Here is a 57671-nt window from a genome sequence, read left to right on the forward strand (position 1 = left end):
GGCGCGTGGTGGTTTGCGGTGGTCGGATCGGTTGGAGGATTTCCGTACCGAGATTCTGGGTTTGGTGAAGGCTCAGGCGGTGAAGAATGCGGTGATCGTTCCGGTGGGCGCCAAGGGTGGTTTCGTGGTGAAGCAGCCACCGGCGGCCACGGGCGATCCGGGCGCTGATCGGCAGGCCATGATGGCCGAAGGTGTCGCCTGCTACCGGACCTTCATCTCCGGCCTGCTCGATGTCACCGACAATGTCGATCACGCCAGCGGCGCGGTGTTGCCACCGGCTCGGGTGGTGCGCCGCGACGCCGATGACACCTACCTGGTGGTGGCCGCCGACAAGGGCACCGCGACCTTCTCCGATATCGCCAACGATGTGGCCAAGAGCTACGGCTTCTGGCTCGGTGACGCCTTCGCCTCCGGTGGCTCGGTCGGCTACGACCACAAGGCCATGGGTATCACCGCCCGTGGCGCGTGGGAGAGTGTGAAGCGGCATTTCCAGGAGATGGGGATCGATACCCAGGCCGAGGATTTCACGGTGGTCGGTGTGGGTGATATGAGTGGTGATGTGTTCGGCAACGGCATGTTGTTGTCGGAGCACATTCGGCTGGTGGCGGCGTTCGATCATCGGCATATCTTCTTGGATCCGAATCCTGATGCGGCGTCGTCGTTCGCGGAGCGGCGGCGGATGTTCGAGTTGCCGCGTTCGTCGTGGGCTGATTACGACAAATCGCTGATCAGCGCCGGCGGCGGCGTCTACGACCGTTCCGCCAAGGCCGTCCCGGTCTCGCCGGAGGTCGGCGCTGCACTCGGCCTCGACCCGGCGGTCACCACCCTGTCGCCGCCGGAAATGATCCGCGCCATCTTGCAGGCGCCGGTCGATCTGCTGTGGAACGGCGGCATCGGCACCTACATCAAGGCGAGCACCGAATCCAATGCCGACGCCGGGGACAAATCCAACGACCTCGTGCGGGTGAATGCGAACCAGTTGCGGACCAAGGTGATCGGTGAGGGTGGCAACCTCGGCGTCACCGCGCTCGGCCGGATCGAGTTCTGCCGGACCGGCGGCCGGATGAACACCGACGCCCTCGACAACTCCGCGGGTGTGGACTGCTCCGACCATGAGGTCAATATCAAGGTCCTGCTCGACGCCCTGGTATCGAGCGGTGAACTCGACGCGAGCGAACGCAACGAACTGCTGGCCTCGATGACGGACGAAGTCGCCGAACTCGTCCTGCGCGACAATATCTCGCAGAACTTCCGGATGGGCCTGTGCCGTGCCGACGCCTCGGCACGGTCGGCCGTGCACCGCCGGTTGCTCACCGAACTCGCCACCCGGCGCGGTGTGGATCGGCGACTGGAAGCGCTGCCGAGCGATGCGGAACTGGCCCGGCGGGCCGAGGAGGGCACCGGCCTCACCTCACCCGAGCTGGCGAATGTGGTGGCTCATGTGAAGCTGTCGCTGAAGGCCGATCTGCTGGCGGGCGACCTGCCTGACAGCGCCTCGTTCGCGGCGGTGCTGCCCGCCTACTTCCCGACACCGTTGCGCACACGGTTCGAGGCGGCCATTCGCAGGCACCCGCTGCGGCGGGAGATCGTGGCCACCGTGGTCGTCAACGATCTGGTCGACTACGGCGGCATCACCTATGCCTTCCGACTGGCGGAGGAGGTCGGCGCGACCACCGACGACGCCGTGCGCGCGTTCACCGCGGCGGCCGAGATCTTCGGGTTGCGCGATATCTGGCAGCGCATCCGCACCGCACCCATCCCGTCGGCCGCCCGCGACGCACTGGAACTCGAGACCGGCCGCACGCTCGAACGGGCCTCCAGGTGGCTGCTGCTCAACCGGCCGCAGCCCATCGCCATCGGCGCGGATATCGCGCGCTACCGCGATGGCGTGACGGCGCTGGCCGCACGGGTATCGGACTGGATGCCCGGCTATCTGACCGAGGACCTGACCGCACGTTCGCGGGCCGTGGTCGCCCTCGGCGCACCGCAGGAGCTGGCCACCGAAGTATTCCGGCTGATCCACCTGTTCCCGCTGCTCGATGTCCTCGATATCGCCGATATCGCCGAACGCGACGCCGATGAGGTCGCGGTGCTCTACTTCGCGCTCAACGAGCACCTCGATATCGAACGGCTGCTGACCGCGGTCGGCAACCTCGAGCACGGTGACCGGTGGCCGACGCTGGCCCGACTGGCCGTCCGCGACGATCTCTACGAATCGCTGCGGTTGCTCACCCTCGACGTGTCGACCGCGACCGAACCCGATGACACCGTCGCGGAGAAGATCGAATACTGGGAGTCGACCAACCGATCCCGGCTGGCCCGGGCCGCGGCCGCGCTCGGCGAGATCTTCGATTCCGGTACCTACGATCTGGCGACGCTGTCGGTCGCGGCGCGTCAGGTGCGTGGAATGGTCAGCGCGGGTGGCGAGTCCAGTGTGGTGACCGCGAGCACCATGGGCTGAGCCCGTAGTTCACGATTCGATGGGCCGGTGGCGATCCTGCCACCGGCCCATCGGCGTGTGTGGGGAAGTCGGCGGGTGCGGTTACGCGCGGCGGCCACATGGTGGGGCGCACGATCTACGGCCGGACAGGGGAGTGCCGCAGATTATTCAGGCAGTGGAGCTGTTCAGGCGCCTGCCGGTGTCCCACAGTCGCCACAGAATTTGGCCGCGGCGGCGAGTTCGGCTCCGCAGTTCGAGCAATGCCGCGGCTTCTTCGTCAGCTGTTGCCCGCAGTGCATACAGAACCGGGCCGACGCCGGATTCTCCGCGGTGCAGGCCGCGCAGATCTGGTTGTCGGCGGAAGCCGCCGCGGGCAGGGCGGCCGGTGCGGGCTGCGACGGTATCGGTGGTGGGGGAGCGGGCTGCATGGGTTGCGGTGGCGCGCTCGTGTGCTGGCTGAGCGCGTTCAGCCCGAGCGCCGCACCGAGGAAGCCGGAGTCGGAACCGGTGCCGCCGTTGGCGAAACCCTGGCTCGCGCCAAGGGCCAGTTCACCGGCGGCGTACTGACGGAAGTCACCGGCCAGCCGGATATAGGTGACGTCTTTGGCGAGCCGCTTGAGCCGGTCGGCGTCCTCGGGCGCGAGGGTGATGTCGAAGTTGCCCATCCGGACGATGCGCAAGCCGTATTCGTAGAGCGTGATGTTGGTCTGGCGCAGCACGGCTGTCTCGATCGGCAGCAGATGCCCCGACAGGCCGAGCACCGGCCACTCACCACGGGAAATACCCTGCGTCACCGCGATCTTCATCGACTTGAGCAGCAGATCGGCGCACCAGGAGTTCAGGGCGGCCGGATCGGCGAGGTCAGCGGTGCCCGCGAGGCCGGTGATGAGCTGACCGGGATCGCGGACGGCGAGCGCGAATTCACCGAACACCCGCAGCGTCACCACCTGTTCGCTGACCGGGTCGACGATATCGGCCAGTCGCCCACCGAACTTGATGCCGGGGAACTCGCGCGTCGAGATGAAGAACAGCTCGGCGCGATAGAAGTTTCCACCGGAGAGCGTATCGACGAGAGCGCCGAGCACCGGGAGCTCATCGGCATCGATGCGATGGCGGCCGGGGCCCATGGTGGCGACGACATGACCGGACTTGACGAACAAGGCGGTCTGATCGGCATTGACGATCGCACGGCTGTAGCGGCGGATGTTGACATCGGGCCACTTGTAGACCAGTTGGCCTGCTGCGGTCTCCGGGACCGCGATGAATTCCCGATCGAACCAGGCCATATCCGCTCCATCCCGCGAGTGACAACAAATAGCGTACCGATTGGTATCGGTACGATCAATCGGCTATGACCTGGGCGAATGCGGTCCAGCGCGGGCAAATCCGAAAGTTCTTGGTTTCCACGATGTTACAAGGGGTAGGTACCTATTGAACGTGCCGCTATCTAGCGGTACATTATCCGCAGATATGATCGCCGCCACAGGAAAGGCCATCACCATGACCACTGTTCGACCTACCTCGGCGCCGGCGCAGTCCGCACTGCCCGAGCAGGGCGCGCCGGCGACGTCGGTCGACGCGCTGCACGCCGAGGACGCGGGGTACCACAAATCACTGCGCCCGCGTCAGTTGCAGATGATCGCCATCGGTGGCGCCATCGGCACCGGGCTGTTCCTCGGTGCGGGCAGCCGACTGGCCAGCGCCGGGCCCGGCCTGTTCATCGTCTACGCCATCTGTGGCGTGTTCGTGTTCTTCATCCTGCGGGCGCTCGGTGAGCTGGTTCTGCATCGCCCGTCCTCGGGATCGTTCGTGTCCTACGCCCGCGAGTTCTACGGTGAGAAACTCGCCTTCGCGGTGGGGTGGATGTACTTCTTCCACTGGTGTATGACCGGCATCGTAGACATCACGGCGATCGCCACTTATGTCCATTACTGGGGAGCGTTCGAAGCCATCCCGCAATGGACGATCGCCCTGGTCGCGCTGGTCCTGGTGGTCGCCATCAATATGGTGTCGGTCAAGTGGTTCGGCGAGATGGAGTTCTGGGCGGCACTGATCAAGGTGGTCGCACTGGTGACCTTCCTGATCGTCGGCACGGTGTTCCTCGCGGGCCGGTTCGACATCAAGGGCGAGACCACCGGCCCGAGCGTGATCGCCGATAACGGCGGTCTGTTCCCGACGGGTGTGCTGTCGCTGGTGCTGGTCACCACGGGTGTCGTCTTCGCCTACGCCGCGGTGGAGCTGGTCGGCACGGCCGCCGGTGAGACGGAGAACCCGGAGAAGGTGATGCCGCGCGCCATCAACTCCGTGATCGCCCGCATCGCGCTGTTCTACGTCGGTTCGCTCGTGCTGCTCGCGCTGCTGCTGCCCTACACCGCCTTCAAGTCCGGTGAGAGCCCGTTCGTCACGTTCTTCTCCAAGCTCGGTATCGACGGTGCCGGTTCGGTGATGAACCTGGTCGTGCTCACCGCCGCGTTCTCCAGCCTCAATGCCGGGCTGTACTCCACCGGCCGCATCCTGCGCTCGATGTCGATGAACGGCAGCGCGCCGACCGTGGCCGCCCGGATGTCGAAATCCGGTGTGCCCTACGTCGGCATCCTCGCCACCGGCGCGATCGCGCTGTTCGGTGTCGGTCTGAACGCGATGGTGCCGGAGAAGGCATTCGAGATCGTGATCAACGTATCGGCGCTCGGTACCATCTTCGCCTGGGCCGCGATCGTGCTGTGCCAGTTGCAGCTGTGGCGCTGGTCGAAGGAAGGCAAGGTCGAGCGTCCTTCGTTCCGGCTGATCGGTGCGCCGTACACCAGTGTCGCGACGCTGATCTTCCTGGTCGCCGTGGTCGGGTTGATGGCATTCAGTGATGACGAGGTGCAGCGTGGCGCGGTGATCGCCATGGGTGCCATCATGATCCCCGCCCTGGTCGGCGGCTGGTACCTGGCTCGTAAGCGGGTGGCGCAGCTGGCGCAGATCCGCGGCGGTCATACCGGGCAGTTCCCGGTGCTGGCCGAGCGTCCACCGCGTAAGGATGCCCGCGAAGCGGTGGTCATCCTGGAGAAGCCGGAAGACGACTGAACACCCCCGCCGCCCCGGACCCACAGTCCGGGGCGGCGGTATTCCCAATTCGGGGAACATGATCGGCGCGCGCCGGTCGCACGGCGCAGCAGAATGAGACCTCGGTTCAACGGGTTCTAGGGGTTCACATGCCGGAACAGCCCAGCACGTCCGAACAGCAACGCCCGCCCGCATGGGCCGATCGGCGTATGCGTAGTGCGGAGGTGCCCCATCGCCTCGCGCCGCACTGGTCCACCAGGCGTGTTCCCAAAGCTGAACTATCCCAACGTGTTTCCCCGCCCGCGTTGTCCCCGAACGGCCATGACGGCGATCCGGGCGGACCCGCGACGGCACCGGCCGGCCTCGGCGACTTCGATCTGGCCGAACTGGACGGGCTGGAGGCCGGATCGGGCCGCAATACCCCGTCACGACCGAGTGTGCGCCGACTCGGCGCCGGGCTCGTCGTCGTACCGCGGGTCACCGAGACCGATCCGCTCTCGGCGGTACTGGAGAATCCGGAAGTTCCCGAGCACAAACGGTTCTGTTGGAACTGTCAGGATCCGGTCGGACGCGCTACCGCCGGCGGCAAGGGCGAGGTGGCGGGCGAATGCCGTCGCTGCCGATCGCCGTTCAACTTCCGACCCGCCCTGCGGCCCGGTGAGCTGGTGGCCGACCAGTACGAGGTGCAGGGTTGCCTCGCACACGGCGGTCTCGGGTGGATCTACCTGGCGGTCGATCGCAATGTCAGCGATCGCTGGGTGGTGCTCAAGGGGTTGCAGAATCCGCTCGATTTCGAGGCGCATGTGGTCGCGCTCGCCGAACGGCAGTTCCTGTCGGAGGTGGCCTATCCGGGTGTGGTGAAGATCTTCAACTTCGTCAAGCATCGGTCGGCGCGTGAGGTGGCCGATGGATACATCGTGATGGAGTACGTGGGCGGGCATTCGCTCAAATCGATGCTCGACCGCGGCGCGCCGGATCGGATACCGGTCGCCGAGGCCATCGCCTACCTGATGGAAGTGCTGCCCGCACTGGACTATCTGCACTCCATCGGCCTGGCCTACAACGACCTCAAACCCGACAACATCATGGTCAGCGACGACGAGGTCAAACTCATCGACCTCGGCGCCGTCGCCGCGATGGAGTCCTACGGCAGCATCTACGGCACGCCCGGCTATCAGGCGCCGGAAATCCTGCGCACCGGGCCGACGGTCGAATCCGATATCTACGCGGTGGGCCGAACCTTGGCGGCGCTGCTGTTCGATCTGCCCACCGATTCGGAGGGGCACTATCTGCCCGGCGCGCCCTCACCCGCGCAACAGCCGATGTTGCGTCGCTATCCGTTCCTGCACCGGCTGCTGCTGCGCGCGACCGATCCGGACCCATTGCGCCGATTCCCCTCGGCCTATGCCATGTATTGCCAGCTCGCGGGCGTGCTGCGCATGGTGCTCGCCGCCGACACCGGTATGGAGCACCCACAGGCCTCGACCGAGTTCGGTTCCATGCGTGGCGATTTCGGTATCGATACGCTCATCGGCCAGACCGACGGCATGGTCGACGGTATGCACCGTATGCCCGCGGTCGATGCGGTCAGCGTCGTCGCGGCCCTTCCGATTCCGTTGATCGACAGTGAAGATCCGAGCGCCGAACTACTGGCCACCCTGCTGCACGGCGATCCGCGCCATATCCTCGACGTGCTCGAGCGCACCACCGAGCGGATCGGCTCGGGCACGATCAAGGCGCCGGAATCCTTCGATCTGGAAGGCCCGCTGACGGCGGTGCGCGCACATTTGGATCTCGGCGAGGTGGCCCAGGCCCGCACCCGCCTCGAGGCGCTGCGTCCGCGATTCGGGATGGACTGGCGTATCCAGTGGTATTCGGGCGTCGCCGATCTGCTCGACGGACACTACGAACGCGCCTATGAGTGTTTCGACGAGGTGCACACCGTGCTGCCCGGCGAGATCGCGCCCGCGCTCGCCCTGGCCGCCACCGCCGAACTGGTGTTGCAGCATCTCGATGATCCGGAAGAGACCGACCGCTGGCACGGCGCCGCCATGGAATATCACCGGATGGTGTGGCGCACCAACCACGGTGTGGTGAGTGCGGCGTTCGGATTGGCGCGCCGGCTCGCGGCCGATGGTGAGCTGCTCGAGGCGGTCGGCGTGCTCGACCAGGTGCCCGCGGCCTCACGCCACCACGTCGTCGCACGGATGACCGGATGCCTGCTGCTGGTATCGCGTCCGATCACCGACATCATCGCCGAAGATCTGCGCGAGGCCGCCGAACGGCTGGAATCACTGCCGGAGGAGCCGCGGACGCTGCAATTGCAGGTCATCGTGGTGGGTGCGGCGCTGGCCTGGTTGCGCGCGGGCCGCACCGATTCCGGCACCTGCACCACCATTCTGGGGTTCCCGTTCACCGAGGCGGGATTGAGTCGCGGGCTGGAAACCTGCCTGCGCGCCCTGGCCCGCACCGCACCCGATCGGTTGCATCGGTACCGGCTGGTCGACCTCGCCAACCATGTGCGGCCGCGCAGCCGCTGGTGACGGTGTCAGATACCGGTGCGACGCGCCTCCGACCGGCGTTTGACGGCGATCAGCGCAGCCGCGCCCACCAGGATCGGTAGCAGTAACAGCCACCAGCTTCCGAACACCAGCGCCAGCACGATGCCGAGCGTGACGACGCCCGCAGCCGCGATCGCGGGCACCGGGTTGCCCGGTGGCGTCAGCGGAGCCGGGTCCGGCACCGCGCCGGGCAGATCGGTGAACACCGCGGCCAGTTGCGCGGGGCCGCTCGCCGCGGCCACTGCGGCACTTCGGGTCTCGAACTCGTCCAGAGTCAGTCGTCCCGTGCCGAGATGGTGCGACAGTTCGCGCAGGGCGCGTTCGCGCTCGGTGACACTGATCCGAGGCCCCGGCGTATCGGTCATGACCGAAGAATAGGCGCGTTCTACCGCAGGCTCGTCGGCGTGAATTGCCATGGGCGGGAAGGGTGCCGAGTCGCGAGAACGTGACGGTTCCCACATCTGGGGAGAATTTAGGCTGGCACCGGCACGAACTCGCAGCATGAGGAGTCCAGGTATGTCCACCGTGATCGAGCGCACCATCCCGGCCGCATATGCCTGGGATTGGCAATTGCGCGGGTCCTGCCGCGGGGTGGAGTCGGCGGTGTTCTTCCATCCGGATGGTGAGCGCGGTCGCGCCCGCGCCGCCCGGGTTCAGCGCGCCAAACAGATCTGTGACAGCTGTCCGGTGCTGGCTCAGTGCCGCAACTACGCGCTGGCGGTGAGCGAGCCCTACGGCATCTGGGGCGGTATGTCCGAAGACGAGCGAAGGGCCGCCGCCCGCCGAGGTCCCTGGAGCCATCGCGGAGCATGATCGGGCCAGGTCACGGACTCGCCGTGACCGAGCACGACCGCTCGACCACATCGAATGTGGTTTCCTTGAGATATGGCTGGGCGTGTGGAGTACACGATCGATGAGCTTGCTCGCGAGGCCGGCACAACAGTGCGTAGCCTGCGGGTCTACCACGACCGCGGGGTATTGCCGCCGCCGCAGGTCAAGGGTCGCACCGGATTCTATGGCCCCGAGCACCTGAACCGGGTCCGTACCATCAGTCGACTGCTCGACCGCGGCATCAAACTCAACGGTATTCGGGAGCTGCTCGAAGCATGGGATCGCGGTGACGATCTCGGCGACGTGCTCGGTGTCTCGGAGGAATCCGTCGAACCCGCGGTGGATGCCGCGGCCGAGGAGACCATTCCGGCGACCGAATTGGCGCAGCGCTACCGCGCCGTTTCCAATGGCTTGACGCGCGTGGTGGCGGCTGGTCTCTACGAGCCTGTCGATGCCACCACCTATCGGCCCGCCGATCGCCGACTGATCGACGTCATCGATGAGATGGAAGCGGCCGGAATCCCCGCCGACGAGGTATTGACCGAGGTGGAGCGGGCCCGCACCGACGCCGACCGCATCGCCCGTCGTTTCGTCGAGCTGTTCCATCGCACGGCCTGGCAGACCTATCAGCGGTCGGCGCGGTCCGCGGCTGATCGCGCCACACTCACCGAGAGTCTCGGCGTGACGAGGGCCGTGCCCGGCCGGGTGATGGGGGAGTTGGTCGACCGTTTCGTCGCTCGCTATCTCGATGAGGACGCCGAACTGGGCGAGTTGTCGACCGACTCCTGAACGTTCCGAATTCCCACTGCTGGACATTCGTCGCGCATTAATGTGCCGCTATATAGCGGTACATTAATTAACGACAACGATAGTCCGGTCCACCCCGTCCGAACCCGGTGGATCAGTGCGGAACGGAGTGATGGCGATGCGTGTGTTCACAGGAACCCATCGGACGCCGAAATGGCTGGCAGGTGTCGCGTTCACCGCGGCCCTCGCCCTCGGCCCGGCGGCCGTCGCGAGCCTCGCGGCAGCGTCTCCCGCTCCCACCCCGGTCGCCACCCACGGCGTAAGCGTGGCCCACGAGGCAGGCGGCGTGGTCTTGGTCAGCGATACCGGGTTCGGCGGCGGCTTCGGTGACGGCGGTGCCGGTGGTTTCGGCGACGGCGGTGTGGGCGGCGGCTTCGGTGACGGCGGAATCGGCGGCGGCTTCGGCGACGGCGGAGCGGGCGACGGGAACAGCGCCGGTGACGGTGGTTTCGGTGGTGGTGCGCCGGATGTCGGCCTGCCCACCGACGGCCTACCGGGCCTCGGCGACGGCGATTCCGGTATCGGAACCCTGCCGGGCGCCGGGGACACACCGCATATCCCCGCGCCATCGAACACTCATCCCGATCCCGGACAACCGGCGCCCGCCGATCCGGTCCAACCCCAGGATCCGAACCTGGGCTGGCAGCCCGACCGCTGGCCCTTCCCGGATCCGGGCTACCCGTTCAGCCCGTTCTTCCCGCAGTCGCCCACGCCCGAAACCCATGACGACTTCGATCCGCCCTGCGCGCCCGGTCAGCAAGGCGCGCATTGCGATAGCGGTCTGCTCGACGGCAGGCCCGGACCCTCGCCGGTCCCGTCTCCGCATGTTCCGGCGCCCCACAGCGGGTTGCCTTTCGGGCTGAGTCTGCCCAGCGGGAGCGCGGGCATCTGACCAGGTAGGACATGACGGGCCGGTGGCGGTGCTCGCCATCGGCCCATCACGGTTCTACCTAGGTAGCCGGCGCCGGGCTACCGATGCGCATGGTCGCGATCCAGCGCCACAATGCACACTGTCGCACGGGTAGGGACAGTGAGGTTTGCCTGAGATGGGAAGCGTGACGTTATGGATGCAGATATCGCTCGACGGTTTCGCCGAAGGTCCCGATGAGCAGGTGCACTGGCCGATAGTGGACGAGGAACTGTGCGCCGCGTTCCTCGACGACCTGCACCGGGCCGATATGTTCCTCTACGGCCGCAAGACCTACGAGATCATGGCGAGGTTCTGGCCGACGGCGGACGCGGCGCCGGGGATCTCCCAGTTCTATCTCGACTTCGCGCGCTGCTGGAAGCAGAAACCGAAGCTGGTGTTCTCCCGCAGCCTGCGGTACGCGGAATGGAACACCACCGTGGTCGATGACCGGATGATCGAACGCGTCGCGCAATTGCGCAACCATTCCGGGCGCGATCTGATCATGTTCGGTGGCGCGGAGACCGCGGCGGCATTGATCAGGCACGATCTGATCGATCAGTACCGATTGTTCGTACATCCGGTGCTGCTCGGAGGCGGGGCCCGCCTGTTCCGGTCCGACGCCGATACCGCCGGGCTCGAACTGGTCGACGTCATGCGATTCGACAGCGCCGTGGTCGGTATGCACTATCGGCAGGCCGCGCGGGCCGCGAGCAGCAGCCCGATCCGCGCCGCCGGCTGAACTCCAGCGCACATATCTGCGCGGCCGGATCGGTGATCGTCTAACTTCACTCGATATGGTCGAGGTATCGGGAGCGGATGGCGGATTCGTCGATTCCGGCCGTCCACTCGCCGGTACCAGCGAGTTCGTCGGCCGGATCGCCGAATTGCGGCGATTGGACACCCTCATCGCCGGGGGCGCCCGGTTGATCACCCTGGTGGGCCCCGGCGGTATCGGCAAGACTCGGCTCGCCGCCGAGGCATTGCGCCGAATGGAACACCATCAGCGCAACCATGTGCATTGGGCCCGATTGGCCGAGCTCGAACGGGACGCAGTGGGCGCAGACGAGGCCGTGGTCCAATCCATCGTGCGCACCAGTACGGTCGGTGCGTCCGAGACCGCGACCGGTCGCCGGATCCTGGTGCTGGACAATTGCGAGCATGTCCTGCCCACCGTGGCGCGGGTGGTCACCGAACTGCTCCCGGCCGCGCCCGATCTGACCGTTCTCGCCACGAGCCGCGAACCCATCGGATGGATCGACGAGTACGTCGTCGTCGTCGCGCCGCTCTCGCCCGCGCAATCGCTCACGCTGTTGCGGCAACGGTCCGAACTGACCGGCCGGCCGATCCTCGACGATCCGGCGCAGATCGATATCGCCGAGCGGATCTGCCGCCATGTCGACCACAGCCCGCTGTTCGTCCGACTGGCGGCCGCGCGGTTACGTCACCAGCCGCCCGCCATGGTGCTGCGCGAACTGACCGGCGATACCGATGACAAGCGGATGCGCTGGTCGCACGGCGCGCGGGCGGGCGCCGACAAACGTCATCGGGGCGTGTACGACGTCATCGAATGGTCGTACCGGCTGTGCACCGCGGGGGAGCAGGTGCTGCTGGAGCGGTTGTCGGTCTTCGCCGCGGGTTATGACACTCATCGGGAACACGCGGTCCGCAATGGCATCGAACTGGCCGACGTCGTCGCGGTCTGCGCGGGCGGCGCACTGTCGGCGGCCGATGTCGAGTATCTGATCGAGCGGCTCGCCGAACGATCGCTGGTATCCACGCATGTCACCGAGACCTCGGTGCGCTGGTACCTCGTCGAGAGCGTGAAGGTCTTCGCCCGCCACCGGCTACAGGTCCGGGGCGCGGCCGAATCCGACCGGATGACCGATCGGCACCGCCGGTACTACCGCGACCGGGTCGTGGCCTGGCAGGTCGACTGGTTCGGCCCGCGTGAACAGGCATGGTTGGACTGGGTGCTTTCGGCGTGGGACAACATCGTCATCGGGATCGAGGCCGGACTCGGCGATCCGGCGACCGCGCACACCGGCCTCGACACCGCGGCCGTTCTGCTCGCGGCGTGGGTTCCGTCCATGAGCGGCGACGGCGATGCGATCACCTGGGTGACCGAACGGGCGCTCGAGGCCACCCGAGCGTCGAGCGGAGACGCCGCCGAACCGAGAATGCGCGCCGCGGCGATGCTCGCCTGGAACGCCGTATGGCAAGGCGACAGTGACCGCGCGGCGCGACTACTCGACGACTGCGTCGCCTGCTGCGCGGACCTCACGGCGAATTCCGCGTGGCGCGAGAACTCCTCGGTCGATATCGGGCTACCCGCCCACGTCGAATGGACATGGGGCCTCGAGCTGACGCTGGTGCACCGGGACAGCCGGGCCATCACGGTGCTGGACCGCGCACACCGCAAGTTCGTCGAGTCCGGTGATCGGATCGGGCGCGAGGGTAGCGACCTGTTTCGCGCCATGGCCTGCGCATTCCTCGGCGACCGTGACACCGCGCTGCGGGCAAGCCGCGACTACCTCGATCGCGCACTGCCGACGGGCTCTCCCTCGGCCAACGTATGGGCCAGAATCCTGCGTGCCGTGGCGCTCGCCGCACATGGCGACGCCGCGGAAGCCGTGGCCATCACCGATCGACTGCTCGCCGAACTGAGGCAGTACGACGATATGTGGATCACCAACTGGGCGGAGACCGCCCGGATCGTTGCCCTGGCGCGACAGCTGGCCGAGCGAAGGCCCGGCGATGGCGGTCATATCGCACACAATGCGGTCGCGGCCGAAATCCTCACCCTCGTCACCGGCCTGGAACAGGCCGATCCGAGCGCGGGCGTCCGCATCGGCGCGATACCGCTGGTGGCGGCCGAAACGCGGCGGGCGGTGCAGGTAGCGCGCCGGTTCGTCGATGGTCGGGCTGTCGGCGGGCGCGATGTGTCCGGGCCGGTCGGCGCGTCCCGCGCACCGGACTGGGACAGTCTGTCACCGGCCGAGCGCGAGATCGCGGTCCTCGCCGCGGCGGGTTGGTCCAACAGCGCGATCGCGGCGCGGCGCGGAAGCTCGACGCGCACTGTCGACGCCCAGGTGGCCAGCATTCGCCAGAAGCTGGCGGTCGCCTCACGCCGGGAGATCGTCGCGCACGTTCCCGGCGACCTCGCCGAGCGGATCGAGCTGGAAGCGCGGAACTGGGCCGAGCGCCGTAGACGGTGAAAAACCCGCTGCCACGTCTCGGTAGACGTGGCAGCGGGCTGATGGCGAGTTCCGCTCGTGGGTGGTGAGCGGGTCGACGGGCCGGAGGGGGATTAGTCCGGGCCGCACTCGCCGTGGCAGCGGCTGCTGTAGCCGGGCTTGTTGTCGGAATCGGTGGTGCTGGAGGAGTTGCGCAGGCCGTTGTTGTAGCCCTTGCCGTAGCCGCGGCCCTGTCCGTAGCCCCGGGTCTGGCCGTAGCCGCGACCGTCGCCGTAGCCGGACCCGCGACTGCCCTCACCGTTGCTGCTGCCATGGCTGTCGCCGCGGTTGGTGGAGACCTTCTCCGCCGCGCCGCCGGGCAGGGCAGAGGCGATCTGCGGCGCCACGGCGGCGGGCACGAGGGCCAGGGCACCGGCGAGCGCGGTGGTGGCCAAGATCTTGCGGACCGTACCGCGGTAGGAGGTGCTGCTCATGGACTGCTCCGTTCGTTGTGCCAGTGCCCGCATCGGGTCGGCAGGTGGGCCCCGGCTCAGCCTGACCCATCTAATGTGTCGTTATATAGCGGTACGATACTCGATGTGACGATGGTTGCCGAACCGCTATTCTCGGCACTGGGAAGGGGTCGTGGGCGACCGTCGAGTGAATGACGACACCGCGGCGCTTCCCGAACGGCAGCAGACCTGCGGGGCGATGGGGGTTCTCGCGCACGCCGCCGCCCCGGTCGGCGGTCGCGCCGTCGGGTGGTCGCAATAGGCCGTCGGGTGGTCGCAATAGAAGGGCTCGCGATGATCCGTGCCAGTGCCAGTGCCAGTGCCAGTGTCTGAGCGCGGCGCAGCATCATGGCAACGCCGCAGTGAGGCCGGTTCGATATGGTCTATCGGTAGCGGACCGACTGCCGGACCGGGGCGCCTAACTTGCCGCGGCGGCCAATTCCGGCGGTGTGTGACCTCGCGCCGAGCGTGCGGCGCGCACGGCAGCGGCGGCGAGCATCGGCAGACGCGCGTCGCCCAACGACATGGCGTGATTGCCCAGATGGTTGGTGACGAAGGCGATGGAAAGGCCGAGTCCGGGCATGGCCATGGCGCCCGAGCCGCCGATGCCGTAGTGGCCGAGGGCATGCCTGGTCAGGGTGGCCCCCACGATGCCGCGGTGATAACCGAGCGCATGATGCGGTGGCGCGCCGAGAACGTAGTCGAAGCGGCTGTTGGCGGGCATCCGGGCGATCATCCGGGTGGTCTCCGGCTTCAGCAATCGCCGGTGCCCGATCCGCCCGTCGTTGGCGATCGCGCCGTACATCGCGGCCAGCGCGCGGGCACTGAACACGCCGTTCCAGCCGGGCATCATGGCGCTGTAGGGGCGCTCGCCCTGACTCATCTCGGCCCAGCCGTCGTAGACCACACCGCGTAGCGCGCTCAGCGGCCGGACCGAACCGGTCAACGCGGCGAGTCGATCCAGCGGCACTCGGGCCACATGCAATCGCGGCGACAACGGAGCGATCCGCTGCCGGTGATATTCGGGAACACCGAACCAGAGATCGTCCTGCCCCAGCGGTTCGGCCAGTTCCGCGCGCACCAGTTCGGGGAATGGTCGGTCGGTCGCGCGCTGGGCGATCTCGGCGACCAGCGTGCCGAAGGTCAGCCCGTGATAGCCGGATGCGCGCAACCGCCGGGGATCGGGTGCGGCGGCGGCGAGCGCGGCGGCGAGGGCATCGTGGTCGAGCATGTCGGCCGGATCATCGAGCAGACCGCGGGTGCGCTGGAGTCCGGCGCGATGGTTGAGGACCTCGCGGACGGTGATGTCGCCTTTGCCATTGGCGGCGAACTCGGGCCAGTAGGTGGCGACCGGCTCGTCCAGGGCGAGGATGCCGCGTTCGATCAGGCGATGCGCCACCGTCGCGGTGACGCCCTTACCGGTCGAATACGCCAGGGCCATGGTGTCGCGGCGCCAGCGGCGTCGCGCATCGGCCCAGCCACCCCAGATGTCGAGCACCGGCTCACCGTGCAGGTAAATCGCCAGTGCGGCGCCGCCGTTGCCGCGGCGACGGAACATCGCGAAGAACTTCGTCGCCACCGGGGTGAAGCGGTCGTCGATGAGCATGGGGGAGGCGGGCGGGACAGTGTCCTCGGCCCGCGCGCCATCGGTGCCGGCAGCTGGCATGGTCAGACTCCTTTGTCTGCGTATTCGCCCGGCCGTTTGCTCCCTGCTAGCAGTTGCAAGCGGCCCGCTGCCTCCGAATGTAACCCGTTTCATTACGTCGGGCAATGATCTTCGGAGCCGACTACGACCTCGGCCAGGTCCAGTCCGCCACCACGGGGATGTCCTCGCCGTGCTCCCTGGTCCAGGCCCGCGCCCGCAGACGCGCGTCCTGCATCTCCTGACGCAGTCCACCGGCCTTGTCACGCAGTGCGGGCACACGGTCGATCACATCGGTCACCAGGTGATAGCGGTCCATATCGTTGAGCATCACCATGTCGAACGGCGTGGTCGTGGTGCCGCGCTCCTGGTATCCGCGCACGTGCAGACCGTCGTGGTTGGTGCGCCGGTAGGTGAGTCGATGGATCAGCCACGGGTAGCCGTGGAAGGCGAAGATCACTGGGCGATCACGGGTGAAGAGGGTGTCGAATTCGGAATCGGGGAGCCCGTGTGGATGGTCGGTGTTCGGTAGCAACCGCATGAGGTCGACCACGTTGATCACCCGCACCCGCAGTTCGGGGAGACGATCGCGCAGGATGGCCGCGGCGGCCAGGGTCTCGAGTGTCGGCACGTCGCCCGCGCAGGCGAGCACCACATCGGGCTCGGTGCCGAGATCGTCGCGGTTTCCGGCCCACTCCCAGATACCGATACCGCGCGCGCAATGCAATGCGGCCGCCTCGACCGACAGCCAATCGGCCTGCGGCTGTTTACCGGCCACCACCACGTTCACGTAATGGCGTGACCGCAGACAGTGGTCGAACGTCGACAGCAGGGTGTTGGCGTCCGGTGGCAGATACACCCGCACGATCTCGGGTTTCTTGTTCAGCACCACATCGAGGAATCCGGGGTCTTGATGGGTGAATCCGTTGTGATCCTGGCGCCACACATGGGAGGAGAGCAGATAGTTCAGACTCGGAATCGGCTGTCGCCAGGGCACCGCGGCACTCGCGTCGAGCCATTTGGCGTGCTGATTGAACATGGCGTCCACGATGTGCACGAACGCCTCGTAGCAGGTGAAGACCCCATGCCTGCCGGTGAGCAGATAGCCCTCCAGCAGGCCCTGACACATATGCTCGGACAGCACCTCGATCACCCGCCCGGCGCGGTCGAGATCGACATCGAATTCGCCGATCTCGGCCTGCCAGTTCCGCCCGGTGACCTCGAGAATGTCCTGTAATCGATTGCTGGCCAGCTCATCCGGGGCGAAGGTCAGGAAGTTGTGCGGATTGCGCGCTGTCACCTCGCGCAGCCAGCGCCCGAGAACTCGGGTGGCCTCGTGATGACCGGCGCCGGGAGCGGTCACCTCGACGCCGAACTCCCGCCAGTCCGGCAGCCGCAGATCGCGCACCAGCGTCCCGCCGTTGCTCACCGGGTTCGCGCTCATCCGCCGATCACCCGACGGCACCAGCCCCATCAACTCCGAGACCGGCGCCCCGGATTCATCGAACAGCTCACCGGGCCGGTAGGACCGCAGCCACAGTTCGAGTACCGCGCGATGGTCATCGTCGGTGCGCGCTCCGGGTAGGGGCACCTGATGCGCGCGGAAGGTGCCCTCCACCTGCTCACCGTCCACCAGCGGCGGACAGGTCCAGCCCTTGGGGGTGCGCAGCACGATCATCGGCCAGTGCGGACGCGCACCGTCGCCACCGCCCCTGGCCGCCCGCTGGATCTGCGCGATCCGCTCCAATGCGGTGTCCATCGCCTCGGCCATGGCCTGATGCACCCGCGCCGGATCCCGGCCGGACACCACCAGCGGCTCGTACCCGTAGCCGCGCAGCAGCGAGATCAGCTCGGACTCCGGTATCCGGGCCAGAATCGTCGGGTTGGCGATCTTGTATTCGTTGAGCGCAAGGATCGGCAGCACCGCACCGTCGCGGGCCGGGTTGAGGAACTTGTTCGCATGCCAGCTGCCGGCCAGCGGTCCGGTCTCGGCTTCACCGTCACCGATCACGCAGAACACCGTGAGATCCGGATTGTCCAGGGCCGCACCGAAGGCGTGCAGCAGCGAATAGCCCAGTTCGCCGCCCTCGTGAAAGGAGCCGGGTGTCTCCGGCGCGCAATGGCTCGGCACCCCACCGGGAAAGGAGAACTGTGCGAACAGGGCGGCCATGCCACCCAGATCACGCGGAACGTGGCCGTAGAGCTCGGAATAGGTGCCCTCGAGCCAGGCGCAGGCATTCGGTCCCGGACCGCCGTGGCCGGGACCCGCGACGAACACGGCGCTCAGATCGCGGGCCAGAATCGCTCGATTGGCGTGCACCCACACCAGATTCAGCCCTGGCACCGTGCCGAAATGGCCGAGCAGCCGCGGTTTGATGTGTTCGGCGCGCAGCGGTTCACGTAGGAGCGGATTGGCCATCAGATAGATCTGGCCCACCGAGAGATAGTTCGCGGCGCGCCACCACGCGTCGACGGCCTCGAGTTCCTCGGTATCGAGCGGGCCGGGGGCGTCGATGAGGTGGTACGGGCGTGGTGCGACCGAGATGCCGCCGCCACCACCGATATTGTCGGCCGAGGTGTCCTCGGCAGCGGGATCACCGTCGGAGTCGGCAGGGTGTGCCATGGGCGACTCTCCTCACGTTCGTGCCACGCACCGGATGGAGATTCCCCGTCAGGTTACCGGCCACATCCACCGTCGGCCCGCACTCCGGATGTAGTTCAGGTCTCGGTGCGAGCGCGCGGGGGTGTCGGTGTCCTGCTGCTGTCGCCGTCCCGCTGTCGGTGGGCTGGGGCGGACCGCGAGCGATGACGTCGATTAGGGTGCGCGGCATGCCTACCTCCGCCAGGATCATCGGTATCGCCACCATCGCCGCCGCGACCTTCGCGCTCGGCGCCTGCGGCTCGGACGACAGCTCCGACACCGCCGCCACCACGGCGGCGGCCACCACGACCGCGTCCGCGGCCACCGGTGCGCCCGCTCCGAAGCCGTCCACCGGACGCGAATGCACCGCCGACGACATCGGCGTCACCGGGGGTTACGGCGAGGCGCCGACCATCACCATCCCCGACGACTGCGATCCGCCCAAGGAACTGATCGTCAAGGATCTGGTCACCGGCACCGGACCCGGCGCGCAGCCCGGTCAGGAACTGGAGATGAACTACACCCTGGTGACCTGGTCGGACAAGCAGAAGCTCGACAGCTCCTTCGATCGCGGCCAGCCGTTCGAGCTGACCCTCGGCGCCGGCATGGTCATCCCGGGCTGGGACACGGGTCTGGAGGGTGTGCAAGAGGGCACGCGCCGCCTGCTGATCATTCCGCCGGACCTCGGCTACGGTGCGGGCGGAAACGGAATCAAGCCGAACGAGACCCTGGTCTTCGTCACCGACGCGGTGGACGTGCCGGACTGATCTGCCGCCGGCGCGGCCTGTTCGCGGCCCCTGGTGCCTGGCGTTTCCATGACCGCTGGTTGCTTTCGGCATGCGCGGCCACGGAAACGCCAGGCGGGCTGCCAACGGCTCCTCGGGGTCGCAGGTTGCCGGTGTGATCTGCCGTTTCTCCTCGGCGCGCGATAGTGCGACCGATGTGCTGGGCCGATACCGCACGACCGATTGCAGGGCGTCGGCACCGGTCGACTAACCTTGCGGGGATGCGATCGGGGGGACCACCGACGTCAACGATCGATGAACTACGAACAAGGAGCATGTCCGTGAAGAGCACCGTCGAGCAGCTGAGCCCGACCCGGGTCCGGATCAATGTCGAGGTGCCCTTCGAGGAGCTGAAGCCGGACTTCGACAAGGCCTACAAGGCCCTGGCCAAGCAGGTCCGTATCCCCGGCTTCCGCCCGGGCAAGGCACCGGCCAAGCTGCTCGAGGCGCGCCTGGGCCGCGGCGCGATCCTGGAGCAGGTCGTCAACGATGTGCTGCCCGCCCGCTACAGCGAGGCCGTGACCACCTCCGAGGTGAAGGTCATCGGCCAGCCCGAGATCGAGATCACCAAGATCGAAGACGGCGAAGAGCTGGCGTTCACCGCCGAGGTCGACGTCCGCCCGGAGATCACCCTGCCCGATTACAGCACCATCGCGGTGACCGTCGACGCCATCACCATCGGCGACGACGACATCGATGAGCAGCTTCAGTCGCTGCGTCAGCGTTTCGGCACCCTCTCCGGTGTCGACCGCCCGGTGCAGGAGGGCGACTTCATCTCCATCGACCTGTCGGCCACCGTCGACGGTCAGGACGTCCCCGAGGCCTCCACCACCGGTCTGTCCCACGAGGTCGGCTCCGGCCAGCTCATCGAGGGCCTGGACGAGGCCGTGGTCGGTCTGTCGGCCGGTGAGTCCAAGGAGTTCACCTCGACCCTGGTCGCGGGCGAGTACGCGGGCAAGGAAGCCGTCATCACCGTCACCGTCGGATCGGTGAAGGAGCGCGAGCTGCCCGAGGCCGACGACGAGTTCGCCCAGCTGGCCAGCGAATTCGACACCCTCGACGAGCTGAAGACCGATCTGCGCGGCCGCGTGGAGCGGGTCAGGAAGGTCGAGCAGGCGGGCGAGATCCGCGACAAGGTGCTCGAGCAGCTGCTCGAGCAGGTCGAGGTACCGCTGCCCGAGGCCGTGGTCAAGGCCGAGATCGACGCCGTCGAGCACGACGCCGTGCACGGTTTCGACCACGACGAGGCCAAGTTCGCCGAAGCGCTCGAGGCGCAGGGGTCCAGCCGCGAGGAGTTCGACGCCGACACCAAGGAAGCCGCCGAGAAGTCGGTGAAGACCCAGCTGCTGCTCGACGCCATCGCCGAGGCCGAAGGCACCCAGGTCGGCCAGGAGGAGCTCACCGAGCGGATCCTGTTCCAGGCGCAGCGCTACGGCATGTCGCCCGAGCAGTTCATCCAGCAGGTGCAGCAGGCGGGCCAGCTCGGCGCGGTGTTCTCCGATGTGCGTCGTGGTAAGGCGCTGGCCGGTGTGGTCGGCCAGGCCACCGTCACCGACTCCGACGGCAACACCGTGGACACCACCGAAATGTTCGGTGGCCCGGAGGATTCGGCTGATGAGTCCGCCGAGACGGTGACCGAAGCCGCCGACGCCGAGAAGTAAGCCGAGCGGCGAAGAAACCTTTTGAGAGATCAGCGTGACGGATGCCCTGCGGGGTTTGCGATCGCGCACCGCACAGTCGAGCGTCAGCGAGATTGCGCTGTGAGCGAAGAAGGGCGGTACCGGGAGTTCGGTGCCGCCCTGCTTCGTTAATGTTTGTGTCAGCAACGAGCCGGCGAGAGAAGGCAGGTATCCGTGACAATCAACCAGGCAGGGGTCATGACAACCGCGACTGCTGGTCTCAACCTCAGTGATTCGGTGTACGAGCGCCTGCTGCGTGAGCGCATCATCTTCCTCGGCACTCAGGTCGACGACGACATCGCGAACAAGCTCTGCGCGCAGATCCTGCTCCTTTCGGCCGAGGACCCGACCAAGGACATCGCGCTCTACATCAACTCGCCGGGTGGTTCGGTGACCGCCGGTATGGCCATCTACGACACCATGCAGTTCGCCGAATGCGATATCGCGACCTACGGCATGGGTCTGGCCGCTTCGATGGGCCAGTTCCTGCTCACCGCGGGCACCAAGGGTAAGCGCTACGCGCTGCCGCACGCGCGGATCATGATGCATCAGCCCTCGGCCGGTATCGGTGGTTCGGCCGCCGATATCGCGATCATGGCCGAGCAGTTCGCGCACACCAAGCGGGAGCTGAACGAGCTGCAAGCGCTGCATACCGGTAACTCCATCGAGCAGGTGACCGCCGACGCCGACCGTGACCGCTGGTTCACCGCGTCCGAGGCCAAGGACTACGGCTTCATCGATCATGTGATCAGCCACGCGAACCAGGCCAACGGCGCAGGCAACTAAGCGGACACCCTCACAAGACTTTGGAGACGAAGATGGCCAACCCGATCGACCCCCGCGCAGGCCTGTCCGGTATCGCGCCGGCGAGCCCGCAGGCCCGCTACATCCTGCCGTCGTTCATCGAGCACTCGAGCTTCGGCGTCAAGGAGTCCAACCCGTACAACAAGCTGTTCGAGGAGCGCATCATCTTCCTCGGCGTGCAGGTCGACGATGCGTCGGCGAACGACATCATGGCCCAGCTGCTGGTGCTCGAATCGCTCGATCCCGATCGCGACATCACCATGTACATCAACTCGCCGGGTGGTTCGTTCACCTCGCTGATGGCCATCTACGACACCATGCAGTACGTGCGTGCCGATGTGGCCACGGTCTGCCTCGGTCAGGCGGCGTCCGCTGCGGCCGTGCTGTTGGCCGCCGGTACCCCCGGTAAGCGCGCCTGCCTGCCCAACGCTCGCGTGCTCATCCACCAGCCGTCGCTGGAGGGTGGCATCCAGGGGCAGGTGTCGGACCTGGAGATCCAGGCCGCCGAGATCGAGCGCATGCGTCGTCTGATGGAGACCACGCTGGCCCGGCACACCGGCAAGGATGCCGACACCATCCGCAAGGACACCGACCGCGACAAGATCCTGACGGCCGAGGACGCCAAGGAGTACGGGATCATCGACACGGTCTTCGACTACCGCAAGCTCAGCGCGCAGCGTTAGATTTGCGCCGCCTGCGGCGTCGCGGGTTCGCGGCCCCCTGGTGTCTCGCGTCTCCGCTACCGCTGCTTGCCTTCGGCTTGCGCAGCGGTAGCGGAGACACGAGACGGGCCGCGAACTCTATGCTCGGTCTCGCTTCGCTCGAAAATTGAGGTTGGGCCGGGCCAATGTCACTGGGGGCGACTGTCTGCTGGTCGACCCTTTCCTGGCGACTACTGCGCGGGGTGTGCACTCCGATCATCGTGGCACTTCTCTACCTGCGAGGATGGGCGCATGAGTGCCGCACCTTCCGTCTCCGACGAACGTCGTTATGTGCTGACCCTCGGCTGTCCGGACCGGCCGGGCATCATCGCCGAGATCACCTCGTTCATCGCGGGTTTCGGTGGGTCGATCGTGGAGGCGGGGTATCACTCCGATGTGGAGACCGGATGGTTCTTCACCCGGCAGGCGATCAAGGCCTCGACGGTGCCGTTCGATCTCGGTGAGTTGCGGACCCGCTTCGCCGCTGTGGCCGCGAATCTCGGCTCCGAGACCGACTGGCAGTTGCATGATTCGGGGGGGCGGCGGCGGGCGGTGCTGCTGGTGAGCAAGGACGGCCACTGCCTGCACGATCTGTTGGGGCGGGCGGCCTCCGGTGAGCTACCGGCCACCATCGAGGCGGTGATCGGCAATCATCTCGATCTGGCCGAGATCACCGAGGCGCACGGGGTGAAGTTCCATCATGTGCCGTTCCCGAAGGATCCGGCCGAGCGTGGTCCCGCCTTCGAACAGGTGCGCGCCCTGGTCGACGCGCACGATCCGCACGCGGTGGTGCTTGCCCGTTTCATGCAGGTGCTGCCGCCGCAGCTGTGCGAGCACTGGGCGGGCCGGGCGATCAATATCCACCACAGCTTCCTGCCCTCGTTCGTCGGCGCGCGCCCCTACCATCAGGCCTTCGCGCGCGGGGTCAAGCTCATCGGCGCGACCTGCCACTATGTGACGCCCGAACTGGACGCGGGCCCGATCATCGAACAGGACGTGATCCGCATCGATCACGCCGACGAGGTCCGCGACATGGTGCGCCAGGGCCGCGATATCGAACGTGTCGTGCTCGCCCGCGGCCTGCGCTGGCATCTGGAGGGCCGGGTGCTGGTGCACGGCCGCCGGACGGTGGTGTTCAACTAGGACGCGCGAGCCCGGACGACGGAATGCTCAGCCGACGGCTTCGACCGGCTGGTGCGCCGCGTCGAGTACCCGAGCGAGTTCCTCGTTGAACCGCTGGTAGGCCTCGACATTGCCCAGATGTCCGGTCGGCAGCACCTCGTAGCGAACGAGATTGCCCGCTTCGGCCAGCACCTCGGCCAGCTGGTCCGAATGCACGACCGGGGTCATATCGTCGAACGCACCGGCCAGCAGGGTGGTCGGCACCACCAGGTTCCTGGCCGAATCGCCCAAGTCCATATCGGCGAGCAAGAACCCGAACCTCGCCCGGACCGCTGCCGGACACGAGCGCACCACGGCCATGCTGAAATCGACCAGTTCCCGCGGCGCGGCCAGGGACATGATCTGGCGGGCGAAGACCCAGCGGACCGGTGCGATCGGCGGGAAGACGATCGGGGTGCCGAGCCCCGCGCGGCCGAACCAGAACGGCAGGTCGATCACCCGGCCGCCGAGCCACGACAGCGGCTTGTTGAACGGCGGAACCACGGTGGTCTCGGCGACCAGCGAATGCGGGCCGGTATTGCTGAGCAGCACGGCCTCGGCCTGCGCGGTGACCCGCTCGGGATGCTTGCCCGCCCATGCTTGCAGCGTCATACCACCGAGACTGTGGCCGACGAGCACCGCGCGCTGTCCCGGACGCAGGGCGGCGTCGAGCACCGCGCACAGATCGTCGGCGAGGCGGTCACAGTTGAGCGGGCTCGAACCGAGTTCGCTCTCGCCGTGGCCGCGCTGATCGTAGGCGATGACGCGATAGTCACCGGCGAAGGCGTTGATCTGCGGATTCCAGTATTCGATGGCGCAGGTCCAGCCGTGCACCAGCACGATGACATCGCCGTCGGCGGGTCCATACGCGTGCACACGCAGCCGCGCACCGTCCGAGGCCGTCACCGGGATGACGTCGTGCGGGACGGTCGGCGGATTCAGCGCGGCATTCGCATAGGTGCGCGACCGCAGGTTCGCACGGTGCACATCCAGCAGGCCCCGAATCTGGTTCGAGACGCTCGCCAACGCATTCGGCAACATTGCACGCATTGGACACTCCTTTGTGTTACTGAGAGATACAGTAACCAATGGAGTGGGTGCTAGCTAGTGCAAGCACCGAGAAAATTCGGGGGAACCACCCGTCACCAGCGCGGAAGTCGCCGAAATTTTCTTCGAGTCGCAGCGAATACGGAGGCCCCTACCAACGCGGACCGCGCTGGATCTCATCGACCTTCGGACGCACATCGGCGAGATAGATGCCGGTCGCGATGATGGCGATGAACGCGAACAGGCCGAGTCCGGCGAACGACAGCAGTAGCAGCAGCACCGCCACCCCGAGGATCGCCATCCAGATCGGCTTGGTCAGCTTGTCCACCGCCGTGAACGCGTCCGGACGCTGACGTAGGGCGTGGATCAGCGCGAATATCGTCGCGCCGAAAGCCAGCAGCCACAGCACGAGCATGATCAGGCCGGTAACACCCTGCGCAATTTCCACTCCACCATGATAGGAGCAACGACCCTCGGCGGCCGGTTTGCGCGGAGACGGACCGAAAAGCGGCGACCCCGCACACCGAATGATGTGCGGGGTCGCCGTATGAACGTGCCCGAATCGCCCTCAGCGGACGTCGGACAAGCGGATCAAGCCTTCTTGGCAGGGGTCTTGCGCGCCGGGGCCTTCTTCGCCGGGGCGGCCGCCTTGGCGGGCGCGGCCTTGGCCGGAGCCTTCTTGGCCGGAGCCTTCTTGGCGGCCGGGGCGGGCGCGGACTCGGTGGTGACCTCGACGACCTCGGCGTCGACAACCGCCTCGGCAGCCGCGTCGGCCTCGTCCTCGACGGCCTTGGCCGAACGGCCGATCAGGTCGTTGACCCGGCCGAGCACATCCTCGGCCCGCTCGGTGGCGTCCTTGTACAGCGATTCGACCTTGCCGACCTGCTCCTCGACCAGGTGGTTGGCGCGCAGCCGCTCCACGGTCTCCTCACCGCGCACGGCGAGGTCGGCATACAGATCGACGACCTGGCGGTAGTACTGCTCGGCCAGCTTGCGCAGTTCCTCGGGGGTGAACTTCTCGCGCAGCTCGGCGAGGTCCTCCGGCAGCTCGGACGGCAGGCCCGACAGCCGGTCGCGCAGCGAATCGAACTGGCCCTGCACGTCGGCGGGCAGATTGGCGATGCGCTCGCGGGCCTCGTCGACCCGGCCGGTCACATCGGCGGACTGAGCGCGCTCGCGCACCTGGGTCACGGCATCGAGGACGGCGGTGTAGACGGCGTCACCCGCACCGACGGTGGCGTAGAGCGGCTTGGTGGTGGCGTTGTCGGTCATGTTTCGTTCTCCTGGCGTGGCGGAGTGTCGGTCGTAATATGCGGAACGGCGCTGTCCCAGTCATCCCCCCCTGATTCGTTCCCTCCGTTTTCCCGGCGAAACGATTCATATATCTCCAGCAGGACCTGCTTCTGCCGTTCACTGATCGATGTGTCGGCAAGCAGGGCATCCCGGACCGGGCTGTGCGGCCGCTGTTCGAGATAACCGGCCCGGACGTACAGCACCTCCGAGGACACACGCAGCGCCTTCGCGATCTGCGCGAGGACCTCGGCGGACGGGTTACGCAATCCGCGCTCGATCTGACTGAGATACGGGTTGCTCACCCCCGCCAGTTGCGCGAGCTGACGCAGTGAGACCTGAGCGGCCTCACGTTGCGATCTGATGAAACCTCCGATGTCGTGCGCCGCGTTGGACACGCGGCCCGCCCGCTCTCCGAGACCGGAACCATCATCCGGCTCCTCGGCGTGCTGGGCGGAAACCTCGGGCTGGTCTGCCATCACTCACCTTCTGGCGGTAGTACGTAACCAATGCTAGGACAGGGTGCTAACTATTGCAAGCACATGTGTTAGCACCCTTCGGGCAACCGTCCGGCGTGCCTGTCTCAGCCGCCGAACATCAGCTGCGAAATCGTGTAGATCGCCAGTCCGGCAAGCGAACCGACCACAGTGCCGTTGATCCGGATGAATTGCAGATCGCGCCCGACCTGCAATTCGATTTTCTTACTCGCCTCTTCCGCATCCCACCTGGCAACGGTATCGCTGACGATGGTGGCGATCTCATCGGCGTAGTTGGCCGCCAGATACCGCGCGCCGCGTTGGATCCAACCGTCCACCTTGGCGCGGGTCTGTTCATCATCGCGCAGTCGCTCGCCCAGCGCCTGCACGTTCTCGGCAACCTTGCGCCGCAGGGTGCTGTCGGGATCGTCGGCCGACTCCAGGATCAACCGTTTGGCGGCCCGCCAGGTGGCCTCGGCCATCCCGGTGATCTCCTCACGACCCATGATCTGGGACTTGATCCGCTCGGCCTTGGCGATCATCGCCTCGTCGTGCTGTAGATCGTCGGCGAACTGCTCGAGAAAACGATTCGCCGCGAGCCGGACCTCGTGATCGGGTGTGGAGCGCACCTTCCAGGTGAATTCGACCAGCTCACGGTAGATCTTCTCCGAGAGCAGGATGTTGACGAACTTCGGCGCCCACTGCGGCGCATCGCGCAACACCACGCGGTCGATGGTCTCCTGACTGCCGAGCGCCCATTGATGCGCCCGCTCGGCGAGCAGATCCAGCAGCGGCAGCTGACGATTGTCGGCCAGCAGTTCCGCGAGCACCCGCCCGATCGGCGGACCCCACTGCGGTTCGGCGATCCGCTTGACGATCGTATTGTCGATGACCTGCTCGACGTCCTCATCGCGCAGTACGCCGACCACCGCGCGCAGGATCGTGGAACTCTCCTGCGCCACCCGCGCGGCATTGCCCGGATCGGCCATCCACCGTCCGACCCGCCACGACACCTGCGCCGAATCGACCTTCGCGGTCACCACCTCGGGCGAGAGGAAGTTGGTGCCGACGAAGCTGCCGAGGCTGGCGCCGAGCTGGTCCTTCTTACGTTTGATGATGGCCGTGTGCGGAATCGGCAGGCCGAGCGGATGCCGGAACAGGGCCGTCACCGCGAACCAGTCGGCCAGCGCACCGACCATGCCCGCCTCGGACGCGGCCCGCACATAGCCCACCCAGTCACCACCGCCACCGCGCGACTCCAGCCAGCGGCAGCCGAGATAGATCGCGGTCGCCAGTGCGAGCAGGCCGGTGGCCAGCGATTTCATCTTCCACAGGTCGCGCCGTTTGCTCGCGTCGTCGGTGAAGGACGCGAAGCTGCTCGGCATCTTCGCCTGCGCGGCGGCGGCGTCGGAACGGCGGTCACCGAGGACCGCGGTATCGCCGGGAGCGTTCTGCATGGCTTCCATTCTGCTGGCGTTTTCCGGTGACCGACCGATGCCGTGACCAACCAGAGGGTCGCGAACCGATGCCAGTTGACGTGACATAGCTCGCATCGACCCCCGGAATGCGGTGATCGGCACCCCAAACGGGCCTGCTGAGCGGTAATCGGACCTAAGCTGGACGCACGGATCCACCTACGAACGAGGGAGCCCACCCTGTCCACCGAAGACCTTGTCGACGTCGGCGAGCGCGCCGAGCGACCGGCGGCGGTGCGCACCGGCCATACCGATGGCCGCAAACGCCGGTGGCGACAGCACAAGATCGACCGCCGCGAGGAGCTGGTCGACGGCACCCTCGCCGCGGTCCGCGCCCGCGGCAGCAGCGCGGGCATGGATGAGATCGCCGCCGAGATCGGCGTCTCCAAGACCGTGCTCTACCGCTACTTCGCGGATAAGAACGATCTGGTCCACGCCACCATGCAGCGGTTCATCGAGATCACCCTGATGCCGCGCGTCTACGGCGCGATCAGCCTCGACGCCGACGAGTACCAGCTGGTCCGCACGGCGCTCGGCGAATATGTCGGCGCGGTCGACGAGGACCCAGAGGTCTACCGCTTCATCATGGGCAACGGCTCGGCCGATCAGTCCTCGCTCGCCGAGTTCGAGAAGCTGTTCGCCGAGGTCGTCGCCGCCGCGATCATCAGCAGGGCCGCCGATCTCGACCTCGAGACCGAGGGCGCGATGCTGTGGTCGTATGTGCTGGTCGGCGGCATCCAGCTGGCCACGCACTGGTGGACCACCGATAAGACCATGTCGCGTGAGGAAGTCATCGACTATCTGTCGATGATGGCGTGGAGCGCCATCGAGGGTATGGCGCGTGCGGGCGGTTCCCGCACCAAGTTCAACGCGATGCCGCATGTGCTGCCGGAGCAGGCCGCGGTGCCCGAGGCCACCGCCGAATCCACCGAACCCACCGTCTGAGCCAGTAGCGGCTCCCGCGCCGCCCGGATGTGACGCGGGACTCGACATCGCCGCGCGGTTGGTTAGTCTGAACGCCAGCGGGGCGCTGACAGAGGGGTTGCGTCTCCGTTCGCGCGTCGGCACCAACGGAGGTACCTCGATGGCGAAACAAGTGCCGACATCCCGGCTCGCTCGCGGGACGAAGCTCGGCGCGGTCGCGGCCGGTTCCATGCTGCGCACCCAGCGCGCGCGACTGTCCATGCGCGGGCGCTCGGAAGCGGTGCGCGCGAAAATGGCCGAGGAGTCGATGATCCGCACCACCGAACAGGTGGTCATGGTGCTCGGCACCATGAAGGGCGTGGCCATGAAACTCGGCCAGATGATGTCGGTACTTGATATGGATCTGGTGCCGCCCGATCATCGCGAACGCTTCCAGAAACGCCTCGCGGTGCTGCGCAATGCAGCGCCCACGGTGTCGTTCGAGGCGATGCGCGCGGTGATCGAGGAAGATTTCGGCCGCCCGCTCGACGAGGTGTTCGAGGAGTTCGAACCGGAGCCGGTGGCGGCGGCCTCGATCGGTCAGGTCTATCGCGGACGGTTGCACGACGGGCGCAAGGTCGCGGTGAAGGTGCAGTATCCCGGCATCGATATCGCGGTCCGCGCGGATCTGAAGAATCTGGCGATGTTTCGCCGGGTCCTGCAATCGGCCATGCCGTGGGTGACTCCGGCGGTGCTCGACGAGCTTCGGCTCAATATGGAGGCCGAACTCGACTATCACGCCGAGGCCGAGACCCAGCGGCAGATCTCCGAGCTCTACGCCGGGCATCCGTTCATCGTGGTGCCACGTCCGGTGCCGGAATTGAGCACGCGGCGGGTGCTGGTGAGCGAGTATCTGGAAGGCAGCGGGTTCGACGAGATCAAGGACCTGCCGCAGGCCGACCGGGATCGGCTCGGCGAGATCATCTACCGCTTCTATGTCGGTTCGCTGTTCGTGTTCAACGAGTTCTGCGGTGATCCGCATCCGGGCAATGTCATGCTCACCACCGATGGGCGGGTCGGGTTTCTCGATTTCGGCCTGTTCAACCGGATGGACCCCGAGCACGTCCGGTTCGAGGCGGCCTGTCTGCGGGCGGCGGCCGAGGATCGCGCGGAGGATCTGCGGGAGCTGATGATCCAGCGCGGGGTGATCGATTCGCCCGATGAGATCGGCCCGGAGGAATGCCTGGAGTACGTGCTTGCCGCCTCGGAGTGGTGTCTGATCGATGAGGATCTGACCATCACCACCGAACTGGCCAGCGGTGCGTTCCTGCTTGCCGTGGACCCGCGGGCCAGTGAGTTCACCGGGATGAAGCAGCAGAATCTACCGCCGGAGCATCTGTTCTCCCGGCGGGCCGACTTTCTCACCTTCGGCATGCTCGGCCAGTTGGAGGCGACGGCGAATTGGCATCGCATCTCCCGTGAATGGCTCTACGACGAACCACCCGTCACCGAACTCGGCAAGGAGCATCAGCGTTGGCTGGCCGAGCGCACCGGTGGCGACGAGTCCGATAGCAATCGACACGACAAGGCGTGAGGGCACCCATGGCGGACAACCGCGAATTCGATCTGATTCTCTTCGGCGCGACGGGTTTCGTCGGCAAGCTCACCGCGCAGTATCTGCTGGATGCGGCCCCCGCAGGCGCGAAGATCGCACTGGCCGGACGTTCGGTGGACAAACTGTCGCGGGTGCGTGATGAACTCGGTCCCGCCGCTGCGAACTGGGAGCTGGTGGTGGCCGATGCGGCCGATCAGCCCGCGCTCGACGCGCTCGCCGCACGTACCACCGTCGTGGTGACGACGGTCGGACCGTACCTGCGCTACGGCCTTCCGCTCGTCGCGGCCTGCGCCAAGGCCGGTACCCACTACGCCGATCTCACCGGTGAGCCGTTGTTCATCCGTGAGGCGATCGACCGGTACCACGAGGAGGCCGCGCGCACCGGGGCCAAGATCGTCAATTCCTGTGGTTACGACTCGATTCCGTCGGATCTGAGCGTGTATCGGCTGTATCGGCGTTCGGTCGAGGACAACACCGGTGAACTCACCGACACCACGCTGATCGCCTCGCTCAAGGGCGGGGTCAGCGGCGGCACCATCGATTCCGGGCGCGCGATGATGGAGGCGGTCGCGGCCGATCCGTCCAAACAGTCGGTGCTCAGCCATCCGTATTCGCTGAGCCCGGACAAGTCGATGGACCCGGATGTCGGCAGGCAGTCCGATCAGGCCTTGCAGCGCGCCAGTTCGATCGATCCGAGCCTGGACGGCTGGGTGGGCACGTTCGTGATGGCCATGCACAACACCAAGATCGTGCGCCGCTCCAATGGCCTGCTCGGCTGGGTGTACGGCAAGAACTTCCGCTACCGCGAGGTGATGAGCGCCGGTAAGTCGGCTGCCGCGCCGCTGGTGGCGGCCGGTATGTCCGGTGGGATCGTGGCCACCATGGCGGCGGGCGCGCTGCTGTCGCGGGTCGGCGCCGGTCGCAAGCTGTTGGATCGGGTGCTACCCAAGCCGGGGACCGGTCCGAGTGAGCAGGCCCGCAACAGTGGCTGGTTCACCATGAAGACCTACGCCCATACGACTTCGGGCGCCAAGTACGTGGCGACCTTCGCCGGGCAGGGCGATCCCGGCTATCAGGCCACGGCGGTGCTGCTCGGCGAGAGCGGCCTGTGCCTGGCCTTCGACGGTGCGAAGCAGCCGGAGCTGGCAGGGGTGCTCACGCCCGCGTCGGCCATGGGTGATGCGCTCACCGAACGGTTGCGCGCGGCCGGGATGACCATCGAGGTGGACCGGGCCTGAAGGTAGTACACCGGTAATCGATCCACTGCGGACAACGGAGTCGGCACGATGAATCTCGCACGGCGCACCATGAACAATCCGGCGTTGGCCGCGGTGTACGAACGGGCGTGGCGGCCCGCGCTGTTCTACTTGGCCAGTGGGCGCACCACCGAATCGGATCGCCGGTTCGCGGCCGAATCGCTGCGGTTGACGAGCGCGCATCGGGTGCTCGATATCGCCTGTGGTCCCGGCATCTTCACGCGCTATCTGAGCGAGCAGCTCTCCGGTGACGGTTATGCGGTGGGTGTGGACTTCTCGCCGCCGATGCTGGCGAGGGCGGTCGCGGACAATTCGGGCCCACGGGTGGGCTATCTGCGTGGTGACGCCCGGTTTCTGCCGTTCCCGGACGGGTCCTTCGACGCGGTGTGCTGTTTCGGTGCGCTGTATCTGATCCCGGATCCGCTGGCGGCGGCACGGGAGATGATCCGGGTGCTTGCGCCGGGCGGCCGGATCGCGATCACCACGAGTCATCGCGGCGATTCGACGTTCGGGCAGGCGACCAGGATCGTCGGCGGGTGGTCGGGTCTGCGGGTCTTCGATACCGATACCTTCCCCACCCTGTTCGCCGAGCACGGGTTGACCGAGATCGATCAGGAGATCCATCGGCTGTTGCAGTACGTATCGGCGACTCGTCCGGGGTGAGTCGCCTGCGCCGCGGACGACGGTCCTAGCAGTTCCAGCGTGGATCCGACGAGGGGCGGATTTCCAGCCGCTTGCTGGGCGTCCGGGTGTCCCGGCGCCGATACGGCAGCCGATACGGCTTCGTCTGCCAGATCGATCATCGTGCGGAGCACGCCGGGCGCGAGGGTCAGCTCGAATTCGCTTCCGCCGCTTTCGAAGACGAAGGCGAGGTGATCGTCATCGAGGAGGGGCGCCAACCGCACCGAGCAGTGCTCACCGACGCTGATCCAGGAACCGATGGCCAAACCGCTCGATGGCGAATGATCGAACACAGCGCCTCCCCACCCAGTGGACTATGCCAATTCTCGATAAATGGACTATGCCACTTGCGCACTGCCCTGTCAATGACCCGGCGGCGGCCGGAATCGCTGCGCCACAGCGCCTGTCAGCGATCCGGGCGGTCGTGCCGTTCCAACACCCAGCGGCCGGGCGGATAGACCGTTTCGGCGATACACAGCACCGTGTCCGCATCGTCGTAGCGCACGGTCTGGCGGACCAGCACCGGCGCGTCGGATTCCACACCGAGATGGGTTCGTTCGATCTCGGAAACCGTTCGTGCGCAGACCCGTTCATACCTCCGAGCCTCGATGCGTCCGCTCGCGGTCTCCACATATCGCCGCACACCGCCCTCGATGGGCCTGGTCTCCAGCAGTCGGCTCGCGAGCGCACCGAATTCACCGGGATACCAGGACGTCCGCAGTTCGGTAGTTCCGGCGGAGGTGATCGCGACGGTGCGCATGACCGCCGTCCCGGCGAAACCGAAGACATCGGCGACGGCCGCGGGCATCTCGACCAACGCCGCCGCCACCACGGTGATCGATCGGACCGATCCACCCGAACCATCCACTTCGTGACCGTCGCCAGCACGCCTCCACCGGACGGGCCCGTCGTCCCGGACGACAACCGGACGACGGTGCGCGACATAGGTTCCCGAACCGCGCCGCGATTCGACCATCCCGCTCTGCCGCAACGTATTCAACGCCTTCGCCGCCGTCGGCCGCGCCACCGCCCAGCGCACCGCCAGCTCGCGTTCGGACTCCACCTCGGCCCCGACGCCGAGTTCGCCGCGCTCGATCCGGCCCCGGATGTCCTCGGCGATTCGCAGGTACTTCGGCAGCGATTCCTCGGTCTCGGACACAGGACGCGAGTGTAATCCCCACTATCGTGCCCGACATCACAGCCGCGGCCTCGGCGCCGGACCCGAACGGACCGGCATCCGGCATTTCGGACCGGTAGAGTCCGAATCGGCGCGGCGGGGATGTGATGGACCGAGCGGAAGGGGGAGCCCAGATGGCGGTACCGGAGACGGGACAGAGCCGGGCTCGGCAGTTGTATGTCGCGGCGGTCGACGGCGGCGCGGCGCCGTTCGAACTGGCGGAGGACGTGGCGTCGAATCTGGCCGCGGCCTGCGACACACTCGTCGACGATCTACAACGCGCCAGAGCCGAATCGCATGTGATCACCGAGGTTTCCGGGTTCCCCGACCTGCCCACCGGCCGGGCGCTGGCCAGGGGCTTCGGCGCAAAGGGCCGCGAATACCTCGACACACTGACCGCGCTACAGGAGACCGCACTGCTCTACAAAGCCGCCTATCTGGCAGCGGGCAAGAAGTTCGCCGACGCCGAGGCCGCCAACAAGGCGGCGATCGACCTCGTCGCCGCACATCTGGCGCCGCGATGACGCCGGGTATCGAGTGAGGAGCGTCCCATGGCAGATCACGCCGAATCCGTTGCCCCGGCAGGTGACACCGATCCCGCCTACGCACCGGAGCGCGAACATTTCATCGGCTACACCCATCAGGAGATCTGGGATCGCGTGCACGAGGTGATGGATCCGGCCGCACTCGACCGGGCGGCCGCGGTATGGCGGGCGAACGCCGTCGCAGTGGGTGAGGCGTTCCGCGCCTTCGGCGCCGCCGCCGATCGCGAGTTCGCGCGATGGTCGGGGCAGACGGCCGACGCGGCGGCGCAGGCCACCCGCGAGTTCATCCGCGTCGGCACCGACGCCCACGATGTCTGCGCCGCGGTCGCGGCGCTGCTCGAGTTCGATCGCGATGCGGCGCAGACGGTTCGAGCTGCGATCGTGCCGCCGGAGCCGTATCGTCCGCTCGACGATCCGGCCGCCGAAGCCATCCACGGCGGACAACGAAGAATGGATCACGACATCGCGGCGGCGGCCGTCACCGCCGACGTCCAGGACCTCATGACACACGTCTACTCCCCCGCCATCCCCGCTTCGGGAGATCGGGTGCCGCGCTTCGCCGTCACCCGCACCGCCCCCACCGGCGGCGGGAGCCAGCCACTGTGAAATGGGTACTCACCCCGGACGAGTTCAGCTACGTCTGGCAGAACGAAACCGATCTCGATCGCCGCCCCTACCCGGTCAATATGGTGCCGGGCGCCACGGTGCGCACCGATACCGAGCACCTCGGGCTGCGATTACCGCAGCGGTTCGCCAGACAGGCCGATCCCGATCTGGCGGCCGCGCTCATGTTGTGTGCCCGCGCCGATGCCACCACCATCACCGTGTCCGGTGAACGCACCGCCATCGCCGATGGCGGCCGCCCCGAACGCATCCTCGCCTTCGCCGCGGTGGTGCATCAGCACGCCGCCATCCTGGTGGGCACCCCCGCCGGGGTGACCGTGCTGATGTGCCATGCGCGTGGTCTGGGCGAGCAGCTGGTCGAGCTGATCGGAACAGCGCCTCCCGGACGGTCGGCCACCCTGCGCGAACCGCAGGACGCGGTGCTCGGCGCCACCGATCACGCGGGCAACGGCCAGACCTTCTCCGCCAACGGTGAGCGCGGCGCCGCCCGCTTCCGCCGCGCATTGCGCAAACCGGTGGACGGACGCGGTTTCATCACCGTCACGGTGGAACCGGACAATCCGATGTCACCGCCCACCCGGCATCGCACCTGGCTCGACATCTCCGGCGACGGTCGCTATCTGCTCACCACCGCCGACGAACTCACCCTCACACCGGTGACCGATACCGATTTCGCCTGCCAGCTGCTCAGACTGGCGCAGATCCGCTGATCGCGGCCGGGAATGTGATAGTTCTGACGGATGGCGAAGCATTGGTCGATTCCGGCACGGCAAGCACTGAAGGCCGACGGCCTGCGCATCGCCGAACTCGACACCTCGGCCCGTCCGGGTTTCGACGGCGACAAGAAGCTCGCCGAAGCCCAGCTCGCCGAGCGCGGCAAGGTGCTGTCGGATCTCCAGGAAAAGCTGTACGCCAATGGCCGATCCGGTGATTCGCGCAGTGTGCTGCTGGTGTTGCAGGGTATGGATACCGCGGGCAAGGGCGGCATCGTCCGGCATGTGATCGGTTCGGTCGACCCGCAGGGCGTCGACCACGCCGCCTTCGGTGTGCCCACCGAGGAGGAGAAGCGGCACCACTATCTGTGGCGTATCCGCAAGGCGCTGCCGCGCGGTGGGCAGATCGGCGTCTTCGACCGTTCGCACTACGAAGACGTGCTGGTGGTGCGTGTGCACGATCTCGTACCGCCCACCGTCTGGGGTGAGCGATACGACGAGATCAATGCCTTCGAGCGCGAACTCACCGAGGAGGGCATCACCCTGGTGAAGGTCGCCATGTTCGTCTCGCTCGACGAGCAGAAGAAGCGGTTGCGCCAACGCCTGGAGCGTCCCGACAAGTACTGGAAGTTCAATCCCTCCGATATCGATGAGCGCGCTTTCTGGCCCGCCTATCAGGACGCCTATCAGGCCATGCTCGATCGCACCTCCACCGAGAACGCACCCTGGTACGTGCTGCCCGCCGACAACAAGTGGTACTCCCGCCTCGCCGTCACCGAACTGCTCATCGAGGCCCTGCGCACCCTCGACCTCGACTGGCCCCCGGCAGGCTTCGATATCGCCGAACAGCTGGCCCGCCTCGACAAGGCCTGAGCCGCTGTCGAGCGGCACCTGAGCGAGACCCTCTCGGCGTTTGCCGCGCTCAGGTGCCTCTCACCCGTGGGCATTCCGTACACACTTGTATGGCAGTGGTGCGGGCGTCTACCATTTACTGAGACTCCGGGTCCCAGATAATTTCCCGGAGGCCGGAGCAAGGGAGACATCGATGACGCTGTCCGCTGTATCGAAGCCGGAATCCGCTGATCAGACCTACCGCGAGGTACTACAGGGGCTCTCCGAGGGATCGGTCAACAGGCACTTCGATCCCTATCTGGATATCGATTGGGACTCCCCTGACTTCGGCGTCGACCGTAACGATCGACGCTGGGTGCTACCCGAAGCCGATCCGCTCGGCCGCCACCCCTGGTACAAGGCGCTGCCGGTGGAGAAACAGATCGCCATGGGAATGTGGCGGCAGGCCGGGATCGCGAAGGTGGGGCTCGACTTCGAGCAGCTGCTGATTCGCGGACTCATGCAGTACGTGGTGTCGCTGCCCAATGGTGATCCCGAGTTCCGCTTCATCACCCATGAGGCGGCCGAAGAGTGCAACCACACGCTCATGTTCCAGGAGATGATCAATCGCATCGGCGAGGACGTCATCGGTATGGGATCGATCGACCGCAAGCTGACGATGATCATCTGGCCCGCGGTGAAGTACTTCCCCGAGTTCTTCTTCACCATGGTGCTCGGCGGCGAGGAACCCATCGACCATTTGCAGAAGTCGATCCTGCGCGGTGGCGAGCAGATGCATCCGATGGTGCAGCGGGTCATGCAGATTCACGTGGCCGAGGAAGCGCGCCACATCTCGTTCGCACACGAGTACCTGCGCCGCAATGTGCCGAAGATGCATCCGGCCACCCGGTTCGCGCTCTCCCTGCTGTTCCCCACGGCGATGCGCATCATGTGCGAGATGATCGCGACTCCGCCGAAGGAATTCATCGAGAAGTTCGATATCCCGCAGTCGGTGGTGAAGGACATGTATTGGCGCAGTGAGGATTCCCGCAATTCCCTACGCGATATCTTCGCCGATGTGCGCGCGCTGGCCGAGCAGAGCGGGTTGATCAACCCGGTGTCGAAGCTGGTGTGGAAGGTACTCGGAATCGACGGCAACGCATCGCGCTACCGCAGCGAGCCCGCACGGCGAGCGGCCGCCTGAGGTTCGGCCCTCGACCGCGGAGGCGGTCTCCCTGGCTAGAGCAGAACCAGCGCGTTTCGATTCGCGTGGCAGCTCGATCGATTCCCGGATACGATGCCCGACACCATCTTCGGGACCGGTGACGACCCACGACTGATCCGGCACGCCGGGCAGATGGCTGCGGCCGCAGCCAGATCTAGGGAGACGCCGATGACCATCTCTCACGCTCCTACTCTGGCAGGCCGGATGGCGAGCCATGCCCGCAACCGCGGCAGATCCCGCGCGGTCAGCGCTCCTGCGGGCACGCAGACCTACGCGGAGTTCGCCGGGGACGTGGCGCGAATCGCGGACCGGCTGCACGCTGCCGGCCTACGCCGGGGAGACCGGATAGCAGTGCTGGCGCACAACGATCTGGCGTACGTCCAGCTCGTCTACGCCGCCTCCTGGGCCGGTATCGCGCTGGTCGGCCTGAACTGGGGGCTGACGGTGACCGAGCTCCGCGCCGTACTGGACGACTGCAACCCGTCCCTACTCTTCGCCGAGCCGGAGTCGGCGTCGGGGTTGGACGCGAGCTGTCCCGTGATCTTGCTGGACGGCTCCGAATTCGAACATTGGTATGCCGCAGGAGATTCCGGCTACGCACCGGACGGTGAGCAATCCGACGAATCTGTCGTGCTGCTGGCCTACACGACCGGCACCACCGGTGAGCCCAAGGGCATCCAGCTCGTCGAGCGAAACCTGCGGGAGATGTCCCAGCAGGCGGCGGTGGCCTGGGCGCTGCACCCGGACATCAGATACATGGCCTGCCTGCCGCTGTTCCGGATGAGCGGGATGAGTTCGGTGATCTGCTGTGTACACGTGGGTGGGGAGGTGGTCATCCCGTCGGGGGACGCGATCACCGATATCGCCGGTGCGATCGAGGGCCGAGGTGTCACCCATACCAGCCTGGTGCCGACCCAGCTGACCGGTCTGGTCGCCGAGAAGGCCGCCGATGCCTTCGACCTGTCCACTCTCGAACTGATCGTCTACGGCTCGGCGCCCTCGAACAGTTCACTGGTCGAGGAAGCGATGGAAATGCTGCCGCAGACCGGCTTCTCACAGGGTTACGGCTTGACCGAAACCTGTGCCGGGGTGGCCATCGCGCCGACGCTGCGCCGGGGCGAGGTCGACCGGCATCCGGGCAGTGTCGGCCGCATTCTGCCCAACTGCGAGTGCCGGATCGTCGAAGTTTCCACCAACCGTGATGTCGGCGCGGGCACCGACGGCGAGATCTGGCTCCGCACACCGCAACTGACCATCGGATACTGGAACAAGCCCGCGGAGACCGCCGCCGCGATATCCGCTGACGGCTGGTTCCGCACCGGCGATATCGGGTCGATCGACGACGACGGATTCCTCTACGTCCGCGACCGGCTGAAGGACATGATCATCGTGGGCGGCGAGAACGTCTACTCGATCGAGGTCGAGAACGCGATCGGCGCACACCCCGCTGTGCGCGAGGCCGCCGTCGTCGGCGTACCCCACCCGCAGTGGGGTGAGGCCGTGAAAGCAGTCGTGGTGCTGGGCCGCGGTCACGAACTCGACGAGACGGAACTGTTCGGCTGGCTCGAGGGTCGACTCGCCCATCACAAGCACCCGAGGATCATCGAGTTCGTCACTGATCTCCCCAGGGCTGGAAGCGGCGAGATCCTGAAACGTGAACTCAGATAAGGCGATAATGCATCGCATGAGTGAAGAACGGTTCGAGGTTCGACGGCAGATCGCGGCACGGCCCGCCGAGATCTTCGCCCTACTGTGCTCACCCGAAGGGCATGTGTCGATCGACAGCTCGGGCACGCTCCAGTCCGCGGAAGGCGAATCCGTCACCGCCGTCGGCGATGAATTCATCGTGCATATGGATCGCGAATCGCTCAATGACTTTCCCATGGGAAAGTACGACGTCACGGTGATCATCACCGCGTTCGAACAAGACGCCCATATCGAGTGGACGGTCACCGGAGTAACGGAGACCCCGGTCGAACATCGCTACGGCTACCGTCTGGAGCCGAGCGAGATCGGCTCCCTGGTGACCTCGTACTACGACTGGAGTCAGATCGCGGCGCCCTACCGCGAAATGGGGGTCTTCCCGATCATTCCCGAGTCGGGGCTGCGGGCCACGCTCGGCATTCTCGCCAGAACCGTGGCGAAGAAGTAGGCGATCGGTCGCGCCGGTGGGCATTGCCAGCAGATGCCCACCGGCAGGTACCGGCACCGTATCGGATCGGAGTGCGGCGCTATTTGGTGGCCACGATGACGGTTCTGCTGTCCAGGTCTACCGGACGGCCATCGAAACCGCCCGTGAATGTCACCGCGCCGAATCCGGCTGCGCGGAGCGCTGTCTCGAGCTGTGGGCGGGAATACATGGTGAGCCGCCCCAGTCGCGACCATCCGGGCCGCGTCCAGCGGAGTTCGAGTTCTTGGGTGGTCCACTCGTATCGGGCGTAGCCGACGAGATCGGATCGTCGCAGAATCCGCGAACTCACCGATTCGTTGCCCTTTCGCACCCGGTGCTCGAAACATTCGAGGGTATCGATGTCCATGACCAGCTTGCCTCCGGGCGCGAGGACCTCGGCCCAGGCCGCGAGGGCGGCAGAGTCTTCCTCGCGGGTGCCCAGCAGGCCGAAACTGGTCCACAGATTCAGAATCGCGTCGTAGGGACCGGCTGGTGGTGTGCGCATATCCGTCAGGACGAACGTAGAGTCCGGGTATTGACGGCGGGCATCATCGAGTTGGTCCGGTGAGTTGTCGATGCCGACGACGCGATAGCCGCGCCGACCGAGCGGTCCGGCGTGACGGCCGAAACCGCACGGGACGTCGAGTATTCGCGCCCCGAGTGGCAATCGGAGCAGAGCGACGATCGCCTCGATCTCCCTGTCGGTGTCATCGTAGATGCCCAGCATGGAGAAGGTTTCGCGAAACCCTGCGTCGAAGAAGTCAGCTGCGCATTTTCCTCGCGCAGTGCGATCGAATGGGGTCATCGCGACCGGCCGAAGTGGTCCGAGGCCGGGCTCGTCGGGTGCTCGACCGAGATCTTCATTGCTCGCTCCTCGAAGCCGCACGCGAACGGATCACTTCTCGTCGAAATCGGTATGAGGAGTGTGGCGTGGGACCGATCACCGGTCAAGGAGTCGGCCTTCCCATACGCGGGGGATCCGTCGAGTGGAACTGCTTGCGACGCAATCGATGTGAATTCCGGTATGTCCCGCCGCCGGTCACCGATCCGGCGGCGGGACATACGCTCAGTCGGCTACGTATCGGGCGCGGTGTTCGGAATGCTCACGTTGTCTGCGAATGACGTACCGGCCCGGGTGGCTTCCCGTCGCGCCGTGCTCGGGATGCATGAGGTAGGCGACGGCGTCGGCATCGAAGATGCCGAGCGCAAGACCGGTGGGATCGGCGACGTCGGTGGTCCAGCGGCAGGTACCCGGTTCGGCGACCAGGGCGTGCGGATTGCCGCCGGCGGCGCCGCGGAGCACTTCGATGCCGTCCGGTGGGACGGGCCGCCACTGTGCGTCCGCGCGCGGCGTCACCGAATCCAGGAGATGGAGCGGGACGACGATCAGATCGCCCTGCGCGTACATCCCGCGAATGACCGGGATGCGGACGGACTGCTCGAGCTGGTCGAGGACAAAGGGTTCGGTCATGGGTATCACCTCAGGTGCGATGGCAGAGTTGGGCGTATTGCGGGCCGGTGAGGCCGTAGGTCCAGGCCGCGGCGTCGACGGGGTCACTGAGATAGCCGGGGACGGTCAGGCCGTATCGGCGGCGGGTACCGTCGCGTTCGACCGAACCGTTCACCGCCACCAGGACCCGCTGGTTACGCGACAGGTCGTAGAGCATCAGTTCGAATCCGTGATTCCCCGGATCGGGGGCGGTGGTGAGCAGCGCCATCCCGGATTCCTCTAGGTAGGCGGGCCAGCCGAGCCGCTCGATGGCGCAACGTCTCACCTCGATATTGGTTTCACGGTCGATGGCCTCGGCGGTGGGATCGGTGATCACCCACGACGGCACGCGGGTGCCGTGCCAGAAGTACAGCTCCCAGCCGTCGGCGTAGCGGACAGCCGGTCCGTCGGCACAGTGCAACCGCACTTGGCCGAGGTCGTCCACTTCTTCCGTTCGCAGCGTTTCGGGACGTTCCGAGACCACGCACAGGTTCTTCTCCGGCCACCATGGTCCGCAGGTCGCGGCCACCGCGGCCCAGAGTTCCCATGCGCGTGCACGTTCGGGTGCGCGGTTGGGTGGAAAGTCGGCCCATACTGCACCCGATGCGCAGTGAGTGGTGGTTCGCGACATCGAACTCGGCGGCGGATCGGCGGCCGCGATGATGCGTCCGAGGGTGCTGTTCCAGAAGGTGCTCAGCGGCCCGGTCACATAATGTTCGAAGGGGGCGAGGGTGGCGGCCCAGTCGTCGTAGGCCTGCCGCGACATTCCGACCGTCACCCGCGTACGGCCGAGTATTCGCGAAAGATACTGCACTACAGGGTGTTCCGATACCGAAGCCGGTCGGATTTCGGTTTTCGCCCCCGGTTCACCGGTCGACCGAGCGATCAGCGGTGAAGTGACCCACCGGAAACGCGGTGGACCGAGTCCGGCGAGTTCGTAGATTTCGGAGATCGCCGCCTCGGCGGCCTTCCGATCGGCTGGTTCGGTGGACAGAATCCGGCCGAACCATTTCTTGCGGAGATGCGCAGCTTCCCGCTGCCCGAGACCACTCACCGGATGACGGTGGTGTCGTCCTTTCCAACGATCATGCGATCAAGATTGACAGATCACTCGTGAATCAGCAAGCAAGCCTGTGAATACATGGGCCAGAAGCGTTGCCACCTTTGGCGAACTACAGATCAGCGGCGTCAGCGCGCGCGATCGTCGACATCTCGGTCGCCGTCGCGTTCGGCTGCCGCGAACAGGATCTCGGCAGCCGCGCGCGCCCTGCGTGCAGCCTCGGGGTCGTCGTGCATCGCAGCGGTGACCATCGCGCCGTTGGCGAGAATCAGCAACTGGTCGGCAAGAGACTCTGGCACTGGACACTCGGCGAGGAGTTCGGCCAGATACTCCCGCACCGCACGCTTGTGCTGCCTGGCGATCCGACCGACATCGTCGGAGGTGCCGCCCAGCTCGCCCACCGTGTTGATGAAAAGGCAGCCACGGAAGCCGGGCTCGGAGAACCAGTCGAACAGAAAGTCGAACACGGCCAGTACCCGGTCTCGCGGAGTCTGTGCGCGCGCGTCGACGAAATCCACGATCGCCGTCCGCACTTCACGGTCGCGACGCGTCAGCACGGCACACACGATGTCGGCCTTCGAAGGAAAGAGCCGGTACAGCCGCTTCAGCGGAATATTCGCCGCGTCCCGGATGGCGTCCATCCCCACCGCCTGCACCCCGCGATCGTTGAACAGGCGATCAGCCGCGGTGAGCACTCGTAGCGCGTCGGATTCGGTCGGCACAGCGGACTCCCTTGCGTCGAGAACCATCGTTCTCCTATGCTACTCGAGACCGGTGAGAACGATCGTTCTCACGGCTCACTCGATCGCACATAGGAGAAACGAAATGACTCGAGAAGCTGCGACCAAGACCGCCGTGCTCGTGCTGAGCGACCCCAACGGTGGTGACGAAGCACTCGGCCGCGTCTTCAATGCACTCGCGGCGGCCTACGACTTCGATCAGGCCGGCGACGAAGTCCGGGTACAGTTCCACGGCGCGGGTACCCGCTGGCCTGAACTGCTGAGTTCGCCGGAGCACCCCGCCTACGACGTCTACCAGGCGGTCCGCCACACCGTCGCTGGCGCATCGTGTGGATGCTCCGATGTGTTCGGCAGCAGCGAAAGCATCCAGGCCAGCGGCATCGACCTGATCAAGGACAACCCGCTGCCTGGCACCTCCGGCCTGGCAAGCCTGCGCACCCTCGTCGACGACGGCTACGCCATCCTGTCCTTCTGATCGTGGAGCACTACTTCGCCCTGACGTTCGGACCTGACGAGCAGACCCACCAGCGTCGTCAGGGCTCGCACGGCCGCTACGAACACATGCTCGACGCCGCATCCGCGCCCGACGGCATAGGCGAGGCCGAGGCCGAGTTCCTGGCGCTCCGTGACAGCTTCTACCTCGCCTCCACCGGCCGCAACGGCTGGCCGTATGTCCAGCACCGCGGCGGTCCAGCAGGTTTCGTCAAGGTACTCGGCCCGACCCGATTGGCGTGGGCCGAGCGACCAGGCAACCGGCAGTACATCACCGCCGGCCACCTGGATCATGACGACCGGATTGCGATGATCGCCATGGACTACCCGAACCGTAAGCGGCTCAAGCTCCTCGGGCACGCGCGGTTCGATCCCGACCCCAGAGCCGAAGTCCTCGAACAACTGGGAGTGGACGGCAAACTCGAAGGACTCATGACGGTCGAAGTCAGTGCGTTCGACTGGAACTGCCCGAAACTGATCACGCCGCGGTTCACCGCGGACGAAGTACGGGCACTCACCGATCCCCTGCGACAACGTATTCGGCAATTGGAGGCCGAACTCGCCGCAGCGCGTACCGGTGCCGCAGTCGAAGTAACCGGATAGTCGGGCACCACGACGTCGCTGTCGGTCAGGCGACTCCTCTTCCTACTCGACGCGACACTCGCCCGCATCGAAGCCGTCAGCATCGATGCGGGCGCGTCGTCGATATCGCAGCCGCGGCAAGCGTGCACTCAACCTCCACCTTCTGCCGTGGGAAACTTCGCCCTGGCTGCTGATGGATGCGTTGCCGTCGTGCACGGATGCCCGATCCCGTGGCATCGGTTACATACGCTTGTCAGGCGACCTGCTCATGGCCGGTCTCACCCCGCGCTGACCGGCTCCCCGCGAGAACACGCCGGGCATTTCGGAAACTCTCAGGTTCACCGACAATGATGTGGGTTTGCCGATGACGCCGGATATCCACGTCCGGCTCTACCATCAGGGCAGCAGGCAACGCGAAAGCGAGCGAAAGGCGTGGTGAACGCACGGTGAGCAATAAACCGGGTCGGAAGAATCCGCTGGCGGCGGCCGAGCGCGCCGACCGCAACCGCAAGATCGCCATCCAGGTGGGGATCGCCGCGGTGCTCGTCGGCCTGGTCGCCGCGATCGGTATCGGGATCGCCATGCGCGGCTCCGACGAAGACCTCGGGCCGATCCCCGGCGTGATCGCGGGCAGTCCGGCCGCCACCAGTCCGGGCGCCGCCCCCGTGGAAGCTCAGGACCCGCAGGAGTCCACCGGCGCCATCCGCATCGGCAACCCGGACGCGAAGGTCACCGTGCGTGTGGTCGCCGACCTGCAATGCCCGATCTGCAAGCTCTTCGAGGAAGCCAACGGCCAGGTGCTCGCCGACGGCGTCGCCGACGGCACCGTCAATGTCGAATACAACATCGCCGCGTTCCTCGACCAGATGTCGAGCACCGAGTTCTCCTCCCGCGGCGCCAACGCCGCCTACTGCGTCACCGATACCGGCGTCGACAAGTTCCAGGCCTGGTTGCAGGCCGTCTTCGCCCAGCAGCCGCCGGAGGGCGGCGCGGGCCTGCCGGATGAGACATTGATCCAGATCGCGCAGTCGGTCGGGTACACCGATCCCGGGATCGCGCAGTGCGTCACCGACCGCAAATACGACAAGTTCGTGACGGCCAAGTCGAAGCAGCTGCTCGACGAGGGCATCAAGGGCACGCCGACCGTGTTCGTCAACGGTCAGCAGGTCCAGGCCCGTGAGGCGTTGTTCACGCCGGGTGGGCTGGCGCCGGTGATCGCGGAGGCCGCGGGCCAGTGATCGCGGCTGCCCCCAGATCTGCCTGGGTTCTCCTGATCGGCGGTCTGGCCGGTTGGATCGCATCGTTCGTCTTGACCGTCGAACGGTTCAAACTGTTCGTCGACCCCGCCTATCAGCCTTCGTGCAGCCTCAACCCGATCCTGTCCTGCGGTTCGGTGATGACCACCGATCAGGCCGCGCTGTTCGGATTCCCCAATCCGATCATCGGCGTCGCGAGTTTCGCGGTGGTCGTCACCCTGGCCGTGCTCGCGGTGGCCGGGGTGGCGCTGCCGCGCTGGATCTGGGTGGGGCTGTGGCTCGGCACCATCGCGGGCACCGTGTTCATCTGCTGGCTGATATTCCAGAGCCTCTACCGGATCGGCGCGCTGTGCCCCTACTGCATGGTCGTATGGGCCATCATCACCCCGCTGCTCGCCGTGCTCACCCAGACGCTCTGGGGCGGTTCACGCGGGCCGATGCGGGTGGTTGCGGAATGGCGGTGGACCTTCGTCGCACTGTTCTACGCGGTGGTGCTGGTGCTGATCTTCCTGCGGTTCCAGGACTACTGGCTGTCGCTGGTCTGAGCCGGACCGCCGACGGGTTCAGTTCGGTGTCCCCGTGCCGAGGACGACGCGGACGGTCCGCTCACCACCCGGCCCGGTGACGCCCAACCGCACCACATCCTGCGGTTTGCGCTGGTTGATCGCGGCGCGCAGGGCACGGGCGGTGGTGATGGCGCGGCCATCGATCGAGGTGATGATCTCGCCGTCGGCCAGCCCGGCATCATGTGCGGGCAGACCGTAGAGTGCCACGTCCACCCGTGCACCACTGGGCCGGGCATCGGAGATCAGTACGCCGAGTGTGGCGGTCGGGCCGATGTGCACGGTCTCGGTGGGTGTGCCCGAACGGATCTGGCGGACCACCCGCATGGCGGTGTCGATCGGCACCGCATAGCCGATCGGCGGACGTTGCGCCTGCATACCGGGGTCCTCGTCGTCTTCGTGGTCGCCGGAGGCCGCCGCGATGACGCCGACCACCGAGCCCGCGTGATCGGCCAGCGCACCGCCGGATTGGCCCGAACTCACCGCCGCGGTGATCTCGACCATCCCGGTGAGCGCCTTACGGGACAGATCCGCGGAATTCAACGCCAGGATGGTGCTGTCGAGATCGGAGATGCGCCCGGCCACCGCGGTCGGTGCGCCGGTACCGCCCGCATTGCCGATGGCGAGCACCTCATCACGTAACCGCAGCCCCGACGAACTGCCGATCCTGGCCGTGCTCAGGCCGGTCGCGCCGACCAGACCGAGCAGCGCGATATCGGTGCTCGAGTCGTAGCCGAGCACCTCCGCCTCGTAGACCAGGCCGTCGGCGACCCTGGTGACCTTCACCGACTCCGCGCCTTTGACCACATGGTGGCTGGTGAGCACCTGACCGTCGGCGGTCAGCACGATGCCCGATCCGGCGGCGCCGACACCGAACGGTTTGGTCGAGGCGTTGATGTTCACCAGCACCGGTTCCATCCCGGCCGCGACGAGCACCGGGTCCAGCGGCGGACGCGGCGCCACCACCGCGGGCGCGGCGGCGGGCACCCGTTCCAGCATCGGCCAGCCCGGCAGCTCGCCGCGATACCCGAGGAAGGCCGCGACGGCCAGGATCGCCGCGACGATCGCCGCACTGACCCGGCCCGCACGACCCCGCCCGCCGGGACGCTCATCCCGCCGATAGTCGCGCGAATCCTGCCAGTCGCCGTCCATGCGCCTCCCGCTTCACCCGCAGCCGATCACTCCATTGTCGCCCGAGCACGTCCGTCCAGACCCATCAATTCCTGGTGACGGCGGTGAACTGCGGAAATGATCGACCGCGGATCAGCCGGGCCGGCCGCGCCGCAACCGGATCAGCCGATGGTGCGGCCGTTCGGGTTTGGGCAGCGGTGGTGGGGCGTCCCCGGTGGGAACCTCCACGTCGTAGCGCCGGATATAGGCGCCGGCGAAGGCCTGCAAGGTGGCGGTGACCGGTATCGCCAGCAGTGCGCCGGTCGGCCCGAGGATGGCGGCACCGGCGAGGACCGCGCCGAAGGCGACGGCGGGATGCATATCGAGGGTGGTCGCGGTGATCCTCGGTTGCAGCACATAGTTCTCGAACTGCTGGTAGAGGATGATGAAGCCGAGCACCCACAGGCCGTCGGGCGGATTGTTGACCGCGGCGACCACCACCGGCAGCGCACCGGCCAGATAGGTGCCGACGGTCGGGATGAACTGCGAGACCACCCCGACCCACAGCGCCAGCGCAAACGCCGACGGTACGTCGAACACCCGAAGCATGATGTAGTGCGCCAGCGTCGATACCAGCGCGAGCAGCCCGCGCGAATAGATGTAGCCGCCGGTCTTCTCCACCGCGATATCCCAGGCCCGCAGCACATGACGCTGTTTGCTCGGCGGCAGCAGTGAGCAGACCGCATTGCGGAAACGGGGGCCGTCGGCGGCGAAGTAGTAGGTGAACAGCAGCACGCCGAGGGCTTGGAACAGCGCCGCCACCGCGGTCGTTCCGATGCCCCAGACATTGCCGGCCAATCCCACCGCGTAACCCTCGAGGCTGGAACTCCACTCGGTGGCGTAGGACTCGATATCGTCGCCGGACATCTCGGTCTTGAAGGTCCTGTTGATCAGGTCGACCGCCTCGTCCGCATAGTGCGGGGCGTTCTCGGCCAGCGTGGTGACCTGTTCGACCAGCAGCGATCCCAGCGTCCACACGAACGCGACCACCACGAGCAGCAGCGTCAGGAACACGACGCCGGTGGCCGGGCCGCGCCGCCAGCCATGCCTGGCCAGCCAGTTCACCGACGGCTCGATGGCGAAGGCGAGGAACAGCGACACCATCAGCACCGTCAGCAATCCCTGCAACTGCTGTAGCAGCCAGAACGCCGCGACGAACCCGGCCACCGTCGCCGCCGCGAGCAGGAACGCACGCAACAGCCACGGTGGTGGATTCATCGAGCCCGCGGAATCGGCCCTGTCCCCTTGTGTTCGGTCTTCCTCGGCAGCCACCCCGCCAAATTACCCACGTGCCAGCGGTGGCACTCTTCGACGCGTCACATGGTGGCGGCGTCGATGACGAAGCGGTACCGCACGTCGCTGGCGACCACCCGGTCGTAGGCGCCGTCGATTTCGTCGGCGGCGATGACCTCGATCTCGGCGGCGATGCCGTGCGCGGCGCAGAAATCCAGCATCTCCTGGGTCTGGGCGATTCCGCCGATCATCGAACCCGACAGCGAGCGCCGGTACCCGGCCAGCGTCCCCGGACGCACCGACAGCGGCTGCTCGGGCAGGCCGAGGATCACCAGGGTGCCGTCGAGGGCGAGCAGGCGCAGATACGAATCGATCGGCAGATCGGCCGATACGGTGTTGATGATCAGGTCGAACTTGCCGCGCAGATCGCGGAAGGTCTGCTTATCGCTGGTGGCGTAGTAGTGGTGCGCGCCGAACCGTTTGCCGTCGTCCTGTTTGCTCAGCGAATGGCTGAGCACGGTGACCTCGGCGCCGAGGGCCGCGGCGATCTTCACCCCGACGTGCCCGAGACCGCCCATACCGATGATGGCGACCTTCTTGCCCGGCCCGGCGTTCCAGTGCCGTAGCGGGGAGAACAGCGTGATGCCCGCGCACAGCAGCGGGGCGGCCGCGTCGAGGTCGATGCCGTCCGGGATGGCGAGCACGAAATTCTCCGTCACCACGATCTGGGTGGCGTAGCCGCCGAGGGTGAACCCGCCGGGCTGCACCGACTCCGGCACCGTGGTGTTGTAGGTCATGGTCGACCCACCGGTGCAGTACTGCTCCTCACCGGCCAGGCAGGCCGGGCAGACCCCACAGGAATCCACCATGCAGCCCACGCCGACCCGATCGCCGACCTTGTGCCTGGTCACCGCCGAACCGACCGCGGCGACGATCCCCGCGATCTCATGGCCCGGCACACACGGATAGTTCGCACCACCCCATTCGTTGCGCGCGGTGTGGATATCGGAGTGACAGATCCCCGCGTACTTGATGTCGATCAGCACATCGTGCGGACCCAGCTCACGACGTTCGATGGCGACCTTCTCGAACGGCGCGTCCGGTCCGGCCATGGCGTAAGCGGTAGCAGTACTCATGCGTCCATGCCTACCGTCGCATACAAGGGTTTGCCAACCCTGTGCCCGATAGTGCCGTCCTGACCGGCGTCGGCCCGGCAGGTCGCTGTGATCGACCTGCCGCGGCCGCAGCCATATCAGCCCGCCGGGCGGGTGACGCGGCGGGAGCGTTGGCGAGCGCCTGCGGGGGCGGCGTCCTCGAACGGACGGTGGGTGCCGGTGTTGTGACCTCGCGAGTTGTGGCCGCGCGACTGGGTGGGTCGGTCGGGGCGGCCGGGAGCGCGGTGCGTTCCGGTGTCGTGGGTGCGGTCGGTGTGGCGGGCTTCTCCCGCACCACGGGCACTGTCGCGACGCTGGCCTTGTCCGGCCGAACGGTTGCCCTGTCCGGCGGAACGGTTGCCGTGGTCGGCGGAACGGCGCCCGTCCAGCCGGTGCTCTGTGGTGGTGCGACCTGCCGCAGGGCGGCCGCGGCGCGCACCGCCGTTGCGGCGTCCGGACACGGCCGCGCCACCCCCGCGATGCTCGGTGAGGTTCGCGGCCGGGCGGTTGCCGCGACGCGCGCCACGGGCGCCGGAGCCGCGGTTGTCCGCGCGATCATCGGCCGCAGCGGCACGGTGCTCGGGTGCGGCGATCGCGCCGACCAGGGCGGTCACGGCCGGGGAGTTCGCGCTCGCACGCTGCGGAGCGACGGTCAGTCCGGCCTTGCGCAGCAGCATGGCGACATCCTTGCGCTGATCGGGCAGGACCACCGTGACGACGTCACCGGAACCGCCCGCGCGAGCGGTGCGGCCCGAACGGTGCAGGTAGGCCTTGTGTTCGGCGGGCGGGTCCACGTGCACGACCAGTTCGACGTCGTCCACGTGCACGCCACGGGCCGCGATATCGGTGGCGACCAGAACCCGGGTGGAACCGTCGGCGAAGGAGCTGAGGTTGCGGTCACGGGCGGCCTGGGAGAGGTTGCCGTGCAGATCCGCGGCCGGAATCCCGGAGGCGGTCAGCTGCTTGGCGAGCCTGCGGGCATGGTGTTTGGTCCGCATGAACAGGATGCGCCGGCCGGTGCCGGAGGCCAGTGCGCGCACCAGGTCCTTCTTCGCATCGGCGCCGTCGACCTCGAAGACGTGATGGGTCATGGTCGGCACCGGGCTCGCGGCCGTATCGACGGAGTGGGTGACCGGCTTGCGCAGGAACCGCTTGACGAGCCGGTCCACCTCGTTGTCCAGGGTGGCCGAGAACAGCAGCCGCTGCCCGTCGGCGGGTGTCGCGGTCAGAATGCGGGTGACAGCGGGCAGGAAGCCGAGGTCGGCCATATGGTCGGCCTCGTCGAGGATGGCGATCTGCACGGCATCCAGCGCGACGACGCCTTGGCGCATCAGATCTTCGAGTCGGCCGGGGCAGGCGACGACGATATCGGCGCCCGCGCGCAGTTCGCGGGTCTGCCGGTTCACCGGCACCCCGCCGAAGATGGTGACCACGCGCAGCCCGCACGGACGGGCCAGCATGTCGACGGTGGCCGCGATCTGGGTGGCCAGTTCCCGGGTCGGCGCGAGGATCAGCCCGGCGGGCCGGCCCGGCGCACTGGTGGCCCCGGCGAGCCGTTCGACCATCGGAATGCTGAACGCGAGGGTCTTACCGCTGCCGGTCTTACCGCGCGCGAGCACATCGCGTCCGGCCATGGTGTCGGGCAGGGTGGCGGCCTGGATGGGGAACGCGCCGGTGATACCGGCCGCGTTCATCGCCTCGACCAGCGAGGCCCGCACACCGAATTCGGCGAACGAGGAGGTGGGCACGGCAACAGAAGGTGTATCGGACATGGAGATAGTGGGTGCCTTTCCGGCATCGGAGCGAGACCGCAGCGTCGCGCAGGACAGGAGTCCTCACCCGATGGTGGCAGCGCCGCGATGACCGGCGCGAAAGCTTGATATCCACGACGGAGTTCGGGACGTGCGCGAACGATCAGCGCACAGAACCTCCGCAACCCTACCCCATCCGTGCGGTCGCGCGCTCGGTCCGACAGCGACACTTGCGCGCCACGGTCCGACTACACCCTCTCATCAGGACTGGCCGGTTTCGGTGTCCCTGCGGCGATCTGGGCGATGCCTGCCCGCGTCGTTCCGACGCGAGCAGCAGCCGCACCAGGCCCCGCAGTGACATCACTCACCCATGCGGAGCTCCCGCCTCGACGCCGACATTGCGCAGCGACTGCACCAACGCCGTCCGCAACCGCTCCTGCCGCACCCCGCTGTACAGCGCGGTATCGAATTCGACCTGAACGGTCATCCGATCGCCCACGGTGAAGACCGTCATCTTCGGTGCCATACCGGACGACATCGCGAAGATGTCGTCGCGCACGAAGGTCAGCTCGGCGGGCAGCGAATGTGCGGGCAGCCGACCGATATTGGACACCACGAGCGAGGGTTTGGCGCACAGGACGGCGGCGAGCACCGGGTCGTCGCCGGTCCGCTGTCCGGCGAGCAAAACGATCGCGTGCTCACGCCGATCGAGGCAGTCCCGCATCCCCGCTTCCACCGCTCGCCCCAGCTCGAAAGGATCCGCGCCCTCATCCACCGAATGCCCTGTTCCGACGCCGGAGGCCCAGTTCACGACCGTGGCGCTCGGCAGCGGTGGCACCACCTGCGCGCGTACATCGGCGGCGTGCCCGATGGTCAGCAGCAGCGGGCCGTCCGCGTCGAACACCGCGCGCAGCGCGACCAGCGCGGCGGCGCTGAACAGACTGTTGACCGAAATATCGTGCGCGCGGGCCGATTCGATGAGCGCCACGGTGTCATGCGGATCGAGTTCGACGCGCAGCATCGCGAAACGACCGCGCGGACCGTCGGCCTCGCTTCCATCGTGCGGCAGCGCGGCCGGAGCCGCATCGGGCCCGGCCGCCGCCACCTGCGCGGATACGGTGGCGAGCCAGGCCGCCATGGTGTCGTCATCGATGACGTCGGCCATCCGCGCATCGGCCGCCGGGGGCAGATCGTGCTCGACGACGCGCGGGATCGGCGAACCGGCCACATGCGCGGCGTAGTGTCGCCACAGCTGATCGAGCAATGCGAAAGCGGACCTGCCGTCGGCGATCCCGTGATGGATGGCGAGCACGAGCTGCTCGCGATCACCCTCGCGCAGCACACGGGCCGAGAACAGCCCGTCCGACCAGGTGGGTCGTTCGTTGACCAGCCGGAAGTACTCGCCCGCACCACCGGGGCACACCTCGAGTCGGGGCCGGAATTCGTCATCGACGACGAAGTGCCCGTTGCCTTCCGCATCGAACACCACCCGGCTGCGCAACAGCGGATGCGCGGCCGCGAGTTCATCGAGCACGAGCCGGAGTATCCGTTCGTCCACACGGCCGGTGACAGTCGATCCGATGTAGAGCGGCATACCTCCGGTGACGATGCTGCCGAAGGTGGCCTCGGCGGCGAAGTAGGTGGTTTCGAAGTGTGAGAGCGGGCGTTGCGCGTTCATCGTTGGATCTCGTTTCCGTACGTGGGTCCGACCTGCACGCCTCAACGTACAGATGTTTCAAACATTTGTCACTGACAATCGTTTGAAGCACCTGTAACAAACATCCGTACGAAAGCTGTTAGAGTACGGCGGTGGGAACACGCGAGGATCTACTCGACGCGGCGAAGAAGTGCCTGGCCGAACGCGGCTACGCCCGCACGACGGTGCGCGATATCGTCGCGGCCTCCGGTACGAACCTGGCCGCCATCAACTACCACTTCGGCACCCGCGACGCACTGCTCTACCAGGCGATGATGGAGTCCAGCGGTGACGCGGTACAGCAGATCCTCGATTCGCTGCCCGCCGAAGACCCCGACGATCCGACCGCGAGGCTGGACGCCTTCCTGGCCGCGCTCATCGGCTCGTTCAGCACGAATCCGAGCCTGTGGTCGGCCAATATGGAAAGCCTCGCCCAGGTGCTGCACTCCCCCGAACTGCGGGCAGAGGTCAGCAAGGGGCAGGACCGGGCCCGCCGCGGTTTGGCCCGGTTCGGCAACGGCGACGACGCCGTCGGCGCGGTCCTCCAGACCCTGATCTGCGGCTTACTGATCCAGTGGGTGATCAACCCGGACGGCGTCCCCGCACCCGACGAACTCACCGCCGGCTTGCGCACCCTCACCGAGCGGATCTCGCCACCACAGTGAGATCTCCGTCGATCATGGGCGTGCGGTCCCGGTGAACTCGCCGCGGCATTCGATTGCCCACAGCGGTAGCAGCGCACGACAAAGGCCGCCTCCCCGAATGGGAAGGCGGCCCTGCCGTGTCGACTATTCGGCCGCAGCCGCTTCCGCTTCGGCGCGCCGGCGCACCCGCCGCGCCGCCGCGACCATATTGCGCAGCGAAGGCTCCAACTGCCAGTAGTGCCGGGTCTTCAGACCACCATCCGGATTCGCCCACAGCCGTTGCGGCGTGACGGCCTCGGCCGCGGCGGTGAGCAGTTCGTCCAGCTCATCGATATCGGGGATACGCGCCGAACGGCTTTCGTACACACCGGGTCCGACACCGTGACTGAGACCGTGCCCGGAGGCGCAATCGTCGGTGAGCGCCTTGAGCACCCATTCGATGGAACGGGTGGCCACGATCGCGGTGACGTCGGCGTCGAGCTGTTCGATCGCCTCCACCACCTCGGCACGACCGGAATACCCGATATGCGTGTGGATCTGGGTCTCCGGCTTGACGCCGGAGGTCGCCAGCCGGAACGCACCGACCGCCCAACGCAGGTACTCCGCACGACCGTCCGGTCGCGGCGGCAGCAGTTCGCGGATGGCGGGCTCGTCGACCTGGATGATCGAGATCCCGGCCCGTTCCAGATCCACCACTTCATCGCGGATGGCCAGCGCCACCTGATCGGCGGTCTCGTACAACGGCTGGTCCTGCCGCACGAACGACCGCGCGATCATGGTCACCGGGCCGGTGACCATGCCCTTGACCGGTCGATCGGTGAGCGACTGCGCATAGCTGATCCAGTCCACCGACATCGGCGCCGGGCGGGAGACGTCGCCGTAGATGATCGGCGGCCGCACGCATCGCGAACCGTAGACCTGCACCCAACCGAAATGCGTGGTGGCGAAGCCGTCGAGCAGTTCGGCGAAGTACTGGATCATGTCGTTGCGCTCGTGCTCACCGTGCACGAGCACATCGAGACCGATGTCCTCCTGCAACCGGATGGTCGCCTCGATCTCGGCTTCGATCCGCTTGCGGTACTCGTCATAGGACAGCCGACCCTCGCCAAGGTCGTAGCGGGCCTGACGGATCTTGGCGGTCTGCGGGAACGAACCGAGCGTGGTGGCCGGCACCGGCGGCAGATTCAGCTTCGCCTGCTGGGCCGCACGCCGCTCGGCATACGGTGCGCGCTCACGCATCTGCGGTGTGATGGCGTAGACCCGTTGCCGCACCGCGTGCTTCTGCTTGAAATGCACCTCGGTCGGGCGTTTGCGCCATTTCTCCGACGGCCCCTCGGTGAGCGCCTTCGCCAGCGAAACGACCTCGCCCACCTTCTGTTTCGCGAAGGCGAGACGGTCGGCGACATTGCCTTCGATGTCGTACTCGGCGAGCACGTCGTAGGGCACGTGCAACAGCGTGGTGCCGGTGGAGACCACCAGGTCCGGGCAGACCTCGGCCAGTTCGTTAAGGTATTCCAACGTCACATAGCGGTCCGCGCGCCACACGTTCTGGCCGCTGATCACGCCCGCGTAGAGCCGCTTGCGGCGGATGCCGGGAACCTGGGCCAGATCCTCCGGGCGCATCCGGAACGAGGCCAGGTCGAGGCCGATGGCCTCGACATTGGTGCGCGCCAGGATCCGCAGCGCCTCACCGAAATCGCCGTACTGTCCGGTCACCAGGATGCGCGGACGCAGCGGCGCCTTCGACAGCCGCTCGTAGGCGCGCTCGAACAGGGCGAGTTCGGATTCGGACCGTTCACTGGTGAAGCACGGCTCGTCCAGCTGCACACAGGTGGACCCGCGCTTGGCCAGGATCTCGAACAGCTGCTCGTACACCGGCAGCAGCTTGTCCAGCAGCGTCAGCGTGTCGAAGCCGCCCGATTCGCCGGGGACATGCCCGGCCTTGGACAGCAGCAGCAGCGACATCGGGCCGAGCACCACCGGCCGCAGCTCGATCCCGCGCGCCATGGCGCGATCCCATTCGTCCAGCAGCGCCTCGGGATGTAGCGAGAACTCGGTGGTCTCGTCCAGCTCCGGCTGGCGGTAGTGATAGTTGGTGCCGAAGAAGCGCACCAGCTCCAGCGGCGGCAGATCGGGACGTCCGCGCGCCATCAGGAAGTAGAAGTCGAGGGGATCCATCCCCTCCTGCAACTCCCGGAAACGCGCCGGGACCGCACCGAACAGCAGCGCGTTGTCCAGGATGTGGTCGTAGAAGGAGAAGGTGTTGCCCGGCACCTGGGTCAGCCCGGTGGCGGCCAGCTCACTGAACTGACGCTCCTGGATATCGCGGCCGACGGCGAGCAGCTCGTCGCGGGTGATCGCGTCGCGCCAGTACGCCTCGAGCGCACGCTTCAGTTCCCGGTGCGGCCCGATCCGCGGATATCCGAGGACGCTCGACCCGAAACCATCGGTGACGTTGACCATGAGCGGGATACTCCCTTCGATCCGCCTCTCCGCGGTTTCTGCGGGCGGCTGAGTGCGACCTTACGAGATCAGCCGACGCCGTAGGGCCGGGGCAGGCCGACTCGCGTTTCCGCTACCGCCGTCCGTCGCGCACAACGGCAGCCGAAACGCGAGCCATCTTGCTACTTGCTGTTGTACTGGTAGAAACCTGCGCCGGCTTTCTTGCCGAGCAGTCCGGCCTCCACCATGCGCATGAGCAGCGGCGGGGCGGAGTACAGCGGCTCCTTGAATTCGGCGTACATCGAGTCGGCGATGGACTTGACGGTGTCGAGGCCGACCAGGTCGGTGAGCGCGAGCGGGCCCATCGGGTGGGCGCAGCCGAGCACCATGGCCTTGTCGACGTCTTCCTTGGTGGCGAAGCCGGATTCGACCATGCGGATCGAGGACAGCAGGTACGGCACCAGCAGCGCGTTGACGACGAAACCGGAGCGGTCGGCCGAACGCACGACCTGCTTACCGAGCACCTCGGCGGCGAACGCCTCGGCCCGCTTGGACACCGACTCGCTGGTCTTGAGCGTGGTGACCAGCTCGACCAACGGCAGCACCGGCACCGGGTTGAAGAAGTGCATACCGACGACCCGCTCCGGGTTGTTGGTGGAGACGGCGACCTTCATGATCGGAATGGAGGAGGTGTTGGAGGCCAGCACCGCGTCCGGGTCGGTGACGACCTTGTCCAGCTCGGAGAAGATCGCGGTCTTGACCTTCTCGTCCTCGAGCACGGCCTCGACGACCAGCTGGCGATCGGCGAAATCGCCCAGGTCGGAGGTGAAACGCAGCCGCCAGGCGGCCTGCTCGCGTTCGCGCTCGGTGATCTTACCGCTGCTCACACCGCGATCCAGCGAGCGCAGGATGCGCGCGCGACCGGCGGCGGCCAGCTCCCGGGTCTGCTCGTAGACCAGCACGTCGACGTGCGCCCGTGCACACACCTCCGCGATTCCGGCACCCATCTGTCCGGCGCCGATGACACCGACACGTTGAATCTTTTCGCTGCTCACGTCCAGCTCCTGGGGTAGGTCTTGGCTGTCGGGTTGTCGGCGCCCGGTGGTAACCGGCACCTTCAGTTGATCAAGTTATAGGGATGCCCTCCCGCCCGGGGCTGTTCGGGCGGGAGGGCGGTACACCCCTACCGGGGTAGAGGACTCGCGATGGAGTTGTCGGTACCCATCATGGTTTGCGGCCCGGCTCGGCTTTCCGTGCTCGCAGCGCATGCGACGAAGTCACGAGTCGCGAGCGCGGAAATCCGAGCCATCAGGGGCCGCAAACCCCGCGTCGCCGGAGGCGACGCCGATATCTCAGTGGAACTGGCCCTCTTCGGTGGAGCCCTTCAGGGCGGCCGTCGAGGTGTTCGGGTCGACGGTGGTTGCGATGCTGTCGAAGTAGCCGGCACCGACCTCACGCTGGTGCTTGATGGCGGTGAAGCCACGCTCTTCGGCGGCCTTGAACTCGCGCTCCTGGAGGTCGACGAAGGCGGTCATGCCCTCGCGGGCGTAGCCGTGGGCCAGGTCGAACATGCCGTAGTTGAGCGAGTGGAAACCGGCGAGGGTGATGAACTGGAACTTGAAGCCCATCGCGCCGAGCTCCTTCTGGAACTTCGCGATGGTCGAGTCGTCCAGGTG

53 protein-coding genes (1 of these 53 running past the window's edge) are annotated in these 57671 nt (G+C 66.8%); 29 read left to right on the plus strand and 24 right to left on the minus strand.

Translation table 11 applies throughout. The features are described from left to right. A partial coding sequence (locus tag QH168_RS07050; RefSeq protein WP_280233679.1) for an NAD-glutamate dehydrogenase domain-containing protein occupies positions 1 to 2461 on the plus strand: 2461 nt, incomplete at its 5' end. 164 nt (positions 2462 to 2625) lie between these two features. On the opposite strand, the gene QH168_RS07055 is transcribed toward QH168_RS07050, so the two are convergent. Continuing rightward, entirely contained in the window at positions 2626 to 3726 is a 1101-nt protein-coding gene (locus QH168_RS07055) for an SPFH domain-containing protein (RefSeq protein ID WP_280233680.1), read from the minus strand. A gap of 214 nt (positions 3727 to 3940) precedes the next feature. Here QH168_RS07055 and QH168_RS07060 point away from each other — a divergent pair, with 214 nt between their 5' ends. Together QH168_RS07060 and QH168_RS07065 are read left to right on the plus strand one after the other, a co-directional pair. Next, a complete protein-coding gene (locus tag QH168_RS07060) occupies positions 3941 to 5509 on the plus strand; it encodes an amino acid permease (RefSeq protein WP_280233681.1) in 1569 nt (522 codons plus the stop codon). A 128-nt stretch (positions 5510 to 5637) separates the two neighbouring features. Further along, positions 5638 to 8031 carry a serine/threonine-protein kinase gene (locus tag QH168_RS07065; protein ID WP_280233682.1) on the plus strand — a complete coding sequence of 798 codons (2394 nt, stop codon included), beginning with the start codon at positions 5638 to 5640 and terminating at the stop codon, positions 8029 to 8031. A gap of 5 nt (positions 8032 to 8036) precedes the next feature. Here QH168_RS07065 and QH168_RS07070 read toward each other — a convergent pair whose 3' ends face one another. Beyond that, the gene (locus QH168_RS07070; protein ID WP_280233684.1) at positions 8037 to 8414 is read right to left on the minus strand and encodes a DUF1707 domain-containing protein; all 378 of its coding nucleotides are present in this window, start codon (positions 8412 to 8414) and stop codon (positions 8037 to 8039) included. Between the two features lie 151 nt (positions 8415 to 8565). Between QH168_RS07070 and QH168_RS07075 the strand changes: the two genes are divergently transcribed. The 5 genes from QH168_RS07075 to QH168_RS07095 all read left to right on the plus strand — a co-directional run bounded on the left by QH168_RS07075 (position 8566) and on the right by QH168_RS07095 (position 13812). Next, entirely contained in the window at positions 8566 to 8862 is a 297-nt protein-coding gene (locus QH168_RS07075) for a WhiB family transcriptional regulator (protein WP_280233685.1), read from the plus strand. A 72-nt stretch (positions 8863 to 8934) separates the two neighbouring features. Further along, positions 8935 to 9669: a MerR family transcriptional regulator gene (locus QH168_RS07080; protein WP_280233687.1), complete on the plus strand. Its 735-nt coding sequence runs from the start codon at positions 8935 to 8937 to the stop codon at positions 9667 to 9669. Between the two features lie 136 nt (positions 9670 to 9805). Then, positions 9806 to 10579: a hypothetical protein gene (locus tag QH168_RS07085; RefSeq protein WP_280233688.1), complete on the plus strand. Its 774-nt coding sequence runs from the start codon at positions 9806 to 9808 to the stop codon at positions 10577 to 10579. 154 nt (positions 10580 to 10733) lie between these two features. Next, on the plus strand, positions 10734 to 11336 hold the full coding sequence (locus tag QH168_RS07090) for a dihydrofolate reductase family protein (RefSeq protein ID WP_280233689.1): 603 nt from the start codon (positions 10734 to 10736) through the stop codon (positions 11334 to 11336). Between the two features lie 55 nt (positions 11337 to 11391). Continuing rightward, complete coding sequence (locus tag QH168_RS07095) at positions 11392 to 13812, plus strand: ATP-binding protein (RefSeq protein WP_280233690.1); 2421 nt, start codon at positions 11392 to 11394, stop codon at positions 13810 to 13812. A gap of 92 nt (positions 13813 to 13904) precedes the next feature. Here the strand turns inward: QH168_RS07095 and QH168_RS07100 are convergent, their stop codons facing one another. The 3 genes from QH168_RS07100 to QH168_RS07110 form a co-directional block, all read right to left on the minus strand. Then, entirely contained in the window at positions 13905 to 14264 is a 360-nt protein-coding gene (locus QH168_RS07100; protein WP_280233691.1) for a hypothetical protein, read from the minus strand. Positions 14265 to 14700: 436 nt separating this feature from the next. Continuing rightward, on the minus strand, positions 14701 to 15948 hold the full coding sequence (locus QH168_RS07105) for a serine hydrolase domain-containing protein (protein ID WP_280233693.1): 1248 nt from the start codon (positions 15946 to 15948) through the stop codon (positions 14701 to 14703). Between the two features lie 121 nt (positions 15949 to 16069). Then, positions 16070 to 18547, minus strand: coding sequence for a phosphoketolase family protein (locus QH168_RS07110; RefSeq protein WP_280233694.1), 2478 nt, complete (start codon positions 18545 to 18547; stop codon positions 16070 to 16072). A 206-nt stretch (positions 18548 to 18753) separates the two neighbouring features. Between QH168_RS07110 and QH168_RS07115 the strand changes: the two genes are divergently transcribed. The 5 genes from QH168_RS07115 (at position 18754) to purU (ending at position 23677) form a co-directional block, all read left to right on the plus strand. Next, positions 18754 to 19332 (plus strand): FKBP-type peptidyl-prolyl cis-trans isomerase, encoded by a 579-nt coding sequence (locus QH168_RS07115; RefSeq protein ID WP_280233695.1) that lies wholly within the window; start codon positions 18754 to 18756, stop codon positions 19330 to 19332. A 299-nt stretch (positions 19333 to 19631) separates the two neighbouring features. Then, positions 19632 to 21011 carry a trigger factor gene (tig, locus tag QH168_RS07120; RefSeq protein WP_280233696.1) on the plus strand — a complete coding sequence of 460 codons (1380 nt, stop codon included), beginning with the start codon at positions 19632 to 19634 and terminating at the stop codon, positions 21009 to 21011. A gap of 216 nt (positions 21012 to 21227) precedes the next feature. Continuing rightward, positions 21228 to 21815 (plus strand): ATP-dependent Clp protease proteolytic subunit, encoded by a 588-nt coding sequence (locus QH168_RS07125; protein ID WP_280233698.1) that lies wholly within the window; start codon positions 21228 to 21230, stop codon positions 21813 to 21815. A 32-nt stretch (positions 21816 to 21847) separates the two neighbouring features. After that, positions 21848 to 22516, plus strand: a complete 669-nt coding sequence (locus QH168_RS07130; RefSeq protein WP_280233699.1) for an ATP-dependent Clp protease proteolytic subunit — start codon at positions 21848 to 21850, stop codon at positions 22514 to 22516. 270 nt (positions 22517 to 22786) lie between these two features. Beyond that, complete coding sequence (purU, locus tag QH168_RS07135; RefSeq protein WP_280233701.1) at positions 22787 to 23677, plus strand: formyltetrahydrofolate deformylase; 891 nt, start codon at positions 22787 to 22789, stop codon at positions 23675 to 23677. Positions 23678 to 23704: 27 nt separating this feature from the next. Here the strand turns inward: purU and QH168_RS07140 are convergent, their stop codons facing one another. The 5 genes from QH168_RS07140 to QH168_RS07160 all read right to left on the minus strand — a co-directional run bounded on the left by QH168_RS07140 (position 23705) and on the right by QH168_RS07160 (position 27965). Then, the gene (locus QH168_RS07140) at positions 23705 to 24745 is read right to left on the minus strand and encodes an alpha/beta fold hydrolase (RefSeq protein ID WP_280233702.1); all 1041 of its coding nucleotides are present in this window, start codon (positions 24743 to 24745) and stop codon (positions 23705 to 23707) included. Between the two features lie 148 nt (positions 24746 to 24893). Continuing rightward, on the minus strand, positions 24894 to 25190 hold the full coding sequence (locus QH168_RS07145; RefSeq protein ID WP_280233703.1) for a DUF2516 family protein: 297 nt from the start codon (positions 25188 to 25190) through the stop codon (positions 24894 to 24896). Between the two features lie 143 nt (positions 25191 to 25333). After that, entirely contained in the window at positions 25334 to 26014 is a 681-nt protein-coding gene (locus tag QH168_RS07150) for a heparin-binding hemagglutinin (RefSeq protein WP_280233704.1), read from the minus strand. Next, positions 26011 to 26511, minus strand: coding sequence for a helix-turn-helix domain-containing protein (locus QH168_RS07155; RefSeq protein WP_280233705.1), 501 nt, complete (start codon positions 26509 to 26511; stop codon positions 26011 to 26013). Before QH168_RS07155 ends, QH168_RS07150 begins: the two co-directional genes overlap by 4 nt. A gap of 104 nt (positions 26512 to 26615) precedes the next feature. Next, positions 26616 to 27965 carry a DUF445 domain-containing protein gene (locus QH168_RS07160; protein ID WP_432421052.1) on the minus strand — a complete coding sequence of 450 codons (1350 nt, stop codon included), beginning with the start codon at positions 27963 to 27965 and terminating at the stop codon, positions 26616 to 26618. 252 nt (positions 27966 to 28217) lie between these two features. Between QH168_RS07160 and QH168_RS07165 the strand changes: the two genes are divergently transcribed. The 4 genes from QH168_RS07165 to QH168_RS07180 all read left to right on the plus strand — a co-directional run bounded on the left by QH168_RS07165 (position 28218) and on the right by QH168_RS07180 (position 32420). After that, the gene (locus tag QH168_RS07165; RefSeq protein ID WP_280233706.1) at positions 28218 to 28928 is read left to right on the plus strand and encodes a TetR/AcrR family transcriptional regulator; all 711 of its coding nucleotides are present in this window, start codon (positions 28218 to 28220) and stop codon (positions 28926 to 28928) included. Positions 28929 to 29067: 139 nt separating this feature from the next. Beyond that, a complete protein-coding gene (locus QH168_RS07170; RefSeq protein WP_280233708.1) occupies positions 29068 to 30480 on the plus strand; it encodes an ABC1 kinase family protein in 1413 nt (470 codons plus the stop codon). Between the two features lie 8 nt (positions 30481 to 30488). Further along, positions 30489 to 31739 (plus strand): saccharopine dehydrogenase family protein, encoded by a 1251-nt coding sequence (locus QH168_RS07175; RefSeq protein ID WP_280233709.1) that lies wholly within the window; start codon positions 30489 to 30491, stop codon positions 31737 to 31739. 48 nt (positions 31740 to 31787) lie between these two features. Continuing rightward, positions 31788 to 32420: a class I SAM-dependent methyltransferase gene (locus QH168_RS07180; RefSeq protein ID WP_280233711.1), complete on the plus strand. Its 633-nt coding sequence runs from the start codon at positions 31788 to 31790 to the stop codon at positions 32418 to 32420. On the opposite strand, the gene QH168_RS07185 is transcribed toward QH168_RS07180, so the two are convergent. Both QH168_RS07185 and QH168_RS07190 read right to left on the minus strand, forming a co-directional pair. Next, positions 32369 to 32731, minus strand: coding sequence for a hypothetical protein (locus QH168_RS07185; RefSeq protein WP_280233712.1), 363 nt, complete (start codon positions 32729 to 32731; stop codon positions 32369 to 32371). The two genes, QH168_RS07180 and QH168_RS07185, sit on opposite strands and share 52 nt — an antisense overlap. Positions 32732 to 32844: 113 nt before the next feature. Further along, a complete protein-coding gene (locus QH168_RS07190; protein ID WP_280233713.1) occupies positions 32845 to 33597 on the minus strand; it encodes a GntR family transcriptional regulator in 753 nt (250 codons plus the stop codon). Between the two features lie 152 nt (positions 33598 to 33749). Between QH168_RS07190 and QH168_RS07195 the strand changes: the two genes are divergently transcribed. From QH168_RS07195 to QH168_RS07225, 7 genes are all read left to right on the plus strand, one after another. Next, entirely contained in the window at positions 33750 to 34139 is a 390-nt protein-coding gene (locus QH168_RS07195) for a hypothetical protein (RefSeq protein WP_280233714.1), read from the plus strand. A gap of 27 nt (positions 34140 to 34166) precedes the next feature. Beyond that, positions 34167 to 34766: a hypothetical protein gene (locus tag QH168_RS07200; RefSeq protein ID WP_280233715.1), complete on the plus strand. Its 600-nt coding sequence runs from the start codon at positions 34167 to 34169 to the stop codon at positions 34764 to 34766. Next, the gene (locus QH168_RS07205) at positions 34763 to 35494 is read left to right on the plus strand and encodes an ESX secretion-associated protein EspG (protein WP_280233716.1); all 732 of its coding nucleotides are present in this window, start codon (positions 34763 to 34765) and stop codon (positions 35492 to 35494) included. Before QH168_RS07200 ends, QH168_RS07205 begins: the two co-directional genes overlap by 4 nt. Positions 35495 to 35524: 30 nt before the next feature. Next, the gene (locus tag QH168_RS07210; RefSeq protein WP_280233718.1) at positions 35525 to 36370 is read left to right on the plus strand and encodes a polyphosphate kinase 2 family protein; all 846 of its coding nucleotides are present in this window, start codon (positions 35525 to 35527) and stop codon (positions 36368 to 36370) included. Between the two features lie 172 nt (positions 36371 to 36542). After that, entirely contained in the window at positions 36543 to 37532 is a 990-nt protein-coding gene (locus QH168_RS07215) for an AurF N-oxygenase family protein (protein WP_280233719.1), read from the plus strand. A 189-nt stretch (positions 37533 to 37721) separates the two neighbouring features. Beyond that, positions 37722 to 39221, plus strand: coding sequence for a class I adenylate-forming enzyme family protein (locus QH168_RS07220; protein WP_280233720.1), 1500 nt, complete (start codon positions 37722 to 37724; stop codon positions 39219 to 39221). 16 nt (positions 39222 to 39237) lie between these two features. Further along, on the plus strand, positions 39238 to 39705 hold the full coding sequence (locus QH168_RS07225; protein WP_432421053.1) for a polyketide cyclase: 468 nt from the start codon (positions 39238 to 39240) through the stop codon (positions 39703 to 39705). A gap of 79 nt (positions 39706 to 39784) precedes the next feature. Here the strand turns inward: QH168_RS07225 and QH168_RS07230 are convergent, their stop codons facing one another. The 4 genes from QH168_RS07230 to QH168_RS07245 all read right to left on the minus strand — a co-directional run bounded on the left by QH168_RS07230 (position 39785) and on the right by QH168_RS07245 (position 42967). Then, on the minus strand, positions 39785 to 40450 hold the full coding sequence (locus QH168_RS07230) for a class I SAM-dependent methyltransferase (protein ID WP_280233722.1): 666 nt from the start codon (positions 40448 to 40450) through the stop codon (positions 39785 to 39787). Positions 40451 to 40789: 339 nt separating this feature from the next. Next, positions 40790 to 41194, minus strand: a complete 405-nt coding sequence (locus tag QH168_RS07235; protein WP_280233723.1) for a hypothetical protein — start codon at positions 41192 to 41194, stop codon at positions 40790 to 40792. Between the two features lie 10 nt (positions 41195 to 41204). Further along, the gene (locus tag QH168_RS07240) at positions 41205 to 42266 is read right to left on the minus strand and encodes a DUF6745 domain-containing protein (protein WP_280233724.1); all 1062 of its coding nucleotides are present in this window, start codon (positions 42264 to 42266) and stop codon (positions 41205 to 41207) included. A 134-nt stretch (positions 42267 to 42400) separates the two neighbouring features. Then, on the minus strand, positions 42401 to 42967 hold the full coding sequence (locus QH168_RS07245; RefSeq protein WP_348537573.1) for a TetR/AcrR family transcriptional regulator: 567 nt from the start codon (positions 42965 to 42967) through the stop codon (positions 42401 to 42403). 130 nt (positions 42968 to 43097) lie between these two features. On the opposite strand from QH168_RS07245, the gene QH168_RS07250 reads away from it, so the two are divergent. The 4 genes from QH168_RS07250 (at position 43098) to QH168_RS07265 (ending at position 45887) form a co-directional block, all read left to right on the plus strand. Continuing rightward, positions 43098 to 43487: a DsrE family protein gene (locus tag QH168_RS07250; RefSeq protein ID WP_280233726.1), complete on the plus strand. Its 390-nt coding sequence runs from the start codon at positions 43098 to 43100 to the stop codon at positions 43485 to 43487. Positions 43488 to 43489: 2 nt separating this feature from the next. After that, positions 43490 to 44107 carry a pyridoxamine 5'-phosphate oxidase family protein gene (locus QH168_RS07255; RefSeq protein ID WP_280233727.1) on the plus strand — a complete coding sequence of 206 codons (618 nt, stop codon included), beginning with the start codon at positions 43490 to 43492 and terminating at the stop codon, positions 44105 to 44107. A gap of 425 nt (positions 44108 to 44532) precedes the next feature. Beyond that, positions 44533 to 45324: a DsbA family protein gene (locus QH168_RS07260; protein WP_280233728.1), complete on the plus strand. Its 792-nt coding sequence runs from the start codon at positions 44533 to 44535 to the stop codon at positions 45322 to 45324. Next, positions 45321 to 45887 carry a vitamin K epoxide reductase family protein gene (locus QH168_RS07265; protein WP_280233729.1) on the plus strand — a complete coding sequence of 189 codons (567 nt, stop codon included), beginning with the start codon at positions 45321 to 45323 and terminating at the stop codon, positions 45885 to 45887. The genes QH168_RS07260 and QH168_RS07265 overlap by 4 nt, the downstream gene beginning before the upstream one ends. 18 nt (positions 45888 to 45905) lie before the next feature. Here the strand turns inward: QH168_RS07265 and QH168_RS07270 are convergent, their stop codons facing one another. From QH168_RS07270 to QH168_RS07290, 5 genes are all read right to left on the minus strand, one after another. Beyond that, the gene (locus QH168_RS07270) at positions 45906 to 47057 is read right to left on the minus strand and encodes a S1C family serine protease (protein ID WP_280233730.1); all 1152 of its coding nucleotides are present in this window, start codon (positions 47055 to 47057) and stop codon (positions 45906 to 45908) included. A gap of 111 nt (positions 47058 to 47168) precedes the next feature. After that, positions 47169 to 48347 (minus strand): AI-2E family transporter, encoded by a 1179-nt coding sequence (locus QH168_RS07275; RefSeq protein WP_280233731.1) that lies wholly within the window; start codon positions 48345 to 48347, stop codon positions 47169 to 47171. A 44-nt stretch (positions 48348 to 48391) separates the two neighbouring features. Further along, entirely contained in the window at positions 48392 to 49444 is a 1053-nt protein-coding gene (locus tag QH168_RS07280) for an NAD(P)-dependent alcohol dehydrogenase (RefSeq protein WP_280233732.1), read from the minus strand. A gap of 116 nt (positions 49445 to 49560) precedes the next feature. Further along, positions 49561 to 51234, minus strand: a complete 1674-nt coding sequence (locus QH168_RS07285) for a DEAD/DEAH box helicase (RefSeq protein ID WP_280233733.1) — start codon at positions 51232 to 51234, stop codon at positions 49561 to 49563. 343 nt (positions 51235 to 51577) lie between these two features. Then, positions 51578 to 52891, minus strand: a complete 1314-nt coding sequence (locus QH168_RS07290; RefSeq protein ID WP_280233734.1) for a phthiocerol/phthiodiolone dimycocerosyl transferase family protein — start codon at positions 52889 to 52891, stop codon at positions 51578 to 51580. A gap of 131 nt (positions 52892 to 53022) precedes the next feature. On the opposite strand from QH168_RS07290, the gene QH168_RS07295 reads away from it, so the two are divergent. Then, positions 53023 to 53574, plus strand: coding sequence for a TetR/AcrR family transcriptional regulator (locus QH168_RS07295; protein ID WP_280233735.1), 552 nt, complete (start codon positions 53023 to 53025; stop codon positions 53572 to 53574). 123 nt (positions 53575 to 53697) lie between these two features. On the opposite strand, the gene metE is transcribed toward QH168_RS07295, so the two are convergent. The 3 genes from metE to aceA form a co-directional block, all read right to left on the minus strand. Beyond that, positions 53698 to 56016, minus strand: a complete 2319-nt coding sequence (metE, locus tag QH168_RS07300; RefSeq protein WP_280233736.1) for a 5-methyltetrahydropteroyltriglutamate--homocysteine S-methyltransferase — start codon at positions 56014 to 56016, stop codon at positions 53698 to 53700. Between the two features lie 161 nt (positions 56017 to 56177). After that, positions 56178 to 57050: a 3-hydroxybutyryl-CoA dehydrogenase gene (locus QH168_RS07305; RefSeq protein WP_280233737.1), complete on the minus strand. Its 873-nt coding sequence runs from the start codon at positions 57048 to 57050 to the stop codon at positions 56178 to 56180. 297 nt (positions 57051 to 57347) lie between these two features. Beyond that, on the minus strand, positions 57348 to 57671 hold the 3' portion of the coding sequence (gene aceA / locus QH168_RS07310) for an isocitrate lyase (protein ID WP_280233738.1). 966 nt of this gene lie beyond the right edge of the window; 324 of the gene's 1290 nt are visible here — the last part of the coding sequence; its start codon lies off the right edge, out of view; the stop codon is at positions 57348 to 57350.

Source organism: Nocardia cyriacigeorgica (assembly GCF_029868385.1).
GTDB lineage: Bacteria > Actinomycetota > Actinomycetes > Mycobacteriales > Mycobacteriaceae > Nocardia > Nocardia cyriacigeorgica_F.

Excerpts from the sequence above, each read along its gene's own strand:
- QH168_RS07055 (WP_280233680.1), bottom strand. The coding sequence starts at position 3,726 with ATGGCCTGGTTCGATCGGGAATTCATCGCGGTCCCGGAGACCGCAGCA.
- QH168_RS07060 (WP_280233681.1), top strand. The coding sequence starts at position 3,941 with ATGACCACTGTTCGACCTACCTCGGCGCCGGCGCAGTCCGCACTGCCC.
- QH168_RS07065 (WP_280233682.1), top strand. The coding sequence starts at position 5,638 with ATGCCGGAACAGCCCAGCACGTCCGAACAGCAACGCCCGCCCGCATGG.
- QH168_RS07070 (WP_280233684.1), bottom strand. The coding sequence starts at position 8,414 with ATGACCGATACGCCGGGGCCTCGGATCAGTGTCACCGAGCGCGAACGC.
- QH168_RS07075 (WP_280233685.1), top strand. The coding sequence starts at position 8,566 with ATGTCCACCGTGATCGAGCGCACCATCCCGGCCGCATATGCCTGGGAT.
- QH168_RS07080 (WP_280233687.1), top strand. The coding sequence starts at position 8,935 with ATGGCTGGGCGTGTGGAGTACACGATCGATGAGCTTGCTCGCGAGGCC.
- QH168_RS07085 (WP_280233688.1), top strand. The coding sequence starts at position 9,806 with ATGCGTGTGTTCACAGGAACCCATCGGACGCCGAAATGGCTGGCAGGT.
- QH168_RS07090 (WP_280233689.1), top strand. The coding sequence starts at position 10,734 with ATGGGAAGCGTGACGTTATGGATGCAGATATCGCTCGACGGTTTCGCC.
- QH168_RS07095 (WP_280233690.1), top strand. The coding sequence starts at position 11,392 with ATGGTCGAGGTATCGGGAGCGGATGGCGGATTCGTCGATTCCGGCCGT.
- QH168_RS07100 (WP_280233691.1), bottom strand. The coding sequence starts at position 14,264 with ATGAGCAGCACCTCCTACCGCGGTACGGTCCGCAAGATCTTGGCCACC.
- QH168_RS07105 (WP_280233693.1), bottom strand. The coding sequence starts at position 15,948 with ATGCCAGCTGCCGGCACCGATGGCGCGCGGGCCGAGGACACTGTCCCG.
- QH168_RS07110 (WP_280233694.1), bottom strand. The coding sequence starts at position 18,547 with ATGGCACACCCTGCCGACTCCGACGGTGATCCCGCTGCCGAGGACACC.
- QH168_RS07115 (WP_280233695.1), top strand. The coding sequence starts at position 18,754 with ATGCCTACCTCCGCCAGGATCATCGGTATCGCCACCATCGCCGCCGCG.
- QH168_RS07125 (WP_280233698.1), top strand. The coding sequence starts at position 21,228 with ATGACAACCGCGACTGCTGGTCTCAACCTCAGTGATTCGGTGTACGAG.
- QH168_RS07130 (WP_280233699.1), top strand. The coding sequence starts at position 21,848 with ATGGCCAACCCGATCGACCCCCGCGCAGGCCTGTCCGGTATCGCGCCG.
- purU (WP_280233701.1), top strand. The coding sequence starts at position 22,787 with ATGAGTGCCGCACCTTCCGTCTCCGACGAACGTCGTTATGTGCTGACC.
- QH168_RS07140 (WP_280233702.1), bottom strand. The coding sequence starts at position 24,745 with ATGCGTGCAATGTTGCCGAATGCGTTGGCGAGCGTCTCGAACCAGATT.
- QH168_RS07150 (WP_280233704.1), bottom strand. The coding sequence starts at position 26,014 with ATGACCGACAACGCCACCACCAAGCCGCTCTACGCCACCGTCGGTGCG.
- QH168_RS07155 (WP_280233705.1), bottom strand. The coding sequence starts at position 26,511 with ATGGCAGACCAGCCCGAGGTTTCCGCCCAGCACGCCGAGGAGCCGGAT.
- QH168_RS07160 (WP_432421052.1), bottom strand. The coding sequence starts at position 27,965 with ATGCAGAACGCTCCCGGCGATACCGCGGTCCTCGGTGACCGCCGTTCC.
- QH168_RS07170 (WP_280233708.1), top strand. The coding sequence starts at position 29,068 with ATGGCGAAACAAGTGCCGACATCCCGGCTCGCTCGCGGGACGAAGCTC.
- QH168_RS07175 (WP_280233709.1), top strand. The coding sequence starts at position 30,489 with ATGGCGGACAACCGCGAATTCGATCTGATTCTCTTCGGCGCGACGGGT.
- QH168_RS07180 (WP_280233711.1), top strand. The coding sequence starts at position 31,788 with ATGAATCTCGCACGGCGCACCATGAACAATCCGGCGTTGGCCGCGGTG.
- QH168_RS07195 (WP_280233714.1), top strand. The coding sequence starts at position 33,750 with ATGGCGGTACCGGAGACGGGACAGAGCCGGGCTCGGCAGTTGTATGTC.
- QH168_RS07200 (WP_280233715.1), top strand. The coding sequence starts at position 34,167 with ATGGCAGATCACGCCGAATCCGTTGCCCCGGCAGGTGACACCGATCCC.
- QH168_RS07210 (WP_280233718.1), top strand. The coding sequence starts at position 35,525 with ATGGCGAAGCATTGGTCGATTCCGGCACGGCAAGCACTGAAGGCCGAC.
- QH168_RS07215 (WP_280233719.1), top strand. The coding sequence starts at position 36,543 with ATGACGCTGTCCGCTGTATCGAAGCCGGAATCCGCTGATCAGACCTAC.
- QH168_RS07220 (WP_280233720.1), top strand. The coding sequence starts at position 37,722 with ATGACCATCTCTCACGCTCCTACTCTGGCAGGCCGGATGGCGAGCCAT.
- QH168_RS07225 (WP_432421053.1), top strand. The coding sequence starts at position 39,238 with ATGAGTGAAGAACGGTTCGAGGTTCGACGGCAGATCGCGGCACGGCCC.
- QH168_RS07230 (WP_280233722.1), bottom strand. The coding sequence starts at position 40,450 with ATGCTGGGCATCTACGATGACACCGACAGGGAGATCGAGGCGATCGTC.
- QH168_RS07235 (WP_280233723.1), bottom strand. The coding sequence starts at position 41,194 with ATGACCGAACCCTTTGTCCTCGACCAGCTCGAGCAGTCCGTCCGCATC.
- QH168_RS07250 (WP_280233726.1), top strand. The coding sequence starts at position 43,098 with ATGACTCGAGAAGCTGCGACCAAGACCGCCGTGCTCGTGCTGAGCGAC.
- QH168_RS07270 (WP_280233730.1), bottom strand. The coding sequence starts at position 47,057 with ATGGACGGCGACTGGCAGGATTCGCGCGACTATCGGCGGGATGAGCGT.
- QH168_RS07280 (WP_280233732.1), bottom strand. The coding sequence starts at position 49,444 with ATGAGTACTGCTACCGCTTACGCCATGGCCGGACCGGACGCGCCGTTC.
- QH168_RS07285 (WP_280233733.1), bottom strand. The coding sequence starts at position 51,234 with ATGTCCGATACACCTTCTGTTGCCGTGCCCACCTCCTCGTTCGCCGAA.
- QH168_RS07290 (WP_280233734.1), bottom strand. The coding sequence starts at position 52,891 with ATGAACGCGCAACGCCCGCTCTCACACTTCGAAACCACCTACTTCGCC.
- metE (WP_280233736.1), bottom strand. The coding sequence starts at position 56,016 with ATGGTCAACGTCACCGATGGTTTCGGGTCGAGCGTCCTCGGATATCCG.